We start from the raw sequence: 56921 nt of genomic DNA, 5'->3' as shown, positions 1-56921 counted from the left end.
CTGCGGGCTCTCCCACCCTTCCGCCTCGCCGGGGGCGAGGGCGGAGCGGAAGAGCGTCCATTGCAGCCCGTAGGGCGTGCCGTCCGGCCCTTCCAGATTGGCCGTGAGATACCACCATTCGATGCGGTAGTCGGGGTGTGCGCCGTGGTCGGCGGGAAAGGTGAAGGACGGGTCCGGCTTCGGCATGGCGAAGCCCTGGGCCTCCGTGCCCATGCCGGCGAAGCCCTGCCCCGCGGCCGGCAGGGGCACGGCGAGCAGCACAAGGAGCGGCAGGATCTCAAGCCTCATTGGCGAACACCTTCAGAAGCGCCGAGGGCGGCGTGCGCGCCAGGCGCAGCGCGGGCCAGACCGCGGCCGCCACCGCCGCGGCGAGTGCGAGCGCGCCCAGCCTCGCGTAATCATCGGGAAAAAGGAACATGGGCAGCCGCCAGCCGAAGGCCTCGACGTTGATCACCGCCAGCAGCATCCATGCGAGCGCGAGTCCCAGCGGCAGCGCGGCGACCAGCGTGAGCGCGGCCAGCACGCCCGCGCGCATGAGCTCCAGCCGCCCCAGCTCGCCCCGCGTCAGCCCCAGCGCCCAGGCCGGAGCCAGCTGCGGCACGCGCATGCCCGCCAGCGTCAGCAGGCTCATCAGAATGGCGAAGCCGGCCACCGCGAGGGTCAGCACGTTGAGCGCCGCCGTCACGGTGAAGGTGCGCTCGAAAACCCCCATCGAGAAGGACTTGAGCGAGGACTGATCGACGATCTGCCCCGGATCGAGCCCCGCGTCCCCGACGAGGGCCTGCCTCAGCTGCTCGGGATCGTCGCTGCGCAGCCCGAAGCGCGTGGCCCGCACCTCCGGGAACAGATCGCGGAACAGGTCTTCGCCGGTGACGACCTGACCGTTCGGGTTGCCGTAGTCGCCGACGACGCCCGCGATCGGCAGCCTGTGGTCCGGCGCGAGCGTCAGGCGATCGCCCGGCCAGAGGTCCGCCCGCCGGGCGAGCTGCTCGTTGACGATCACGGCCTCGCCCGCGGCCACGCGATCCCAGACATCGCCATCGCGCGCGAGAAAGGCCCAGGTCTCCGTGTAGCTCGGCCCGACCCGCAGGCCGCGGATCTCCACCTGGCGGTCGGCAAGCCGCGACTCGATCGACAGGATGGGCAGGACCTTGGCGCCGCGCGCCGCCGCCAGGTCCTGGAGCGCGGCGGCCTGCGCGGACCCGTCCGTGCTGGCGTAAAGCTCCGCCGTCAGCCGCTGGTCGAGGAACCCCTCGAAGGTCAGGCGGAAGCTCGACACCATGGTCGAGACCCCGACGTTCGCCGCCATCGCCAGCAGGAGCGCCATCAGCGCGAGGCTGAGGCCCGGCAGTTGCTGGCGCGTGTCGGCCCAGAACCAGGCCGGCCGCACGCCCCGCGCCAGACGCTCGCCGGCCGCGAGCGCCAGGTCGAGCAGGGAGGGCAGAAGAAGCGCCGCGCCGATGAGCAGGCAGGCGAGGCTCGCGAAGCCGAGGATCAGCCCCTCGCCCACCGCCAGGAGCGCAGGGGCGGCCAGCATCAGCAGCAGGGCCGCCGCCGCCTGCACCCCGCGTCGGCGCCCCGCCGCCACCGCCCAGGCCCGCGCGCCGCCGCTGGCCAGCACCGGCATGCGCGCGATGCGCCAGAACGCGCCCGATGCGGCCAGCGCCGTCCCAAGAAGCGCGATGCCCAGGCCCGAGAGCCACCAGGCCGGATGCAGCCGCAAGGCGCCCGAAACCTGCGCCCCGTAGAGCCCTTCGAGGGTCGCGGCCACGTCGGGCAGCAGGCTCGCGGCCAGCACGTAGCCCAGCGCGACGCCGATGGTCCCGGCCACGAGCGCGATCGCCGCGAGTTCCAGCCCCATCAGCACCATCAGGCGCCGCAGCGGCAGACCGAGGGTCCGCAGCGTGCGCAGCATCGCGCGCCGCTGCTCGAAGGCAAGGCCGATCGCCCCGTGCACGATGAAGATGCCGACCGCGAAGCTGAGCAGGCCGAAGGCGGTCAGATTGAGGTGGAAGCTGTCGGTGAGCTGGCCGATATCGGAGGTCTGCTGCGAGGGACGCTCCACCAGCCCCGGCGCGACGCGGTCGAGCGGCGGGCGGCCACGCGGCTGCGTCTCCTCCAGGATCAGCCGGCTCAGCTCGCCCGGGCGGTCCAGCACGCGCTGCGCCACGCCGATGTCGGTGAGCGCCGTGCCGGGCGCCAATCCGGGATCCTCGACGACGGTCTGCGGCAGGGTCGCCGCCAGCGCCTCGGCGATCTCGGGGTGGGCGAAGATCACGTCGTCGGAAAGGAAGGCCTGCAAGGGCGCCTCGCCGGCCTGCGTGACCGGCCCGGCGCTGCCCGGCGCGGTAAGCGGGTCGATTCCCACAAGCCGCACGCGGCTCTGGCCTGCGCGCAAGCTTCCCTCCAGCACCGGCCCGGCCTGCCAGCCCGCCCGCCGCAGCGCGAGCCATGTCTCCTGCGGGATCGTCTCTCCGACGCGCGGCACGAGCTGGTCGAACCGGCCCTCGCCCAGCACCGCGGCCGCCGCGTCGTAACTTGCCCGCGCCTGCGCGTTGAGCGCCTGCACCCCCGACCACAGCGCGGTGGCCAGCGCGAGCCCCGCGACCAGCGTGAAGAGCTGGATCGGATTGCGCCGCCAGTAGGACCAGAGCGCCGAGAGGGCCGCCGCCGTCATTCCAGCCGCCCGCGGCGCAGGTGCAATCGCCGCTCCATCCGCGCGGCCAGCGATTGCGAATGCGTCACCATCAGCAGCGCGGCGCCGGTCTCGCTCACCAGCTCGAGCATCTGGTCCAGCACCGCGCCGGAGGTTGCCTCGTCGAGGTTGCCGGTGGGCTCGTCCGCGAGCACCAGCCGCGGTCGCGCGGCGAGCGTGCGCGCGATGGCCACCCGCTGCTGCTGCCCGCCCGAAAGCTGCTCCGGGTATTTCTCCAGCTGGTCCGTCAGACCCAGCGCCGCGGCCAGACGCGCCGCGCGATCGGGATCGTGACGCCCGGCGAGGCGGGCCTGAAAGGCGATGTTCGCCGACACGGTCAGCGAGGGGATGAGGTTGAACTGCTGAAAGACGATGCCCACCGTGCCGCGCCGCAGGGCCGCGCGGCCCGCGTCGTCGAGCGCTGTCACCTCCTGCCCGTCGATGCGGATGCTGCCGCCGTCGGCGGTGTCGAGCCCGCCCACGAGGTGCAGAAGCGTGCTCTTGCCCGACCCGGACTCGCCCGTCAGCGCGAGCGTGCGTCCTGCGTCGAGCGCGAGCTCGACGCCGCGCAGCACCTCGACCGGACCTTCCGGTCCGGCGAACGACTTGGTGAGTCTTTCGATCTCGAGCAGCATGCCGCCTCCCTGGCCGGCAAGCTATGCCACGCCACGCGGATGGAAAGCCATGACGTTGGGATGTCGCGCCCAGGCCGCTGCGCCGCGGCGGTCCGGGGTCGACTTCCGCGAGATCCGGCCGTTGGCGCGGGAGGGAGCACGCGGCAGCGCCGGCGCCCTTGGGGCGGGCGGACCCCAAGAGGGTTCGCGCGCCTGCCGAATGCCCGCGCGGGGCCCGGTCAGAAAACGGCCCAGAGCGACAGACCGCCGACGAGGACCAGGCTCAGCGCCCAGACGAGATCGAGGTTGAACCAGCTGCGCGAGAGGAACTTCAGCCCCAGCCAGGCGTAGACGCCCGCGGCGATCGCGCCGCCCGAAAGCGACATCGCGAGCGTATGGACCACCGCGACGGAGGCCGCGACGGCGGCGTTGCCGCCCATGAGCGTGTCGGCGGCGGCATGGCCCGCGTCGGTCTCTACCGTGCGGCAGATCCCGAGGTAGATCGGCACCAGCATCAGCCCGGCGCCATGCGCCATCGCGGCGAGGAACGACCAGAGCGCCAGCCGCGAGGGCGGCACGCGGGCGAGGAAGCGGGGATGACGCCGGTTGACCAGCAGGTAGAGGCCCAGCGCGATCACCAGCAGCGAGGCGCCGATCTGGATCTCGCGCTGCCATTGGGCGAGCACCAAGAGCGCCGAGAAGGGAAAGAGGATCGCCGCCATGGCGATCAGGTGGCCCGCGGCCAGCGCGACGAGCGCCTTGATCAGGCGCCCCTGTCCCCGGTCCATGAGCGCCGCCGACACCGCCAGCGGCCAGCCCATGCCGGGGTTCACGCCGTGATAGATGCCGGAGGCGACGACGGCCCACCAAAGGGCCGCCGCCGTGGTCATGCCCTCCACCCGTCAGACGGAGGGGTAACAGAAGCTGTCGGTCGAGCAGTCGCCGCCCTCGAGGCGGATCTGGTGGGTGCGATAGCCCTCGGGAAACTCCACCCAGAAATCCTCGGCCAGCTCCAGACCGCCGTTCTCGCCGGCGTGCGCCATGACCATCGCGGCCCCCCGGTCGCCCGGATAGAACTGGTCGTCCCAAGTCGAATAGAGCGAGTTGGTCCAGTAGACGCGCTTGCCGTCACGGCTGATCTCGACCATCTGCGGGCCGTAACCGAAAGGCTTGCCGTTGGGGTGCGGCGTCTTCTTCACGATACCGCCGATCTCGACCTTGCCCGCCAGCTTCGGGTTCATCGGGTCGGAAACGTCATACTGGTGCATCTCGCCCGTGCCCCAGCAGGAGACGTAGAGGAACCGGTCGTCGAGGCTGAGGTCGATGTCGGTCACCAGCGGCGGCACCGCCTCGAAGCCCTTGAGCAGGTCGGGCAGATCGTCGGCCGAGGCCGGTTGCGGATCGATGGTGATGGTCTTCTTCGCGTCGAAGGTGCCGTCCGGCTTGCGCCACCAGGTGAAGATCGCGCCCTGCAGGTTCGTCGTGTCCACCACCACGCCGCAGAAGCCGTAGTCCTTGGCCGGGTCGTGGGCGGGGCGAATCTCCAGCGCCATCTGGTGGTTCTCGCCGAGGTCGATGGTCTGGACGTTGCGCCGCTCGCGCAGGTTCCAGAAATGGATCGAATGGCCGTATTTGTTCGAGAGCAGATCCTCGGGCACCAGCCCGTTCTCGAACTGCGGCGGCAGGCCCCATTCGGAGCTGACCATGTAATCGCGCGGCAGGTTCCACCAGAAGTCGTAATGCTTCTCCTGCTTGCCGCGGTCCATCTCGTAGCGACCGAGGATCTCGAAGGTCTCGCAATCCATGATGAAGATCCCCGGCGGGCCGTCGGTGCCATCCGGCCCGCCGCCGCCCAGCGTGCTCACGTAGATGCCTTCCGGCCCGCAATGGATCGTGTGGGGGCGGGAGTAGCCGGTCTTGGCGAAGACCTCCTCGGGCTCGATGATCTTGTGGATCTTCGCCTTCAGCGGCTCCTTCACGTCGATCACGTAGATCCGCGAGGACCGGATGCCCGGGATGATCAGATAGCGCCGCTCCAGAAAGGCGTGGCCCGTGAGCGGCGAGAGTGCGGAGGAGCAGGCGTTCCAGCCGAAATGGTGAAACTCGTCGCCCTTGTTCGGCATGATGACCTGATGGACGATCTGGCCGTAGGACTTCGACGTGGGATCCACGTCGATCACGGCCAGCCCATCGGGCTGCGTTCCGTCCGGGCTGAGCATGAGGGTGAAGGCGAGCGTCTCCGCGGGCGCCTCCATGGCAAGTCGCGGTGTCGCGTGGAATGTCGGATCCGGCCTAAGGTTCATGGTAAAATCCTCCCTGGAAAAGGCGCCCCTCTTTTTCCTCTGCGCCCTTGCGTCAGCGTGTCACGTGACGCCGGGTAAGCGCAAATGATTTGAGCGCTGCCAGGGCGCGCCCGCGGGCCTGTCCGAGCTGGTCCGAAAACCGGTCGGGTTCTCGGCTCTGCGCCGGGTCCAAGCCTGCGGGGAAGCTCTGCGAGGCGGCTTGGGCGAAGCGTGTCGCCGCGCGCATGTCGTAGCCGCGGGCGCCCCGGTCGCAAGTGGGACGGAACTCCTCGGTGCCCGGGGTATTGTGAGGGGAAAGGGGCGGCGAGCCCGACCCATCTGGAGCAGAGGCCGGGTCGGGGCGCGCGTGCATGTCGATGCGACCGCGTCGCCGCCGCGACGTTCATCGGGGGAGGCCTGGGATGACCATGTCAGCGTTGCAGCACGAGCTGCGCTTCGCCGTGATGCCGATGGACCGCGAGGATGCCGGCGGCAGCGAGTTCTCGCGCACCATGGCGCCGCATCCGCTCGCGTATCAGGAACTGCCCTACGATCCGCTCTACACGATCTACAATCGCCGGCTGACCGCGATGTCGATGGCCGGCTTTTCGGCAGACGACGCCTACTGGCAGCTTCGCCGTCACGCCATCCTGCGCCACACGGGCGAGTTGCCGATCGAGATCCGCGGTCCGGACGCGGAGAAGCTGCTGAACTTCGTGTTTACCCGCGACGTCGCGAAGACCCGGGTGGGCCGCTGCAGCTACCAGATCGCCTGCTACGAGGACGGCGGCATGATCCTCGACGGCGTCCTCGTTCGCCTCGCCGAGGATCGCTTCTGGTACGGGCAGGCGGACGGCGACCTCACGGACTGGCTGATCGCGCATGCCCGCGGCATGGATGTCGAGGTCTTCGACCCGCACGTCTGGATCAGCCAGGTGCAGGGACCGGACTCGCTCAGGATCCTGGAAGCCGCCGTGGACGACGCCTATCCCGAGCCGTTCCGCTACTTCGACGCGGCGCGCGTGCGGATCGCTGGGCAGGAGGTCGTGGTGACCCGTTCCGGCTTCACCAACGAGCTGGGCTGGGAGGTCTATCTCGAGCCGGAGACGGACGCGCAGGCGGTGGGCGAGCGCCTTCTCGAGGCCGGGCGGCCCTGCGGTCTGAGGCCGGTCGCGATCGGCGGCGCCCGCCGCATCGAGGCGGGGTTGCTCAACGCCGGCTCCGACTTCGACGCGTCGGTGACGCCCTTCGCCGCGGGTCTGGGCGCAATGGTAAGCCTCGAGAAGCCCGAGTTCATCGGGAAGGCAGCTCTCGAGAAGGCCGATCGGCGGCGCCGCACATGGGGCCTGCGCGTGCCCGGCGGCGTGCCCCGGCTCGGCGACAGCCTGCACCACGATGGTGTTCCGGCCGGTCGTATCTGCTCCGCCGCGTGGTCGCCCTACCAGAGATGCGGCGTGGCGATCGTGCGGCTCCACGATCCCGACATCGGGCCGGAAACCCGCCTCGAGGTGGCCTGCCGGGACGGCCGGACGCGTCCGGCCGAGACCTGCGATCTGCCCATGTACGACCGGGAGCGGAAGATCCCGCGGGGGCTGGTAGTGGACATCCCGGCGATTTCGGAGGCAGGGGAAACGCACTAGTCGGTTCGCTGTCCGCCCGGACCGGGGCAGGGGCCCCGCGCTGCGCCGTGTCACGGGGGCTTCAACCGAGCGGGGCGGAGCCGAGCGCCCTGCGCGCGATCCGGGTCTTGAGCAGTTGGCCCACGAAGAGCGGCGCGAGACTTCCCGCGGCGATCAGGAGCCAGCCCTGGGGCCCGGGGACGGCCGTTTCGAGGACCGTGCGCATGACCGGCACGTAGATCGTCGCCAGCATCAGCGCGATGCCGAGCCCCACGGCTGCCCAGACATAGCGGTTGCTCAGCACCTCGTTGTCGAAAAGGCGCGTGTCGGGGTCGCGCATGTTGAGAACATGCCAGAGCCGGGCGAAGCCGAAGGCGAGGAAGGACACGGTCACCGCCTCTTCCCGGGTCAGGCCGAGCTGGAAGGCGGCCCAGAAGACGGCCAGCACCGAGCCGCCGATGAGCAGCCCGTAGCCGCCGATTGCGCCCCACAGCCTGCGGGTCAGGATCGGTTCCGACGGATCTCGCGGCGGGCGCTGCATGACGTTCGCGCGGCTCTCGCCCACGCCGAGCGCCAGCGCCGGAAAGACATCCGAGACGATATTGATGTAGAGGATCTGCAGCGGCAGCAGCGGCAGGGGCGCGTTGAGCAGCGCGACCAGTGACACGGCCAGGATCTCGCCGGCGTTCCCCGACAGCATGTAGAGCACGAACTTGCGGATGTTGCCGAAGATCGTGCGCCCCTCGCGCACGGCCGCCTCGATCGAGGCGAAGGAGTCGTCGCGCAGCACCATGTCGGCCGCCTCGCGCGCGACTTCCGTCCCGCGCTGTCCCATCGCGATGCCGATATCGGCCTTCTTGAGCGCGGGGGCATCGTTCACGCCGTCTCCGGTCATCGCGACGACGTAGCCTGCGTCCTGATAGACCTCGATCAGCGCGAGCTTCTGCGCAGGATCGAACCGGGCGAAGACCGGGGTTTCGCGCAGGGTGGCCAGCGCCTCGTCGGTCATCTCTTCCGGCGGCGCCATGTCCGACCCAAGGCGCACCTCGGCGGCTTCGGGGTCGTCCAGGATGCCCACCTCGCCCGCGATGGCGCGGGCGGTTTCGGGCTGATCTCCGGTCACCATGACGACGCGAATGCCGGCGTCGCGGCAGGCTCTGACGGCCTCCCGCACCTCCGGCCGGGGCGGGTCGAGCAGGCCGGCGAGGCCGATCAGCGTCAGGTTCTCGTAGGGCTCGACATCTGAATCATCCGCGGTCCTTCGCGCCAGCGCCAGGGCGCGCAGCCCCTTGCCTGCCATCGCGTCCGTCCGCGCGTGCCAGTCCGCGCGTCCGTCCTCATCCAGAGCGACGCGTTTCCCCTCCGCGTCCATGACATGCGTGCAGCGGTCGATGACGGCCTCGGGGGCGCCCTTGACGGCCACCAGCACGGCGTCGTCGGCGCGGTGGAAGGTGGCCATCATCCGGGTCTCGGGATCGAACTCCTCGCGGCGCAGCTCTGGGCGGCGGTCCAGCAGATCGGCCCGGTCGCACCCCGCGCGCCGCGCAGCGACCAGCAAGGCCAGTTCCATGGGATCGCCGGTGCCGCGCGGTTCGTCCCGGGCGTCCCTTTCCAGTTCCGCCGAGGTGCAGAGCGCGCCCACCTCGAGCGCCGCGCGCAGCGCGCCACCGGGGGCCTCGTCCCGCGCGTCGAGCGCGACGTCGCCGCCGTCGAGCGCAAGGCGGTCGAGCGTCATACGGTTGCGGGTGAGCGTGCCGGTCTTGTCGGCGCAGATCACGTTCGTCGCGCCCAGCGTCTCGACGGCCGACAGCTTCTCGATCAGTGCCTGCCGGTCGGCCAGCCGCCACATGCCCCGCGCGAGCGCGATGCTGGCAACGATCGGCAGGCCCTCCGGCACCGCCGCGACGACGAGCGCGATGCCGGTCTCGGCCATCAGCAGCAGATCGCGCCCCGCGATCGCGCCGGTCGCGGCCACGAGCGCGGCGACGCCGGCGATGACGACGAGCAGCCGGCGGCTGAGCGCGTCGAGCTGCTTCTGCAGGGGCGTCTGGGCGCTCTCCGCGCTCTCGGCGAGCTCGGCGATGCGCCCGAGTTCGGTTTTCATGCCGGTCGCCACGACGACGCCCGCGCCTGCACCGTGGCTGACGGAGGTGCCCCGGAACGCGAGGTTGGCGCGGTCTGCCAGATCGGCGTCGGCGTCCACGGGCTCGGCGGTCTTGCCGACGGGCACCGATTCTCCCGTGAGCGCAGACTCGTCGATGCGCAGTGAAGAAGATTCGCAGATCCGCAGGTCCGCGGGAACGATCTCGCCCGCCTGCAAGAGCACGACGTCGCCCGGGACCAGCTTCTCGGCCGCGAGGCTGCGCTCGGTTCCGTCACGCCGCACGCGCGCGACGTCCTCTTCCAGCCGGCGCAGGGCCTCGATCGAGCGGGTCGCCGAAAGTTCGGTGTAGAAGCCGATCCCGACATTGATCGCCAGGGCGACGAGGATCGCGGCCGCCTGAACCATCTCGCCGACCACGCCGGAGAGCATCGCGGCGAGCAGCAGCACGCCCACAATAAGGTTCCGGAACTGGTCGACGAGGATGCGCCATGCCGGGGCGCGGCGCGCGCGGGCAAGGCGGTTCGGCCCCGACTCGCGCAGTCGCTTCGCCGCCGCGCCCTGCGACAGGCCGCGCGCCGGGTCGACCTGCAGCGTGCTGCAGACCTCTTCGCAGGTTTGCGCGTGAGGCCGTTCCATCGGGCTTCGCTTTCCCTTCTATCTTCGCATGACCGCCGCCCCGGCGCCGGCCGGTCTCGAGGCTGCCTGCCTCCTCGCCGGCGCCGCGTGGCCGGTTCGAGGCGCGGGCGCCCGGATCGCGATCGCTGTCTGCCGACGCCGATGCTGAGCAAGCTGGAGCCCAGATGCAACGTCGTCGAAGGCGGGGTCCGCGCCATGACGGTCGGAGCGACCGCCGTCGGCCGCGCGGATCCGGGACGCACCGGCAGCCCGAATGCGGGGAGGGGGCCATCATTGGGCTCGATCTGTCCAAGGACCGCGATAGCCAACTTGTCCGAAAGGCGACGTCGTCTCCGGGGAAGGGCGGGCGATACCCTCGTCCTGCGGGTCTGGTCGGCGCGCGGATCACCGCCATCGCGAGACTGCGCGCCACCGCTGTTCCCACGAGGCGCCCGGGCCTCTGCGCGAGGCGGCGTTCGATCCCGAAGCTTGCCCGCGGCGATCGTCCAGGTCTCGCGAGGTGAAAAGGTATCGTTGCACACGTGACCATGAAGTCACATTCACGATTGACAGGTGATGTTTGCCGACCCTACGGTAACTTTGGAGCCGGAACTGCGGGAGAGACCGGGAATGTGGGCTGACGCCATCCCCGGGCGCGACGAGCAGCAAGCCTTGAAGCGGAAGGCGATCGTGCGTGCCGCCGCGCGGCTGATGTCGCGCAGGGGCAGCCACGGGGCCACGCTCGACGACGTGGCCGACCGGCTCGGTGTCTCGAAGGCCGCGCTCTATCGCTACGTCTCGAACAAGAACGATCTGATCCTCGCCTGCCACGAGGAGGCCCTGGCCATCGCCGAACGGTGCCTCGATCACGGTGAGGAAAAGGGCGCGACAGGGCTCGAGAAGATTCGCCTCGGCCTTCGCTCCTACCTCGTGGAGATGATCCGGGAGCTCGGTGTCCCGGCGCTCATCCTCGAGGAGAATGTGCTTCAGGGCGACGCGGCAGAGCGCAATTACGCGAACCGCGACACCTACGAACAGCGGATGCGCCGGCTGGTTGCCGAGGGCCAGCGCGACGGCTCGATCGTGCAGTCGGAGCCGAAGATCGCGGTCTTCATGCTGCTGGGCAGCATTCACTGGCTGGCGAAATGGTACTGCCCGGATGGCGACTGGCAGCCGGAACAGGTGGCCGACGCCATCGTCGAGCTGGCCACGCGGGCGCTCGAGCCCTCGCCGGCCGAGCGGCTCTCGGCAGAATTGCACGCGGGCGCAGGCACGGGACCATAGGCAGGGAGGCGGCGCATGCACTTCGAACTCAGCGAGGAACAGAAGCAGCTTCAGTCCACGATCCACGACTTCGCGCAGGCCGAGATCGCGCCCGTCGCCGAGGATCTGGACCGCAAGGGCGCGTTTCCCGTCGAGCTCTTCCAGAAGCTGGGCGAGATGGGCGTGCAGTCCATTCCCTTCCCCGAGGATCTGGGCGGCATGGGCCTCGGTGTCTTCGAGGCGGTGCTGGCGATCGAGGCGCTCGCGCGGGCGGACCAGTCCATCGCCGTCTCCGCCATGGTCTCGATGGCCTCGGGGCTGACGGTGGCGCGCTTCGGAACCGAGGAGCAGAAGCGCCGCTGGCTTCCCGAGATCGTCTCGGGGCAGAAGATCTGCTCCATTGCGGGAACGGAACCGGACGCAGGGTCCGACACCGGCGGCTTCCGAACGCGCGCCACGCAGCTCGGCAACGGCCAGTGGTCGCTCTCGGGCGAGAAGGCCTACATCACGAACGCCGGCACGCCGATCTCGCTTTTCACCCTGATCCTCGCGATCAGCTCGCCGCCCGAGGCGGAGCGCAAGAAGTTCACGCTGTTCCTGACGCCCAACGACGCGCCGGGATACACGCGCGGCAAGGGATACGACAAGATGGGCTGGCGCAGCTCGGACACGCGCCAGCTTTACCTCGACGACTGCCAGCTCGGAGAGGAGGCGATCGTCGGCGAGCTGCACGGCGGCCGCCATCTCCTGCACAAGGGGTATCAGGCGGCGCGGATCTGGCTGGCGGCCTGCTCGCTGGGGCTGGCGCAGGCCAGCCTCGACCACGCGCTCGCCTACGCCAAGGAGCGGCGGGCCTTCGGCGGCACGCTCGGCCAGAAGCAGATGATCCAGCAGATGATCGCCGAGATGGCGCTCAAGGTCGAGACGGCGCGGCTGGTGACCTATCGCGCGGCCTGGCAGATCGACCAGGGCATCGACGACATCGGCGCGCTCTCCATGGCCAAGCTGCACGCCACCGAGGTCGGCAGCGAGGTCGCGAACATGGCGCTGCAGGTGCATGGCGGCTGGGGCTTCATGAACGACTGCCCGCCGTCGCGGTATCTGCGCGACAACCGCATCTGCACGATCGGGGACGGGTCCAGCCAGATCCAGACCTTGCTCATCGCCAGGGCGCTGGGGCTGGACGTCGACTTTACCTAGGCTGCCGTATCGGCAGCCGGGCCTTGCGCGAACCGCCGGAAGAGCGGCGCGCGATCCAGGGAGGAGGACATGGCCGCCACTGGCGCGACCATACTGGAGGCGAGTGACCTCTGCCTGCGTTTCGGCGCGGTGGAGGCCCTGAAATCGGTTTCCGTGCGCGTGCGGGCCGGCACGATCCACGCCCTGATCGGTCCCAACGGCGCGGGCAAGTCAAGCCTGCTCAATTGCCTGTCGGGCTTCTACCGCCCCTCGAGCGGCGCCGTGCTGTTGGAGGGGCGCGACATCTCGTCGATGCGACCGCCGGAGCGGGCGGCCCTGGGTATCGGGCGCACCTTCCAGGGCATCCAGACCTATCCGTCGATGACTGTGCGGGAAAACATCCTGACGGGCTTCCACCCGAAGATGCGCGGCGGAGTCTTCGGCGGCCTCTTCCGACCGCCCTGGGCGGTCCGGCAGGAAGAGGCGTTCACGTCCCTTGCGGAGGAAATCATCGACTTCCTCGAACTGGAAGAGGACCGGCACCGGGCCGTGGGCGACATGCCCTACGGCTTGCGCAAGCGGGTGGACCTGGGGCGGGCGCTCGCGCTCGGGCCGCGGGTGCTGGTGATGGACGAGCCGATGGCGGGCATGAGCCCGGAGGAAAAGGGCGACCTCGCCCGCTTCGTCCTCGACATCCGCGAACGCTTCGGCACCCCGGTCGTGCTCGTCGAGCACGACATGGACGTGGTCATGGACATCTCGGACCAGCTGACCGTGCTCGAATTCGGCAGCGTGATCGCCGACGGCACGCCGGCGGAGATCCGCAACGACCCGCGCGTCATCGCCGCATACCTTGGCGAGGCGCGCGAACAGGAGGCGGCGCAATGACCGCCCAGCACCTGGTGGCGCGGCCCGTCGATCTGCCGCGCAAGGCGGAGGGCCGCACGCTGCCGCAACTGCTGCGCGACAACGCGCAAGAGATGGGCAGGGCGACGGCCATCCGGTCGAAGCGGGCGGGCATATGGCGTGCCACGAGCTGGGGCGGGCTCTACGCGCGGGTGCTCCGCACCGCTGCCGCGCTCGAGGCGCTGGGCCTCGCGCCCGGAGAGGCGATCTGCCTGATCTCGGAAAACCGCGAGGAGGCCTGGATCACCCAGATGTCGGCCATCGCGCTCGGCGCGATCGCGGTGAGCGTCTATCCCGACGCTTCGGCCGAAGAACTGGATCACGTCCTCGGCCACTCGGGCGCCGTCTTCCTGCTCGCGGAGGACCAGGAACAGGTGGACAAGGCGCTCGCCCGCGACGGTGCCGAGCGCGTGCGGAGGATCCTCTACATCGACCCGAACGGGTTGTGGGATTACGCCGACCCGCGTCTGGTGCGCCTGGACGATGCGGTGGCCGAAGCCCCGCCCACCGAGGCGGCAGAGCGGCGGATCGCCGAGGCCACGCAGGGCGATATCGCCGTCTACTGCTACACCTCCGGCACGACGGGCAAGCCGAAGGCGGCCATGCTCGACCATGCCTTCATCCTCGACAACGCCTATCGCTTGATGGGAGCGCTGGGGATCCGGCCCGGAGGGAATTACCTGTCCTATATCTCGCCCGCCTGGGCGGCCGAGCAGTTCTTCGGCGTCGGGCTGCCGCTGCTGGCGCCGCTGGTGCTGCACTTCGCCGAGAAGCCGGAGACGGTGCAGGCCGATCTGCGCGAGATCGGGCCGGATTTCCTGATGTTCACGCCGCGGCAATGGGAGATGCAGGCGTCGGCGGTCGAGGCGCGCATGATGGATGCCGGGCCGTGGCGGCAGCGTCTGTTCCGCTGGGGTTTGGCGCGCGGCGCCGAGCGGGCCTCGGGGCAGGGCTCGGCCTGGCAGCGCGCGGTCACCTGGCCGCTGGCGGACCAGCTCGTGCTCAAGGGGGTGCGCGATCTGCTCGGGCTCACGCGGGCGAAGGCGGTTCTGTCCGGGGGATCGGGCCTGTCGCCCGAGCTTTTCGCGCGCTTCCGCGCCTTCGGGGTACCGCTGGGCAATCTCTACGGCAGCTCCGAGCTGGGCCTGATCGCGACCCACCGTCCGGGCGACAAGAACCCCGAGACCCTGGGCCACCTGATGCCCTCGGACCCGACCATCGCGGCGCCGCTGGAGGCCTGGCTCGACGACGGCGAGCTGTGCCTGAAGGGCCGGGCCTTCGCGGGCTATCTGGGCGATGCCGGCGCGGATGCGGCGCTGGGCGGCGGCGAGGACGGCTACAGGACCGGCGACGCGGTCCGGCTCGACGAGCGGGGCGAGCTGATCTTCCTCGACCGGGTGAAGGATCTTCGCCGCCTCTCCACCGGGCAGACCTATCCGCCGCAGTTCCTGGAAAACCATCTGCGCTCGGCGGCGATGGTGCGCGACGCCATCGTGATCGGCGGCGAGGACCGGGACCGTGTGGTGGCGCTGATCAACATCGACATGGAAATCGCCGGCCGCGTCGCCGAGCGCGCGGGCCTCGGCTTCGGCACCTTCTCCGAGCTGAGCCAGCTCCCGCCCGTGCGGACCGAGATCGCCCGCGAGGTCGCCAAGGTCAACGCCATCGTCGATCCGGGGGCGCGCATCGCCGCCTTCGCCAACCTGCCCAAGGAACTCGACGCCGACGAGGAGGAACTCACCCGCTCGCGCAAGCTGCGCCGGGGCGCGATCGAAAGCCGATACGCCCCTCTCATCGAGGGGCTGCACGGCGACGCCGAGCGCGTCGAGATCGACATAGACGTGTCCTACCAGGACGGCCGCAAGAGCCGCCTCCGCGCCGTGGTGGAGATGAACCGGATGGAGGCGAGCGCATGATCGACCTGCTTCAGATCGTCATCGAGGGATCGCTCGTCGGCCTGGTCTACGGGCTGGTGGCGATTTCCTTCGTCGTGATCTATCGCGCCGCGAAGATCATCAACCTCGCGCAGGGCGAGGTGCTCGTCGTTGGCGCCTTCCTGCTGTGGACCTTCACCGAAGGGGCGGCCGGCCTTGGCTGGCCCCTGCCGATACCTGTCTCGCTGCTGCTGACGGCAGCCGGCTGCATGGTCTTCGGGGCGGCGGTGGAGCGCTCGGTATTCCGCCCGCTGATCGGGCAGCCGGCCTTCACCATCTTCATGGCCGGCGTCGCGCTGCTCATCCTGCTGCGGGGCCTGGTGCAACTCGTCTGGGGGGCCGAGACCCGGTCGATCCCGGTGATCCTGCCGGAAGGCGCGCTCCAGATCGGACCCTTCCTGGTGAACACGCGGCTCCTGATCGGCGCCGCCTTCACGCTGGCGCTCACGGCCGCCCTGCATCTGTTCTTCACCCGCTCGCGGCTCGGCCTGCGGCTCGCCGCTGTGGCGGAGGACCACACCACGGCGCTGTCGCTGGGCGTCTCGGTGCGGCAGGCGATCGCCACGGCCTGGGTGCTGGGCACCGTGGTCGCGACCGCGGCGTCCGTCGTTCTGCTTTCGGGATCGATCCTGTCGCTCGAGGTCGCGGTGATCGGCTTCAAGGCGCTCCCGGTCGCGCTGCTCGGGGGAATGGAGAGCATTCGCGGCGCACCGCTGGCGGGGGTCATCATCGGCGTTCTGGAGGCGCTCGCCTCCGCCTATCTGGACCCGCTCACCAACGGCGCGGCGTCGGGGCTGTTGCCCTATGTCGCGATGGTCGCGGTGCTGCTGATACGTCCCTACGGCCTCTTCGGCTGGCGCAGGATCGAGAGGCTCTGACGGATGCGACCCACCGGGATCTGGTTCGAAAGCTACGCCGCCGAGGCACGGGTTCTCGAAACGCTGCGCGCGCGGCTCTGGCTTCTGGCGCTTCTCGCCGCGCTTGTGCTGCTGCCGGCGGTGGCCGGGCCGTGGCTGCTGGGCGAGTTCACCAACCTCTTCATCACGCTGGTCGCGGTCTACGGGCTCTACGTCACCGTCGGCATGGCGGGGCAGATCAACATCGCGCAGTCGGCCTTCGTGGGCGTCGGCGCCTTCACCGCGGCGAAGCTTTCCGGGATGGGCGTGCCGATCTGGGCCACGATCCCGGCGGGCGCGCTCGCCGCAGGCTGCATCTCGATCGTCTTCGCGCTGCCGGCCTGGCGGGTGAAGGGCTTCTACCTCGCGCTGACCACGCTGGCCGCGCAGGTCATGTTCCCGATCGTGATCCTCGCGCTGCCCATGTCGTGGCTCGGCGGGCTGGTGGGGATGCCCGTGATGCCGCCCACGCTCTTCGGGCTGAACCTGGGCACGCCCACGGGGCTCTATTTCCTGGGGCTCTTCGTGGCCGCCCTGGCGACATGGACCGCGTTCAACCTGCCGCGTTCGCGCATCGGGCGCGCGTTCCGGGCGGTGCACGACAACGACTCCGCGGCGAGCGTCATGGGCATCCAGGTCACGCGCATCAAGATCGAGGCCTTCTTCGCCGGCGCGCTCTATGCCGGCGTGGCCGGGGCGGTGCTGGCCTATTTCCTGCAGTTCGTCACGGTCTCCAGCTTCACGCTGTTCACCTCGGTCTGGTATCTGGGCATGCTGATCGTGGGCGGGCTGCATTCGCCGGTCGGCCCCATCCTGGGCGTCGTCTTCGTCACGCTGCTGCAGGAAGGCCTGCACAAGTTCGCGAACGCCATGCTGCAGGCGGACGGCGGCCTCGGCGGCGGCACCGTTTTCGCGCTCAGCTCCGTCGTCCTCGCGCTCTGCATCCTGATCGCGCTGATCTTCGAGCCGCGCGGGCTGGCGCACCTCTGGCACACCGGCATGAAGGCATTCCGTCTCTGGCCATTCCCGAGAAACTGACCACGGGGCGGAGAAAGGCGGGCCGAAACTGCCCGCGTCTAGGGAGGAGAAGAGATGAAACTGAAAGCACTGCTGACGGCCGGGGCGGCGACGCTCTGTCTGGCCTCGCCATCGCTGGCGCAAACCTACACCATGACCGCGAGCGCCGATTACTCGGGCCCCTTCGCCGACGTGATGCCCAACGCCATGGCGGGGCTTCAGGCGGTCGTGGACTACTGGAACGCCGAAGTGGGCGAGGATCTGGGCGTCGAGGTGGATCTGAAGATCTACGACATGCGCTACGACAGCGCCGTGATCGCCCGGACATGGCCCTCGATCCTGACCTCGGACGAGCCGATCATGCACCTGGGCTTCGGCTCGCCCGACCTCGTGACGCTGATGGGCCGGCTTCCGAACGACAAGGTGCCCATGCTCCTGGGCACCGCGATGGTCGGCCTGGTCTGGAAGCCGGACGGCTGGCACTTCTCGATCCGGCCGACCTACAGCCACGAATTCGCGGGCCTCTTCTCGCATCTGCAGGGCGAGACGGGCGGGACGCTGAAGATCGCCGCCGTCTCGACCCAGAACCAGGCCGGCTTCGTCGATCAGGTCAACGGGGTGAAGGCGCTGGCGGAGCAGTATCCCGAGCGCTTCACGGTGACCTCGACGCAATGGGCCGACACCTCGCCGGTCTCGCTGACCTCGCAGGTCCGCGCGGCGCTGGAGGACGCGCCCGACGTGCTGCTGGTGGGCGGCACCACGGCGCAGGTCATCGCCGCGGCCAAGGCGATGGACGAACTGGGCCAGCGGGTGCCGATCGTCGCCTCCACGCACAACGGGCTCACGGAGGTGGCCAAGGGCATCCCGCTCGAGCAGATCGAGGGCTCCTTCTCGGCGTTCAGTTTCGCCGCGCCCGGCAAGGAGGATCTGCCGATCCGCGCCGTCTTCGAGGAGCACGCCGAGGAGGGCGAATGGGGGCTCATCGCCGCGCAGGCCTCGGCTCAGGCGATCCTCGCCCTGCGGGTGCTGGAGAACGCGATCGCCGATGTCGGCGCTGCGAACGTCGACGGGCAGGCGATGTATGACGCGTTGCTGGGTCACTCCTATTCGGAGGACGAGCTCCTCGGGGCGCTTCCCACCCTCGACTACGACGCCTCCGCGCCCTTCCCCGTGGGCGACATCAAGGCGACCGCGGAAGTCGTGCAGGGCGGCGAGATCGTGACGGTGCAGAGCGAATGGTTCGACGTGCCCGTCATCGACAAGTGGTGAACCCGCCGTGCTGACCCTCGCCAATGTCGATGTCGTCTACGGCGGCGTGATCCAGGTCCTTCGCGCGGCCAATCTCGAGGTGCGCGAGGGTCAGATGGTGGTTCTTCTCGGCGCCAACGGCGCCGGGAAGACCACGACGCTCAAGGCCATCTCCGGGCTGCTGGTGGCCGAGCACGGCGAGGTGACGGACGGGCGCATCACCTTCGCGGGCCGCGACATCACCCACGCCGATCCTGCGGCGACGGTGAAGGCGGGGCTCGTGCAGGTGCTCGAGGGGCGCAAGGTTCTCGAGCACCTGACCGTGCGGCAGAACCTTCTGGTCGGCGCGCATCTGCGCCCGGACCGGGCGGCGGTCCGTGCGGATCTCGACAGGGTCTTTCGCTACTTCCCGGCATTGCCGGAGCTGCTCGACCGGACCGCGGGCTATCTCTCGGGCGGCGAAATGCAGATGCTGCTGATCGGGCGCGCGCTGATGGCGCGGCCGCGGCTGCTGCTCCTCGACGAGCCCTCGATGGGGCTTGCGCCGATGCTCGCGCAGCAGCTCTTCGACACGATCTCGCGGATCAACCGCGACGAAGGACTCACGGTCCTGATGGTCGAGCAGAACGCGCGCGCAGCCATCGCGCACTGCGACTACGGCTACATCATGGAGGGCGGGCGCGTCGTCCTCCACGGATCGCGGGACCAGCTGGAGGGCAATCAGGACGTGCAGGAATTCTATCTCGGCATGGGCCATGGCACGGAGCGGCCCAGCTACCGCGAGGTGAAGCACTACCGCAGGCGCAAGAGGTGGCTGGGATGACGGACCGGCTCGCAGTCCTCGCAGAGCGCGCCACCGAGGCCTGCCGCCACGCGCCGGCGCTTGCCGCGCGGCTCGCGGAGGCGGGGCTGGAGCCGCGGGATCTGGCGCGTCCGGGGGCGCTCGACAGCCTGCCGGTGCTCGGCAAGGCCCGCCTGATGGAGCTTCAGGCGGCCGACCCGCCCTTTGGCGGTTTCCTGTCGGTTCCCATGTCCGAAGTTGCGCAGGTCTTCGCCTCGCCAGGGCCGATCTTCGAGCCGGTACTCAAGGGGTGCGAGGCGCACGGATTCGCGCTGATGTTCCGGGCCGCCGGGCTGGGCCCCGGCGATGTGGTGCTCAACACATGGTCGCATCATCTGGTGCCGGCCGGGCTCATCTTCGGGGCAGGCGCGCAGGCCGTGGGCGCGACCGTCATTCCCTCGGGTCCGGGGCAGACAGAGCTCCAGGTTCAGCTGATCGCGCAGATGGGCGTGACAGCCTTTCTGGGCGCGACGGCCTATTTCGAGAAGGTGGCCCAGGCCTACGCCGAGGCCCATGGCGCCACGCGCGGACACTGGCCCCTGCGGCATGCGTTCCTCGGCGGCGAGCCGGGCGACTGGATGGCGAAGCGCCGCCGGCTCGAGGAGGCGCACGGCCTCGTCACCCATGGCGCCTACGGCACCGCCGACCTGGGCCTCGTGGCCTACGAGGACGCGACGTGCGAGGGCTATCGCAGCCACCCCGAGCGGCTGGTGCAGATCTGCGACCCGGAAAGCGGCCGGCCGCTGCCCGCCGGCCAGCCCGGCGAGGTGGTCGTCACCACGCTGGCGCGCGGCTGGCCGATGATTCGCTTCGGCACCGGCGATCTCGCCCGCGCGCGGGAGATGGCCGACGACGGCTTCGCCGCGCGGATCGGCCCGATCGAGGGGCGCGCCGGGGCGGGCGTGAAGGTGCGCGAGATCTTCGTTTACCCGGCCCATGCGGAGGCGCTGGCCGCACGGCTCGGGCCGGGGACGGTCGCGCGCGTGGTGGTCTGGCGCGAGGCCGGGCAGGATCGCATCACGCTGGAGCTGTCCGGCGCACCGCGGCGGGAGGACGAGGTGGTCGAGGCGTTCCGCCGGATCACGCGCCTGCGGGCGGACCGCGTGCTCTGGCACGACGCGATGGGCGAGGGCAAGCTCCTGGAGGATCGCCGTGAGTTCTGATGCTGACAGTCGCGGAGGCGCGCATGGCGCGGCTTGAGAGCGCGGCGGATGTCTCGGCCGCCGAATACCTTGCGCGTGCGGAAGCCTACGATCGGCTTCTGGAAGATTTGAACGACAAGCTCGCCTGGTCGCGGGGCGGCGGCGGCGGGAAGATGGTCGCGCGCCACCGGGAGCGGGGCAAGATCCCCGTGCGCGAGCGGATCGACCTGCTGATCGACCCCGGCACGGCCTTTCTCGAGCTCAGTCCGCTCGCGGCCTGGGGACTCTACGAGGGCGGTCTGCCGGCGGCGGGCATCGTGACCGGCATCGCCACCGTGCGCGGCACCGCCTGCATGATCATCGCCAACGACGCGACGGTGAAGGGCGGCAGCTTCTACCGCGAGACGGTCAAGAAGCACATCCGCGCGCAGGAGATCGCCGCCGAGAACCGGCTGCCCACGCTCTATCTGGTCGATTGCGGCGGCGCCAACCTCAACCAGATGGAGGAGGTCTTCTACGACGAGAACCACTTCGGCGGCACCTTCCACCGCCAGTGCCGGATGTCCGCCGCTGGCATCCCGCAGCTGGCCGCGGTCTTCGGCGAATGCACGGCGGGCGGCGCCTACATCCCGGCGCTCTGCGACGAGTTCGTGATGGTTGAGGGCGGCGCCTCCATCCACCTCGGCGGGCCGCAGATCGTCAAGGCCGCGATTTCCGAGGTCGTTGACCGGCAGGATCTCGGCGGCGCGGCGCTGCACACGCGGCAGTCGGGCGTGTCCGACCACATCGCGCCGGACGAATACGCGGCGATCGGCAAGCTCAGGGACATGGTCGCGAGCCTGGGCTACGAACAGCCCTTCGCGCCCGGCCGCGCCGCGCCCGCCGAGCCGCTTTTCAGCGCCGAAGAGCTTCCCGGCATCGTCGGGACGGATCTCTCGCGGCCCTTCGACCAGCGCGAGATCCTCGCGCGGATTCTCGACGGCAGCGAGTTTCACGAGTTCAAGCCGGAATGGGGCGAGACGATCGTCTGCGGCACCGGACGGCTCGAGGGCTTCCAGGTGGGCGTCATCGCCAACAACGGCGTGCTCTTCTCGGAGGCCTGCCTGAAGGCCGCGCATTTCATCGAGCTCTGCGACCAGCGCGGCCACCCGATCCTGTTCCTGCAGAACACGACCGGCTTCATGGTCGGGCGCGAGGCCGAGTTGGGCGGCATCTCCAAGCATTCGGCCAAGCTCGTCTACGCGATGTCCAACACCCGCGTGCCGCGGCTCACGCTGGTGACGGGCGGCAGCTACGGCGCGGGCAACTACGGCATGTCCGGGCGGGGCTTCCGGCCGCATTTCATGTTCATGTGGCCCAACGCGCGGCTGGGCGGCATGAACCCGGATGTCGGCTCCTCGGTGCTGATGGACCTGCGCCGGGCCTCCATCTCGCGCAACCCCGCGACCGAGGAGGAACTCGCGCAGGAGGAAGCGCGGCTGCGCGCCATGTTCGAGGAGAAGTCGGACCCCTACTTCTGCACCGCGCGGGTCTTCGACGACGGCATCATCGACCCGCGCGACACCCGCCGGGTGCTGGGCATCTGCCTCGGGGTGGTCAACCTGCGCCCCGAGCGCCGCGCCCACCGTCCGGTCTACAGGATGTGAGCGGGATGGAGTTTCTCGCAGCGCCCCGCCCGATACGCTCCGTGCTGATCGCCAACCGCGGCGAGATCGCTTGCCGGATCATCGCGACCTGCCGGCGGCTCGGCCTGCGCACCGTGGCGGTCCATTCGGAGGCAGACACCGGCGCGCGGCACGTGCGCATGGCCGACGACGCCTGCCTGCTGGGCGGCGCGGCGCCGGCGGACAGCTATCTGAATATCGAGCGCATCGTCGCCGCCGCGCAGGCAAGCGGTGCCGACGCGGTGCATCCGGGCTATGGCTTCCTGTCCGAGAACGCCGGCTTCGTGCGGGCTGTCGAGGCGGCGGGGCTGATCTTCGTGGGGCCCACCGCCGAGGCGGTGGAGCGCATGGGCTCGAAGATCGCCGCCCGACGCATCGCGGAGGCAGCCGGCGTGCCGGTCGTGCCCGGCTTCGACGGGGCAGAGGCGACCGACGCGGAACTGGCCGAAGCGGCCGACCGCATCGGCTATCCGCTGCTGGTCAAGGCGAGCGCGGGCGGCGGCGGCCGGGGGATGCGCCGGGTGATGGCGGCCCGCGATCTCGCGCCCGCGATCCGCGCTGCGCGCGCAGAGGCCGCCTCGGCCTTCGGCGACGCCACGGTCTTCCTGGAAAAGCTGGTTCCCAGCCCCCGCCACCTCGAGGTGCAGGTGTTCGGGGACGGGACGGGCGGCGTGCTGCATCTCCACGAACGCGATTGCTCGGTGCAGCGCGCGCATCAGAAGATCATCGAGGAAGCGCCGGCGCCGAACCTGCCCGGGGATGTGCGCGAGACGCTCTTCGCCCATGCCACCGCGCTGGCCGCCGCGATCCGCTATCGCGGCGCCGGCACGGTCGAATTCGTGATGCAGGCCGGGGACGCGACCCCGTACTTCCTCGAGATGAACACCCGCCTGCAGGTCGAGCATCCGGTGACGGAGGCGATCTGCGGGGTGGACCTCGTCGAATGGCAGCTGCGTCAGGCCGCGGGCCTCCCGCTGCCGCTCGCGCAGGACCAGCTCGTGCCGCGCGGCCATGCCATCGAGGTCCGCGTCAATGCCGAGCGGCCCGAGGCCGGTTTCCTGCCCGACGCCGGACGGCTCGACGCCGTCGTGCCGCCGCCGGGGCTTCGCTTCGAGACCGGCGTGGAGACGGGCGACGCGGTGCCCAGCGACTACGACCCGATGATCGCCAAGGTCGTGGCCCACGCGCCGGACCGTGCTAGGGCGCTCGCGCGGTTGCGCGACGGCATCGACGCGACGGTGGTCGCGGGCGTCGGGACCAACCTCGGCTTCGCGCGCGACTGCCTTTCGGCGCCTGCATTCATGCGGGGCGAGGCGACCACGGGCTTTCTGGAGGAGTCCTTTCCGGACGGATGGCGCCCCGACCCCGAGGCACTGCTCCGGCTGCGCGGAGAAGCGGCGCGCGCGGCGCTTTCGGGCGGGGGCGATCCGCTCGCGCGCGCGGACGGCTTTCGCGTCGGCGCGCGCGCGGCGCCGGGCCGGGTGCCGCTCATGGTCGGGGACGAGCACGGGCTTGCGGAAATCACGCTGTCGCTCGGCGCGCCGGTTCAGGTGCAGCAGGGCGAGCGGTGCCAGGACCTAGGCGCCGAGCCGGTCTGGATCACGCGTGCGGGGGGCGTGATCCGCGCCGCGGCGCGGGGCCTCGCCATCGCGGCCACGGTGCGCCCGCTGGCCGAGGCGCGCATGGACACCCGGGCCGAAACGGGGGGCGAGGGTCGGATCGCGGCACCTCTGCCGGGGCGGGTTACCGAGGTGCTCGTGGCCGAAGGCGACCATGTGGAGGGGGGGGCCACGCTCGCCGTGATCGAGGCGATGAAGCTCGTCCATGCGCTGACGGCGCCCTTCGCGGGGCGCGTCGTGCGGATCGGCGTGACCGCCGGCGAGACGGTGCCCGCGCGCGCCCTGCTGATCGAACTCGAGAGGGAAAAGGAAGAGGCGTGATGGCTGGCTTGTGGTTCGAGGAATTCGACGAGGGCATGGTCTTCGACCATGAATGGACGCGCACGATCACGGAAGCCGACAACAGGTGGTTCTCGCTGCTGACGATGAATCCGCAGCCCGTGCATATCGACGCGCATGCGGCCGCGGAGTCCCCCTGGGGCAGGCCGCTCGTCAATTCGCTCTTCACGCTGGGCTGCATGGTGGGCATGACCGTCAACGACACCACCTTCGGCACGACGGTCGCGAACCTCGGCATGAGCGAGGTGAAGTTCCCCCACCCGCTGTTCGAGGGCGACACCATCCGCATGCGCACCACCGTCCTCGACAAGCGCGAAAGCGCCTCGCGCCCCGGCGAGGGGATCGTCACGCTGCGCCACGAATGCTTCAACCAGGACGGCGTGCTCTGCGGCGTCTGCGACCGCGCCGCGCTGATGCGCAAGCGCCCCGCCGATGCCTGAGCTGAGCGGCCTTCGCTGCCTCGTGGTCGGCGGCACCGCGGGGATCGGCCTGGCCGCAGCAGAGGCCATGCGCGCGGCGGGCGCCCAGGCGCTCACTGTGGCCGGGCGCTCGACCGAGCGCGGCGCGGAGGCGCTGACCCGGCTGGGTCCGGGCGCGCATTTCGTCGCCGGCGACGCGGGCCGGCCCGAAGACGCGCAGCGGATCGTCGCGGAGGCCGTCGAACGGATGGGCGGGCTCGACGTGCTGCTCTGCTGCGCGGCGGGCGATCCCATGCCGCGTCTTCTCAAGACCATTCCCGTCGGGGAACTCATGGGCGACATCTCCGGCGTGCTCGCACCGGTCGTCCTGCCGGCGCGCGCCGCCTACGGGCTGATGGCGGAGCATGGGCAGGGCGGCACGATCCTGCTGGTCGCGTCGGACGCGGGCAAGCTCGCCACGCCCGGAGAGGCCGCGATCGGGGCCGCCATGGCCGGGATCGCGATGTTCGCCCGGACGATGGCGATCGAGGGCAAGCGCGACGGCGTGCGGGTGAATTGCCTGACGCCCTCGATCGTGCGCGGCACGCCGCTCTACGATGCGCTGATGCAGGACTCCTTCGCCGGCAGGTTGTTCGGCAAGGCCGAGGCGCAGGCGCATCTGGGCGTGGTCGAACCGCAGGACGTGGCCCAGCTCGCGGTCTTCCTGGCCAGCCCGGCGGCCGCCCGGATCACCGGGCAGACGATATCGGTCACGGGCGGCATCTCGGCCATCTGAGGAACGGACGGCATGACCTGGCAGACCCCGCGGAGGCACGGATGAGGCTCAAACGGTCCTATCTCTTCGTGCCGGGCGACAGCGCCCGGAAGATGAAAAAGGCGATGGACTCGGGGGCCGATGCGCTGATCCTCGATCTCGAGGACGCCGTCGCGCCCGGGGCGAAGGAGGCGGCGCGCGCGGCGGTCGCCGGTTTCCTCTCCGCCCCCGCGCCCATGCCGCGCTACGTGCGGGTGAACGCGCTCGACACCGGCCTCGCGGAGGCGGACGTGGCGGCCGTGCGCGGGCGCGCGGACGGCTACGTCCTGCCCAAGTGCGAAGGTCCGGCGGATCTGGCGGACCTCTCCCGGCTCACCGGAGACGCGCCGGTCGTGGCGATCGCCACCGAGACGGTGAGCGCCGTGCGGTCGCTCCTGTCGCGCGACTGGACCCATCCGACGCTCGAGGGCCTCGCCTGGGGCGGCGAGGATCTCGCCGCCGATCTCGGCGCCTCCTCGAACAGGGACGCGCAGGGGCGCTACCGGACGCCGTTCCGTCTCGCCCGCGACGCCATGCTCTTCGCTGCCAAGGAGGCGGGTGTCGCGGCGATCGACGCGGTGTTCACCGACTTTCGCGACGCGCGCGGGCTGGAGGCCGAGGCCATGGAGGCCGAGGCGGTCGGCTTCACCGGCAAGCTCGCGATCCATCCGGCGCAGATCGCGCCCATTCACCGCGCCTTCACGCCGGGCGAGGACCGCGTCGCCTGGGCGCGCCGGGTGGTCGCCGCCGTGACGGCGGCCGAGGGAGGCGTGGCCACGCTGGACGGCCAGATGCTGGACAGGCCGCATCTCCGCCAGGCCAGGCTCCTCCTCGAACGCGCGAAGGCTGGCTGACCGGCCCGACCTCGCGAGAGCGGGTGGACCGGAGCGGTCGTCCGGCGCGATGATCGGAGTTGGCGCGTGAAAAGGAGCAGCCTCCCGGTTTCCCGGAGCGATCGCGCCCGGTTATGGGCGAAGGTGGCCCGCCGCAGCCGGCTGTTCGCTCTGCCGTGAAGCCCGGCGACTCGTCGCCGCCGATACGACGCCTGCTCCAGAGCAGTCGGGCGACGGCCTCGCCGATGCGCGACCGGAGCCTGCGGCTACCGGCCCAAAGGTTGCGGGACGCCTCGACGAATAGCCGTAGCGCTCGCAGGCTGGCTGAAGGTAATGTTCCACAAGGGCGCGCTCCCGTTCCGAGAATGTCTCTTTCCAGCGTCCGAAGGACGACGCTTCGAAGGAAACGCTGCCGTCGAAGCCCTCCGGGTCGATGCCCAGGAAGCGGCAGAGCTCGCCGCTCCGGTTTTCGAAATCGGACGTGAAACCCTCCAGGCGGACGGTCCGGAAGAAGCTGTCGGGCAAGCGCGCCTCGACGCTGGCGAGCTCGGCATAATGCCCGCGCAGTCGGTCGAGCGTGAGCTCGAGGTCGCGCGACGCCCATGATTTGCCCATGTAGGAGGCGGCCACATCTCGCGGATCCCTCACCATGTGCACCAGTTTCGCAGAAGGGTACATCTCGTGCAGGAACGCGGCGTAGCGGGCGTTGAGCGGGGAGTCGTCGCACCACCGCGCGGCGCCCGCCGCCTCCAGGGCTTTCGCGTTGAGCGCGGTCAGGAACTGCCGGGCCCAGTCGAGCAGCTTCGCCCTGTCCGTGGTGCTGGGAGAGTAGACCGGCTTCAGGAGACCTTCCGTATCGACGATACCGTGCGTGTCGGTTGCGCCGATCACCTTGCCCAGGAAGTCCGAAAGGCAGCGGTCATAGTGATCGAGCCCGTATCTCTCCCCATTTCCGACCAGCGAGAACGCGAGGAAAGGAAGCGCGCGGGCGGCTTTTGCCGGAGGAATTCTTTTCCCCGTCACCTTCATGATAGCCCGATTGGCCGCTCTGTAGGCCAGGTTCACCGGCGTGTTCCGGAAGCCGTAGCTCCGCAGGGTGTTCGCCCATTCGATGAAGTTGCGAATGGCGTTGTGGTTGCTCTTGTATTCGTATCCCGCCGACAGGTTGTCGATGAGCGACCGCAAGCCACCGTCTTCCACGATCAGCTTGTTTTCGTGGACAGGCGTCACGACCGACTGATGGGAGTTCAGGTATTTCCCCATGATCGTGGTGCCGGAGCGGCCGGTGCCCCCGACGAAGATGGGTGGGCAAGCATCAATCATTTGGCTCTTTGTCCGTTGCGCGTTGCAGTCACTTAGTTTGAAGTGGATAATTCATTTTCGATCTCGCGTGGGTCAGATTTCTTATCTTCCGAAGGGCATTTCTTGCCCTGCTCGGCCACCTTTTTCTCTCACGCCGAGCGGCTTTATTTGAATCCGACCACACACGAGCGAGAAAGTCTATCTGCTCCGAGGTAACTTGATACAGGCCTTCCGGCTGGGCGCCCTCCGTTAAGTCGAATGCATACTCATGACCCTCGGGCACATATTGGTTGACGAAGCGGGCTGATGGTTCCAGCCTGCTCTGCATGTCTTTTTGACATTGCAGCCCCGGGTACACAACTGCGTCTCCAATATTCTTCAGCTTGTGAAAATCCGGGTGCATTGCGAGGCGGGGCGCCTTGGCGCCGAGAAGCATATTCAATTCGCGTTGAAGCGCCAGTTCGATCGGGGACAGTGAGCGGTTTATAACTGGTGCGGTGAGTGCAGCGTGGTCCTTTTTTTCTATGCCGAGCCAGGAGTAGAATGTCTCCATCAAGTGTTTTCTTACGCTCTCGTACTTCCTGACAGTTACTTCTACGTCGGGGAGATGTTCTGCGTCGCTGAGCAGCCGAGCAACCCTTGTTGGGCCGCCGAAATTCTGAAACGTTTCTTCGAGCGTGCCGGTGTGCCGATGGATCTTTACGATTTGATTGTACCACGATACTGCATGGGGTATGGGGTCTCGAATCAGAACGAGCAGTCTCAGTTTCTGATATCCTGCGGCATTAGCCATTTCCAGCAAGCGGTTCAGGCCTACTCGGGCAAATGGTCGAGCCATTGAGTTGTTCAGCCCGGACAAGTCGCCCCCATCAATGATCTCGTCTAACAGCAGTTCTGAAGAGATGAGTGCGTCGTGATCTCTCGGAATGTTCTGCAGCGACCTCGGAAGGCTGGTTCGTTCGATCAGGAATGGACGTGTGGCGTTTGGTTGCCCGACAGATGGATTCTTTATCATGTCTTGGTCGTTTGGCCCGGGCGGATAGACGATCCCCCTTTGCCTCAAGAGCGCGCGATCTCTGAAGAGATTGGCCTGAATATAGCTCGAGCCGGTCTTCGTCTCGCCGATATGAAGATGAAGAGTTCTTGCGTGATGTTGTTTTACCATGGCATCAATACTTCGTTTGCTCTGCAAAGGATGCGTAATCGCGAATATAGTCCGCCTCATCGTAGGGCTGCGAAGCGAGGACCATGCAGACGGCGCCCTGGCTGAAGGCGTCCATCTCGCGCCAGATCATGCGGTTGATGTAGAGGCCGGTGCGTGGGTCTCGGAGCCAGAATTCGCGGCGCTCGCGGCCGTCGTCCACGGTGATGCGGAAGCTGCCCGACAGCGCGAAGATGACCTGTTCGAGCTCCCGGTGCGCGTGGCCGCCGCGCTCGGAATCGACGGGGACGTTGTAGAGGTAATAGACCCGGCGGATCTGGAACGGCACGTGGTTGCCGCCCTCGACGAAGGTGAGATCCCCCCGCGGGTCGCTGACGACGGGCAGGCCGATCAGGCGAACGCTGCCCATTGGGGAAGAGAGGCTGTCGGCGGTCATCCGGTTTCGGCGGCGGACTGCACGACCGACAGATGCTTCGATCGGTCCGCGAGGAAGCGGTCGCGCGGGTAGGTGAAATAGACGTTCTCGTCGTCCGCGCCGGTTTCGGTGGCGCCGAAGCGGCGATGGAAAGCGAGCGTCCTGGCGTTGTCCCGGCGCACATCGAAGACCGCGCGCGCCTTTCCGAACTTCAGGAAGCCGATATCGTAGATCAGGACGGCGCTCTCCAGCGCGGCCTTGGGCGGCTTGTTGGCATCGAGGATCCAGCTGCCCCAGGTGAAGCGATCGCCCTCGATGTCGTAAAGCCGCACCGTGCCGCAGGGCGTCCCGTCGCGCCGCTCGATGATGTAATAGGCCTCGCGGCCTTCGGCCTCGCGCTGCTTGTAAGCGTCGATCCAGGCGCGCTGATCCGCGACCGTGCCGGTGACGGGCGATAGATGCGCGTTGTAGCGCGGATTCTGCCGGAGCTGCAGGACATAGCCGGCGTCGTCCGGGGTGACGAGGCGAAGGCCGAGGCTGACACTTTCGAGGCGGCTCCGTTGGAGTGCGATCATGGCGCCCCCACGCTTTCCCGGTGACGCCGCGATCGTCGCTCGTTCTTGGTTAACAAAGGATTAAGTCGAGCCCGCCGCAAGGCTTCTGCCGCCATGGAGCGCAAGCCTCGCGCCTCTCACGCACTCGCTGGCGGGGCCGGACGCGTCTATGAGATCTGAGGCGCCCACGGGCGCAGGGGCGAGGGCCGGCGCCAAGCTGTGCTGTCCCGGTCACACGCGGCGCTCCGCCGCATGCGCGCGCGCTTGATCCGAATCGCCGCCAGGTGCAAGCGCTGCACTCATAGCTGCCATGAATTTCCGGAAAAGTGCGAAGGAGCCGGAAGGCCGTGAGTGGCGGCTGAATTTCCGGCTCCTTCGGTTCGTCCTTCGTAGGGGGTTCGGGCAGTAGGCCACGTCGCGCGCCATCGGGCAAGACGATTCGCGCGCGGGCCGGCAGGCGGGCCGCTTCCTGCCGCATCCGTAAGCGCGCATGCAATCGGGGCATCCGGATCCCCGCCGCGCGCGCCCGGCCGGCCGCACGGCTCTGCGGCGCGACGGCCGGGACCTAACCTACCCCCCAAGGATCGCCCATCGCTGCATCGGCGCGCGAGCGCCATGCTGACCGCCGAACGCTGGCTTGACGTGGATCCAGCTCGCAGGTCGCAGTACGGCCGCTGACCCGAAGCTATTGCAACATCGAGACTTGTGAGCGCCATGCAGAGCACATGACGCTGCTTTTGGAATCATTCGGTCACCGTCTCGTCGTCATGAGAGATCCATTGATCGTCGCTTGGGACTGTGCCACGCGAGTCGCGGCCCTCCAGGAACCGGATGGACCTTTGGTAGCGTTGGCGGGTATGCGCCGGCGTCGAGTCCGGGCGGTAGTGAGGGCACTCCGCCGCCGTATTGATACCGGTCTCGCGGCCTGTCTTGAAACACTTGATTGCATCGATTTCACCCAGCGCACCATGCCGGCAAAGGAGGCATGATTTCACTGCGATCCCCTGCTCGAAATATGCAGTCAGCGTCGCCTCGAAATACCTGCGTGCGTATTCCCATGGCGCGATCCAACCGTCTTCTTCGAGAAGCGAGAAATGGACTGTCGCTGATTGTTTCCTCTTTTTTGCGATCTCGTGGATCGGTGCATGGAGTACGAGCGTCTTGCCACTCCTGAAGACGAAAAAAGCAGAGGCGTGGAGGCCGCACGGACGCCGGCATTGCTCGTGCACCGGCGTCGGCTCCTTGAAGTTGAAATGCCGGGTCCCGTGGCCCGTCAGGTCGAGGCCATGGCGAAGTGCATGCAGATCTTCCTCGCTGGTGAGCGCGATCTCGACGATCCGCCGCCCGGCAGCGATCTTCTCCGGCTCGCATTCATGGGTGACCTGGATCTCGACGAGCATGAGCTCATCGCTCTTGCTGGAGGAGAGCAGAACGTCCGCCACGAACCCGTCGACGCCCCTCTCGATCTCCGCAACGTCGAACCATCGCGTGAGATCCAATGCGCGCGGCACGGCGCCGTCCGTGCACGTGACTCCGAGGTCCTTTTCATAACGGCCGCAGATCCTCGGAAACTCCACTTTCATTGGGTAGGGCCGTCCAGTCTCGATCGCCTGCCGAAAGGCGTCGCGCACGGTGCGTTTGCCGAGGTCATGCAAATACGTCTCGAAAGAACACAACGGCGGCCGTTCCCCGCGGTGCTTGAAGTGGCGCGCGCGGACCCTGCTGAGGGCCGGTATCAGTTCGCTACCGCAGCCCGGGCAAGCGTACGGCCCGAGGGCATGGCGATCGGAGGGATCGACGTTGGCGATGTCGACGACTGCGTCGTCCTTGCCGATCGCGTATCTCAAGCTCGCGCCGCCACGGTCGATCCTCTCCTCGGACATGCCGAACCGATAGCACAACCGAACAGCTTGATGCACCCGGTTGGCCGGATTGATCTGGTCTCCGAAAATTGGTTGGTTGGCGCCGATGCATGCGGCTGCACGACAAGCGCGGCAAGAAGTGCATGGACGTTCGAGGGTGGTCCGCGGCGTTTTCGCGAGGATCAAGAGCTGTCACCGACCGTTCGGCCTGCGCGGCGAGGATGGCGAAACTGCACGACCCGGCCTCCATCGGGGAACCCGCTGGTTTGAAGGAACGTAGCAAATTGTTCGGCTTTACAGCATTACAGAGCGTAAACAGCACCGATTATTCGCGCGATGCTCCCTGGCCCGAACGAGGATCTCGGATCCGCTGTGCCGGGTATCAGCTCTAACGCTTCGGCGTCCCGGCGATCCGGATGCCGGGGCGGTCCTCCGGCGTGCCGATGAACTCGATGCCGGCGTTCTCGAGCGTTCTACGCAGTGCTTTCAAATTGCCGCTACGGGATGGTGGGACGTCATCGTGGTCTTCGTAGCGAATGATCGTCCTTACCGACACGCCGGAGCGTTCGGCAAGATACTCGATCGACCAACCAAGCGCATTTCGCGCCGCTCGTAGTTGCGCGCCGGTTGCGGTCATCGCCAAAGTGGCATATTTTGTGCCATATGATCGAGTCGCACGGTCCTTCCTCACAATGGCGCGCCGAACTCCACCGCCTCGAGGGCGCCTATGCGCCGTCGACCATGCGCGGCTACCGCGCGGATGTCGAGGCTTTCGAGACCTGGTGCGTGGCGACCGGCAGGGAGCCCTTTCCGGCGAGTGTGGAGACGGTTTGCGCCTTTCTCGAGGCCCAGGGGCGCGACCGGGCCCCCTCGACGGTGCGGCGGCGCCTTTACGCGGTGCGCAAGATGCACCGGCTGCTGCGCCTGCCTGATCCCACGCACGACGAGGAGGTCAACCTAGCCCTGCGCCGGGTCCGTCGCGCGAAACCCATCCGCCCGAGGCAGGCGAAGGGCCTCACCCGCGACTATCTCGACCGCTTTCTCTCGGCCCAACCGGAGACGCCCTGGGGCCTGCGGAACCGCGCGATGCTGAGCCTCGGCTACGAGCTTCTGACGCGGCGGGCGGAACTCGTGGCGCTCCGGGTGGAGGATCTCGAGCCGCGCGGCGACGGGACGCTGCGTGTCCTCATCCGTCGCGCCAAGAACGACCCCTTCGGCCAGGGGCGGATCGCCTTCACCTCCGTGCGCACGGCGGCGCTCGTGGGTGACTGGCTCGACTGACGCGGCGCGCAGATCGCGCCGCTCTTCTGCCCCATCTACCAGGGCAAGCCGATCGACCGGGCGCTCTCCGTCGACACGGTGAAGCGCCTCGTCAAGGATGGCGCGCGCCGGGCCGGGTTCGACCCGCTGGAGGTGCGCGACTTCTCGGGCCATTCCATGCGGGTGGGTGCCGCGCAGGACCTGCTCTGCCGCGGCCACGACACCGCCGCCATCATGCGCGCCGGCGGCTGGAAATCCGTCAACGTGCTGGCGCGCTACCTGGAGCTTGCCGAGCACAACGTCTGGGCCTGAGTCGCGGTCCCGCCATCGCGGGGGCGGGCGCGGACCTGGTGGCGCGTATGGGCGCGCCTGCACTTCGCCGGACCGCGCCGGCAGGGCAGGGGCCTTGCCACCGCGGCGGGAAGGTGGTCCGATCCCGCAAGAGACCGACAGGGGAGCGGCAGGAATGTCTGAGACGAGCGAGCGCGCGACGATCCCGGCGCGCAAGGGCCGGGCCGTGCGCCTCTCGGCCGGTCAGGCGATCGAGATCGTCAACACCCACGGCACGCAGGTCGTCGACACCTGGGCCTTCAACGCCGAGGATCTGACGGAATTCCTCTCGAACGAGCACATGCGCGCCACGCTCGGCAGGCTCTGGCCTGCCGAGGGCGACGCGCTGATCACCAACCGGCGCCGGCCCATCCTCGTCATGGAGCGCGACACCTCGCCGGGCCGGCACGACACGCTGATCGCCGCCTGCGACGACTACCGCTACGGGCTTCTCGGCTGCACGGAGTACCACGACAACTGCACCGACAATCTCTTCGCCGCGATGCGGAGCATCGGGCTACGGATCGACGACTGCCCGAGCCCGCTGAACCTGTGGATGAACATCCCCGTGGCGCCCGACGGAAGCACGGGCTGGGGCGAGCCGCTCTCGCGGCCGGGCGATATCGTCGTGCTGCGCGCGCAGATGGATTGCGTCGTGGCGATGTCGGCCTGCCCGCAGGACATACTGCCGATCAACGGCGCGGCACGCGCGCCGACGGAGGCGCACTACCGCGTTCTGCCGGTCGAAGCTTGAGGCGCGCGGGGAGGTCGTTCGGCTGGCGAGCGTAGATCAGTCCACGATGAAGACCCTTGCGCCCTTCGGTGAAAGAACGAGGTGGGCAGCATCGCCATTATCGGAGACGCAGAAGCCCTGCATCTCCGTCATAGTGAACTGTCTGTCATCCCGCAGCCGTATGACCACCTCTCCCTCGAGGACCAGGAAGACATGGCCGAGGTCGCACCAGTGATCGGCAACATACCCCGGAGAATACTCCACAAGACGGGTGCGCAGGCCGTTGCTTTCGTGGGTTTGCCAACGGGAGGTGCCTTCCGCGCCCGGATGATCCTCGACCGGACAGACGGACCAGTCCACTGCGGCGAAGGCGAGTTCAGGCAGATGCATCGCGTCTCTCCCGCGTCTCCGCACCGGCGGGATCCATTGCGCGGGAGGTCAGAAGCTGCGGCCCATCCGCGATCTTGCGGGCCAGTCTGAAGAACGTCTCGCGTTCGGCCTCGTCGAGCGGCGCGAACAATTCCTCCTGCCGCTCCAGCGAGGTGGCGCGGATCTCGGCGAGGATCTCCGCGCCCTTGTCGGTGATGTAGAGGCGCTTTTCGCGCGCGTCCGTGGGCGAGGTCTCCTGCCGGATGAGACCGCGCGCGTCGAGCAGCGACGCCGCGCGGCTGATCGTGTTCTGCGGGCGGGGGAAGAGTTGCTTGATCTCCTTGGCGCGGATCCCGGGGAACATGGATATCGCGAAAAGCGTCGACCAGGCGTGCACCGGCATGCCGTAGACCTTCTCGATGTAGCGGTTGGTTACCGCGTTGTTGCCGAGAACGACGTAACTGACCAGCATCAGGTGCCGCAGTTCTGTCTCGAAGATGCTGTCCAGCATGTCCCGCGTCTGCATGCCTGTTTGCTAACCCTCCCTACCGGCAGCGGTCCAGTCGCTCCGGAAAATTCTTGCCAGATACATCCAGATGGATCAATCTTCGAGTCGAACAACGGGGAGACAGTGCATGATTGTTCTGGGCGTCGACGTCGGCGGTACGTTCACGGACCTGATTCTGGCGGATCTCGATCGCCAGCGGCTGACGACGCACAAGACGCCCTCGACGCCCGAAAACCCCGCCATCGCGGTGGTGCGTGGGCTCGAGGCGATCTGCGAGAAGGGCGAGGTGGAGATCGCGCAGATCGACGGGCTCTTCCACGGCACGACCGTGGGCACCAACGCGATGCTCGAACACGACGGCGCCGTGACGGGACTCGTCACCAACGAGGGTTTTCGCGATGTCCTGCACATCGGGCGTCACCAGCGGCCACAGCACTATTCGATCATGCAGGATCTGCCGTGGCAGAACCGGCCTCTGATCCGCAGGCGGCACCGGCACACGGTGGCGGGCCGGCTCGACGCGCAGGGGAAGGAGCTCACCCCGCTCGACGAGGACGCGGTGCGCGAGGTCGCGCACACGCTCTCCGACCAGGGGGTGGAGGCGGTGCTCGTCGGCTTCCTCTTTTCCTACGTCAACCCGGCGCATGAGCGCCGGGCTGCCGAGATCGTGAGCGAGGTGATGCCGGAGGCGTTCGTCACGACCTCTTCGGAAGTTGCACCGCAGTTCCGCGAGTTCGAGCGGTTCACGACCGCCGCGATGTCCGCCTTCATCGGTCCGAAGGTGCGCCGCTACATCAGCGAGCTGCAGCGCAGCCTGCATGATCGCGGGTTGCGCGGCGAGTTGCACGTGATGACCTCGAGCGGCGGGGTGGCGACGCCCGAAATGATCGCGCGCAAGCCGGCCTCGACGCTGCTCTCCGGCCTCGTCGCAGGCGTGCGGGGTGGGGCGGCGGTCGGACGTCATGCCGGCGCAGACCGGCTCATCACGCTCGACATCGGTGGAACCAGCGCGGACATCGGCATCGTCGTGGACGGCCGCCTGACGGAGGCGGACGCGCGCAGCGCCTCGATCGCGGGCTTCCCGGTCATGCTGCCGATGATCGACATCCACACGATCGGGGCCGGCGGCGGTTCCATCGCCTATCTCGACCGCGGCGGCGCGTTCCGCGTGGGCCCCGAAAGCGCAGGCGCCGATCCTGGCCCCGCAGCCTACGGCAAGGGGGGCAATCAGCCCACGGTGACCGACGCCAACCTGGTGCTGGGGCGGCTCGCACCCAAGGACTTCCTGGGCGGCGAGATGCAGCTCGACCTGTCCGCCGCGCAGCGCGTGATCGGTGCTCTGGCCGAGCGGCTCGGGCGCACGCCGGAAGAGACGGCAGAGGGCGCGCTGACCGTCCTCAACTCCAACATGGCCAACGCGATCCGATCGCGCACGGTGCAGAAGGGGATCGATCCGCGCGACTTCACCCTGTCGGGCTTCGGCGGCGCGGGGCCGCTGCATGCGGCCGAAGTGGCGGGGATGCTGGGCGTGAGGCGCGTGCTGATCCCGCCGCATCCCGGGATCACCTCGGCCATGGGCCTGCTGACCGCCGATCTGGAGTATCACGCCCTGCGGACCGCTTTCGCGGTCAAGGGGGCGGTGGATCATGACCGCCTGACCGGCCTTTTCGACGACATGGAGACCGAGCTCTCCGGGATATTCGATCGCGACGGCGTCCCGCCCGAGAAGCGGCGGATGCTGCGCGAGGGTGAATTGCGCTACGTCGGACAGGGCTACGAGCTGAAGGTCGATTTTCCCGACGGACCGCTCGACGCGGACGCGCTCGAGACCGTCTGGCGGGAGTTCCACGACAAGCATCGCGCCGAATACGGCCACGCCTTCGAGGCGGCGCCGATCGAGATCGTCACCGTCAAGGTGCGCGGGATCGGCGAGGTGGACAAGCTCGGCACGCCGCCCGAAGTGGCCGCAGGCGGCGCGGTCGAACCGGTGGGGCAGGGGCGATGCGTGTTCCGCGTGAACGACCAGCTTTCCAGCTTCGAGACGCCCTACTACGACCGCTCGGCCCTGCCGGCCGGACACGCGGTCCATGGCCCCGCGATCCTGTTGCAGGCCGACAGCACGACCGTGGTTCAGCCGGACTGGAGCTTCGAGGTGGACCGCTACGGCAACGTCATCATGTCGCGTGACGAGAAATGAAGGGGGAGCCCATGCAGACCCGCGTCGATCCGTTCCTCGCGGCCGTGATTCACGGTGCGCTCGAGAACATCGCCATCGAGATGGGCCACAAGCTCATGCGGATGAGCTATTCCAGCATCATCCGCGAAAGCGAGGATTTCGGCGCCGCGCTCACCGACGCGACCGGGCGTCAGCTGTGCGAGTGCACTATGTCGACGCCGCTGCAGTCCGGCCCGATCCCCGGCTACGTCGAGGGCATCCTGCGCGAGCTCGAGGGCCGCGGCGACACGATCCGCCCCGGCGACGTCTTCATGCACAACGACCCCTACGCCGGGGGTTCGCACGGCCCGGACGTGGGCTTCGCGGTGCCGATCTTCCACGATGGCGCGCTGGTGGGTTTCTCGGTGACGACGGCGCATCACCTCGACATCGGGGCGCTGACGCCGGGCAGCTGCGGGATCGTCGACGCGGTCGATGCATATGCGGAAGGGCTGCAGTTCAAGGCGGTGCGCGTCTACGACGAGGGCCGGAAGGTCGAGCCGGTGTGGCAGATCCTGCGCTCGAACATCCGCATCGCGGATCTCGTCGTGGGCGACATGGAGGCGCAGGTTGCCGCGGCGCGGATCGGGGCCGACCGCTACATGGCATTGCTCGACCAGTACGGTCTGGAGACGGTGACCGGCGCCTACGAGGATCTGCTCGATCACTCCGAGACGCTCATGCGCGAGGCGATCTCGGCCATCCCCGACGGCAGCTACAACGCGCGGACCTATATCGACGGCTATCTCGACAGCGACGACCCCGCGCTGAAGGAACTGCCCATCGAGGTCACGCTCAAGATCAGCGGCAGCGACATCCTGGTGGATCTGACGGGCACGGCGCCGCAGATCCCGAACAAACCGATCAACATGCCGCTCGTCGGTACCGTGGATTGCGCCGTTTGGCTCACGCTGCGGTCGATCCTGCTCGACAGTGACGTCTATGGCCACATTCCGCAGAACAGCGGTCTGACGCGCCCCATCACCATCCACGCGCCCGAAGGATGCCTCGCCAATCCGATCTTCCCGGCGCCGGTCATCGCGCGCTTCTGTCCGGGCAACGCGGTGGCGGATACGGTGATGAAGGCCATTGCTCCCACCGTGCCGCGGCAGGTCAGCGCGGGCATCGGCAACCTGCGGGTCATGGCCTTTTCCGGCCAGACCGCAGCGGGCCCGTGGGTGCACATGGAGATCATGGAAGGCGCCTACGGCGGCCGCTATGGCAAGGACGGCATGGATGCGGTGGATACGCTCTATGCCAATACCCGGAACAACCCGGTCGAGGATATCGAGAGCCACCTGCCGCTGCGCGTGCTGCAATACGAGTTGCGCGAGGACGTGGCCGGCCCGGGCCAATGGCGCGGCGGTATCGGCTCGATCCGGTCCTTCGAACTGCTGGAAGACGGTGCCGTCTCGGTCGAGGGAGATGGCCAGCGCTTCGACCCTTGGGGGTTCATGGGCGGCTCCGACGGCTCGCCCGCGCATGTGGATCTCCTGCGCGCCGACGGCGGCGTCGAGGCGCTGCCGTCGAAGATCCCCTACCGCCCGCTGGCGAAGGGCGACCGCATCGTCGCCTACGGACCCTGCGGCGGCGGTTACGGCGATCCCTTCGAGCGTGCGCCCGAGGATGTGCTCGAGGATGTGCGGGACGGGCTCCTGACCCCCGAAAGTGCCAGAAAATCCTACCGCGTGGTGATCGCTGACGGCGGCACGGTGGATGCCGCCGCCACCGAGGCGCTGCGCGCGCAGGGCTAGAGACGACCCAACGACAAACACGACATCGACAACACGGGAGACACGATCATGACCCAACTCGCAAAACTCGGGGTGATATCGGCCGCGGCGATGACGCTCGCCGCGCCCGCCCTCGCCCAGGACGATCCGGTCGCGGCGGCGCGCGCCAACATCGAGGCCTATTCCGACATTCCGGAATTCACGGCCCCAGGCGAGCCCTTCGATGCGCGCGCCTGCATGGAGGGCAAGTCGATCATGACGATCCCGGCCTCCAGCGCGATTCCCTTCGTCAAGACGATCGCCGATCACAAGGGCGAGCTGGCGGAGCAGCTCGGCTTCGAGCACGCGCAATGGGAGAACCAGGGCAACCCCACGCAGTGGATCCAGGGCATGGAGCATGCCGGCAACAACGACTTCGACCTCATCTCGTTGCTGGCCGGCGCCGATCCGCGCTTCTTCGAGCCGCAGGTGAAGGCCGCGCAGGAAAAGGGGCTCAAGGTCGTCACCTCGCACCTGACCGGACTCGAGATCCCGGCGCCGGCCGGCGTCGATGCGAATACGGCCATCGACTACAAGCAGGCCGGCAAGCTGATGGCCGACTGGACCATCGTGCAGACAGAGGCGCAGACCAACGCGCTCATCATCGTCTCGGAAGAGGCGCTTTCGACTGACAGCCTCGTGGACGGTCTGACGGAGGCCTTCGAGAAGTGCCCGGACTGCACCTACGAGATCGTCAACGTGCCGATCGTGGACTGGGCGACCCGCATCCAGCCGACCGTGCAGGGCAAGCTGCAGGCGAACCCTGACATCAACTACGTGATCCCGATCTATGACAGCATGTCGACCTTCGTGACGCCGGCGATCGCGATCTCGGGCAAGCGGGACAGCGTAAAGGTGGCGACCTTCAACGGCACGCCCTTCGTGCTCGACCTGATCCGCGAGGGTACCGTCGAGATGGACATCGGCGAGAACCTCGACTGGATCGCGCATGCGATGCTCGACGCCGAGATGCGGCTGCTGTGCGATCTCGAGCCGATCGTGGACAGCAAGGTGCCGCTGCGCGTCTTCTCGGCCGAGAATATCGACGAGGTCGGCAATCCGGCCGAAGCCTCGGAGGGCTACGGCGACGCCTATGTGGCAGGCTACCGCGCGCTCTGGATGCTGGACGAGTGACACAAGGTTCCGTCCCCAGGCTCGAGATCCGGGGGCTGACCAAGACGTTCGGAGGGGCCCGCGCGCTGGATCGCGCGGACCTCACCCTCATGCCCGGCGAGGTTCACGGGCTTCTGGGATCGAACGGCTCGGGCAAGTCCACCCTGATCAAGGTCCTTTCCGGGTTTCACGCGCCGGACGAAGGCGAGCTGCGGATCGACGGGCGCGACATCGCACTGCCGATCCCCCTCGGCCGGAGCGAAACGCACGGGCTGGCCTTCGTGCATCAGAACCTGGGCCTTCTCCATGACGCCACGGTGCTGGAGAACCTCATCGCCGGCGATCACGAGCGCCTGAGACCGTGGTGGATCGACTGGCGCGCCGAGGCGGAGCGGGCGCGCAAGCTCTTCGCCGAGCATCATCTGGATCTCGCGCCGGACGACATCGTGGCCGACCTGTCGCCCGTGAAGCGCGCGCAGCTCGCCATCGTGCGTGCGGCCGACCGTGTGCGCGAGCACCGGGAGCATGGTGCGCCCGGCGTCCTGGTGCTCGACGAGCCCACGCCCTTCCTGCCGCAGGAGGACGTGCGCGACCTCTTCGCCATGATGCGCCGCCTGACCGCGAACGGCGTGGCCATCATCTTTGTCAGCCACGACATCGACGAAGTCATGGAGGTGACAGACCGCTGCACCGTTCTGCGAGATGGCCACGTGATCGGCACCTTCGACACGGCCGTGACGGAGCGCTCCGCGCTCGTCGAGGCGATCGTCGGGCGCGCTGTCAGCGTGGACCGCCGCGTGAGCCCACTGCCCGCAGCCGCACCTGCCGTCGAGGTCCGTGACCTGAGCGGGGAGATCGTCGAGGGTATCTCCCTGTCGGTGCAGCCGGGAGAGATCCTTGGTCTGACGGGCCTGATCGGATCGGGCTATGACGAGGTGCCGGCGCTTCTCGCTGGAGCGCAGCGCGCGACGGCCGGGCAGCTGAAGCTGGGCGGTCGGTCGCTGGACGTACCGACGCTGGATCCCGCCGATGCGATGGCGGCGCGCATCGTTTTCATCCCGGCGGACCGGCAGCGTGCCGGAATCGCGCCGGACCTGAGCCTGACCGAAAACGCGATGCTGCCGCTCATCGGGGGGCGCCTCGCCCTCAATAAGCGACGGCTGCGCAAGGACACGGGCGAGCTGATCCGCCGCTATTCGGTCAAGGCCAGTTCAAGCGAGCAGGCGGCCTCGGAACTCTCCGGCGGCAACCAGCAGAAACTCGTGCTCGGCAAGTGGCTTCAGCTTCGCCCGCAGCTGGTGCTGCTCGACGAGCCCACGCAGGGCATCGACGTGGGCGCGCGGCAGGAAATCTACGACCGCCTTCTCGAGGTCTGTGCCGACGGCGGGGCGGTGATCTGCGCCACTTCCGAATTCGAACAGCTCGAGATCATCGCGCACCGCGTGCTGATCTTCGATCGCGGGCGTATCCAAAGCGAACTCAAGGGACAGGATGTGACGAAATCGGCAATTGCACAGGCCTGCTACAAGGCGGTGGAGACCCATGCGGCAGAGTAGCCTCACCTATCAGCTCGAGCGTTTCGGCCTCGTGGTCGTCTGGCTGGCCTTCATCGCGCTCTTCGGCGTCCTGCGGCCTGACACCTTTCTGACGTGGTCGAACTTCTCCACCATCTTCGGCTCCGAGGCGGTGCTGGTGATCGTCACGCTGGGCATCATCATTCCGCTGACGGCGGGTGATTTCGACCTCTCGATCGCGCAGACGCTGACGCTCGTGTCGATGGCGACCGCGCTACTCGACGCCCGGCTCGACGTGCCGCTCTGGCTGGTGCTGCCGATCGGCCTTGGCATCGGTGCGCTCGTCGGCGTCGTCAACGGTGCGATCACGATCTACTTCCGGGTCCATTCGCTGATCGTGACGCTGGGGGTCGGTACCTTCCTGCACGGCATCACGCTATTTATCGGCAACTCGCAGACCATCTCCGGCGTCTCGCCCGCGCTGATGGAATGGGTCATCATCCAGCGTTACTTCGGGATTCCGGTCGCGTTCTACTACGCCATCGGGCTGGCCGCGGTCATCTGGTACATGATGGGTTATACAGCTTTCGGCCAGCAGCTGCTCTTTACCGGACGCGGGCGCGAGGTCGGCCGGCTCAGCGGAGTCAGCGTCGGGCGCGTCCGGTTGACCGCTTTCGTCATGTCCGGCGTGCTGGGGGCGCTCGCGGGCATCCTTTATACCGGCACCACCGGGTCGGCCAACCCGAGCTCCGGCACCTACCTCCTGCTCCCCGCGTTTGCGGCAGCTTTCCTTGGGGCGACCTGCATCAGGCCCGGCCGGTTCAATCCCTGGGGCTCGGTGATTGCCGTCTATTTCCTCGTCACCGGTATCAACGGCCTGTCGGTGCTGGGATTTCGCACCTTCGTCCAGGATCTCTTCTACGGCGGTGCGCTGGTGCTCGCAGTCATGGTGTCGCAGCTCGTGTCGGGCCGGAAGGAGCGTGCACTATGAGCTGCGGAACGGTCGCTGACGACAGGCTCCGCATCGATGCCGACCGGCTCTGGGCCAGGCACATGGAACTCGCGCGGATCGGCCAGGTCGGCGAGACGGGTAACTGCCGCCTCGCGCTCTCCGAGGAGGACGCCAAGGCCCGCGCGCTCTTCGCGTCCTGGTGCCGCGACGCCGGGTTGAGCCTCCGCTCGGACCGCGCGGGCAACATGTTCGCGATCCGCCCCGGGCGGGATCCGTCGCGCAAGCCGGTCGCCGCCGGAAGCCACCTCGACACGCAGCCGCATGGCGGGCGGTTCGACGGGATCTCGGGGGTTCTGGCGGCGCTGGAGGCGGTGGAAACGCTTAACGACGCAGGCGTCGAGACGGACGCGCCCCTCGCCGTCGTGAACTGGACCAACGAGGAAGGCGTCAGCTTCGCGCCCGGTCTGCTGGGCTCTGCTTGGTTTGCCGGGCTGATCGACGACGAGGATCTGGACGCCATCGAAGGCCCCGGCGGAGAGCGGTTCGCCGATGCCGCCGACCGGATCGGCTGGCGCGGCGACGTGCGGCCGGACGAGATGGCGCTCGACAGCTTCTTCGAGCTCCACATCGAGCAGGGCCCGGTTCTGGAAACGGAAGGCGATCAGGTCGGCGTCGTGACCTCGGTCCAGGGCCTGCGTTGGCTGGATGTCCGCGTCACGGGCATGGACGCGCATGCGGGGACGACCCCGCTCGAGGCGCGGCGCGATGCGCTGCTTGCCGCAGCTGCGATCGTGGTCGAGCTCAACCGCGTGGGCCGCGCGTCGGGTCCGGACGCCCGGGTCAGCGTCGGCCGTTTCTGCCCGGCCACCGACGGGCCGAGCACCGTGGCGGGACGCACCGACCTCGTCGTCGATATCCGGCATCCCGACGAGACCACCCTTGCCGGGCTCGTCGAGCGCTGCGCGGCGGCCTGCCAAACGGCCGCGGAAGCCCATGGATGCGATGCAGAGGTGTCTCAGCGGCTCGCGGTCCCGCCGCGTGCCTTCGATCCCTCCTGCGTCGCCGCCGTCGAAGATGCGGCGCGCGCGCTTGGTCTGCGCCACAGACGGTTGCCCAGCGGCGCTTTGCACGACGCATCGAACATCGCCCCAGTCGCGCCGACGGCAATGATCTTCGTGCCCTGCCGGAACGGGATCAGCCACAACGTCGCCGAGTACGCCGAGAAGGAAGATCTGGCGGCCGGCTGCGAGGTTCTCCTGCATGCCATGCTTGCCCGTTCCGGTGCGGGCTGACACGGCCGCCTCAGAGGAGGCCCCGTTCTACCGTTGCTGTCGCGTACCCTCCGGGCCGAGGGCCATTGCCTGAGGGGGCAGGGCACGGCACTCTGCGGCCAAGGGAGGCCCGAGCGGGACGGCTCGCAAGAAACGCATCGCAGCGATTGCACTAGCGCTGCTGCTCGCGGTCGAGAGCGCGGCGGCGCTGACGGAGACGCGTCGCGTGGCCGGCTTCGGCAGCTGGGCGGCCTACACCATGCCGGTCGTTCTGGCGCTCGATGGCCCCAGCGGGGTCATGGTGGCAGATCAACCCTTCTGCGCCGCCCAGGTCGGGCGCGAAGAAAGCGCACTGCTGCGCATCATCTTCGGGTATGGCGACGGCAATATCGTCCAGGTGGGCTCGCCGCGCTGGGACTTCCCGCGCAGGCGCGGACGGCTCACGCTCGAGGTCGGCGAGGGCGACGCCGCCCTGCGGTTGATCCTGTCCGACGCCCACTATGCAGAGGCCTTCGCCGAGCGCGTCAACGATCGGAGCACGGCGCCGCAGGTCGCCGCACTCTTCGCCGCCATGGCGAGTCATCCGGCCACGACCCTGACCGTCAGGGACGCTGCCGGCCGGCCGATTGCCCGGTTCCCCACGAACGGGATGGAAGAGGCGCTGGGCCGGGCAGAGCGCTGCGCCGCGCGATAGACCACGCCCGGTCAGGCACCGACGGTCGCGCGCGCGTCGCAGGACCGCGTCGCGACCGTCGCCGGCCTGCGGTCCAGGTCGCCGACAGGAGAGAGGATGGAATCAGCCTGCGCGCTCAGCGGGGGTCGCGAGCGCGCGGCGGTAGGCCTCGATGACCAGGCGCTGGTCGAACTCGCGGGCCATCTTCTCGCGGCCGTTCCGCCCCATCTCCGCGCGGCGGTCGGGTCCGGCGGCGATCAGGTCGCGGCACGCCTGCGCGAGGCTCGCGGCGTCTCGCACCTCGCAGAGAAGCCCGTTGTGCCCCGGATCGACCACGGCACGGCAGCCGGGGACGTCCGTGGCGACGAGGGGGCGGGCCATGGCGGCGGCCTCGATCAGGGTGCGGGGCGCGCCCTCGCGATAGGAGGGTAGGACGACGCAGTCCGCCGCCGCGATCTCATGGCGGACGTCCGAGCTCTCGCCGAGGTAGTCGATGCAGCCCTCGCGCTGCCAGGCCTCGACCATCTCCTGCGAGATCGCCGTGCGGTTCTGCGCGCCGAGGGGCCCCAGGAGCTGGAAGCGCGCGGGCGCGCCCTCGGCCCCGAGCGCCCGGGCGGCCTCGACATATTCCAGCACGCCCTTGTCGCGCAGGAGGCGGGCGATCATCAGGAAGCGGACCTCGGGGCCAGCGGGCAGCGGCGCCGGCGCGAACCGCTCCAGGTCGATGCCGGAGCCCGGCAGCAGATGCGCCTGCTCGGCGCGCACCAGCCCGCGGGCGAGGAAGAGATCCCGGTCGTCGGCGTTCTGGAAGAAGACGAGATCAAGCGGCCGAAAGGCGGTGCGGTAGAGCGCCTCGGCGGTGCGCTGCAGCAGGCCTGTCGAGAGAAAGGCGGTGCCGAGGCCCGTGACATTCGGGATGAAGCGCACCCCCGTGCCCCGCGCGGCGAGCGCGCCATAGATGTTGTTCTTGATCGTGAAGCTCAGGACCGCGTCGGGGGCGAGCCGGCGGAAATGCCGCCGGAGGCGCAGGACGAGCCCCAGATCCCGCCGCGGCGAGAGGCCTTGCACGTCCATCTCCAGCGGCTCGAAGGTGCAGCCGAGCGCCTCGAGCTCGCGCACCGAGTCGTCCGGCGGCGCGAGCACCGTGATCCGGTGCCCGTCGGAGCGAAGCGCCTCGACCAGCGGCCGCCGGAAGTTGACGATGTTCCAGGCCGCGTTGACCGTGAAGAGGATGTGCACCGCGCGCGCTCAGAGCCGCAGATCGACCGCCTCGCGCGGCAGCACGTGCTTCAGGTCGTAGAGGACATGCGGATCGCGTCCCAGCGCCCGGATGCCCGAGGGGCCCATCTCGCGGAAGTCGTCATGCGCCACGGCGAGCACGATGCCGTCGTAGGCCCCTTTCTCAGGCTGCGCGACCGGCGTCACCCCATACTCGGATTCCGCCTCCCTCGGGTCGATCCAGGGGTCGAAGACATCGACCTGCGCCCCGTAATCCGCGAGTTCGCGGACCACGTCGATGACCCGCGTGTTGCGCAGATCGGGGCAGTTCTCCTTGAAGGTCAGCCCCATCACGAGGATCCGCGCGCCGTTGGCGAGGAGCTTGCGCTGCATCATCGCCTTGACCATCTGGCTCGCGACATAGGCGCCCATGCCGTCGTTGAGCCGGCGGCCGGCGAGGATGATCTCTGGGTGATAGCCGATCGCCTCGGCCTTGTGCGTGAGGTAGTAGGGATCGACCCCGATGCAGTGCCCGCCGACGAGGCCGGGGCGGAAGGGCAGGAAGTTCCACTTGGTGCCCGCCGCCTCGAGCACCGCCTGCGTGTCGATCCCCATGCGGTTGAAGATCACGGCGAGTTCGTTGACCAGCGCGATGTTGAGGTCGCGCTGGGTGTTCTCGATCACCTTCGCCGCCTCGGCCACGCGGATCGAGGGCGCCATGTGCGTGCCCGCCGTGACGACCTCGGCATAGAGCGCGTCGATCTCTTTCGCGACCTCGGGCGTCGAGCCGGCGGTCACCTTGCGGATGTCGGGCAGGCGGTGTTTCTTGTCCCCCGGATTGATCCGTTCCGGGCTGTAGCCGACGAAGAAATCCTCGTTGAAGGTGAGGCCAGAGACACGCTCCAGCACGGGGACGCAGTCCTCCTCCGTCGCGCCGGGGTACACGGTGGATTCGTAGATTACGACATCGCCACGCTTGAGCGCCCGGCCGACCGTCTCGGACGCTTTCAGCAGCGGCGTCAGGTCGGGCTGCTTGTAAGCGTCGATCGGGGTGGGGACCGTGACGATGAAGATGCCCGCGTCGGCGAGCCGCGACGGGTCGTCCGTCACCTCGAGTTGGGCGGCGGCAGCCAACTCCTTTGGGCTCACCTCCCGCGTGCTGTCACGGCCCGCGCGAAGCTCCGCGATCCGCTCGGGCTTCACGTCGAAGCCGATCACCCGCCGCCGCTTGCCGAACTCCACGGCGAGGGGGAGGCCGACGTAGCCCAGCCCCACCACAGCGATCGTGCGGTCGCCAAGATCCTGCATTGCCTGTCCCATGATGATCGCGCGCTATTTGCCGTAATAGTCCCTGAACCAGGCGACGAACCGCCCGATCCCTTCGCGGATGTCTGTCTGCGGGCGGTAGCCGGTCAGGCTCTGCAGGAGCGTCGCATCCGCCCAGGTCGCCGGCACGTCGCCGGGCTGCATCTCCATGTAGTTCCGTTTGGCCGGGATCCCGAGCTCGGCTTCGATCGCGTCGATGAAGTCCAGAAGCCGCACCTTCTGGCTGTTGCCAATGTTCACGATGCGAAAGGGCGCCACGGGCGAGAGGCTGTCGCCGGGGGCGATATCCTCCGGCGACGCGGGCCGCTCCGGCACGGCGTCGATCAGCAGCCGGATCCCGCGCACCAGGTCGTCTACATAGGTGAAATCCCGGTACATTTCGCCGTGGTTGTAGATGTCGATCGGCCGCCCCTCGAGCATCGCGTCCACGAACTTGAAGAGCGCGAGATCGGGCCGGCCCCAGGGCCCGTAGACCGTGAAGAAGCGGAACATCGTCGTCGGCAGATCGTGGAGATGGGCGTAGGAATGGCCCATGCTCTCGTTGGCCTTCTTCGTCGCGGCGTAGATGGTGAGCTGGGTGTCCGCCTTCTGCGTCTCGGTGAAGGGCATCTCCTCGTTCGCGCCATAGACCGAACTCGTCGAGGCCATGAGGAGGTGGCGCACCCGGTGCCGCCGCGCCGCCTCGAGCACGTTCATGGTGCCGACGACGTTCGCGCTGATGTAGGCGTGCGGGTTCTCGAGGCTGTAGCGCACGCCCGCCTGGGCTGCGAGATGGATGATGACATCAGGCGCGAAGCCGTCGACGGCGGCGTCGAAGGCCTCGCGGTCCTCCAGCATCGCCTCGGTCGCGGCGAAGCCGTCGCTCTGCATCAGCATCTGATGCCGCCGCCGCTTCAGCCGGACGTCGTAGTAGTCCGTCATCCCGTCGAAGCCATGCACGCGGAAACCCTCGGCGAGCAGGAGCTTGGCGAGATGGAAGCCGATGAAGCCGGCCGTGCCAGTGACGAAGACGCGGGTCATGCTGAGCTGTCTCCTGGTATTCTCGGCCGGTCGAACGGCCCGTTCCGTCTGGCTTCTGACGCGGGCACGTGCTGGGTCAGCGACAAAAAACCCCGCACTCTGGCGGCCAACCGTCGCCTACATACAGGTACTGCCCTGTATTTACGGGATGAAGCTACTGCCCTGCATTTACGGGATGAAGCCCGTACTGTGCCTTTGCGCAACAAGCCGGTGTGATGATTTTATCCGCTTGATGGCTTGAATGGACGGGTTGCGAAGGTAAAGCAGAATATTGTAAAAAAGGGAAGAAAGAAGAAATAGTTGTTCTTGAAGTTCATTGCAAAAAGAATAAATATAAGCGCCAAGCAAAAATACCTTAGATTCCCCCTGTATGCGATTAGCATTGATGCGCTCATGTAGATGATTGGTATAAGCGCTCCGATCAGGCCAACTGCTCCCAGTGAAAGGCCTGCGCGAGAGAAAAAGTTGTCCGGCAGAAAAGAGGTTTCGCTCGGAAATAAATCTATATCCAATATGCGATGGTGTCTGAGATAATCATTCGTGCCAACATTGTAATATAGCGATATGTTTCTTGGGACAAATTCTTGCAGTATCTGGGGCGGGGTAAAGATGCTTAGGTTGAAAAGGGAAATACTTATGATGTACAGACTTATGGCCGCAAATATTACTGCAGTTATTAGTAAAAAGAGACGGTAGGCGCGCAGGTGATTTCCTCTGTAGAATGTGGCGCAGATCAAAGCCGTCATCAAGAAAATCAGCATTGAGGTTCTCGACGAGAGCATGCAGGCTAAAGACAGTAGAGATATTGCAATGATTGTGATATAGTTTTTGTTTGATGTGGGGCGGAGGATGACTGGTGTCGCCGCCAAAGCAATGCACATGAATGCGCCGGATGTATCGTATCCGCGAAAGAGGCCGGGAGATCGAAATGGTCGTGGTGTCTTGTCAAATCCAGAAAAATCCGAGATGCGCAGAGATAGGTATATATCGGGTGAAATCGCTGTAATAATTACGACCACTGAGTTGATTAGCGCAGCAATAATCATGAATCTCAAGAAGATTTTCAGTGTCGAGATGGACTGTCGGTGTGCAGTGAGAAACACAAGAAGTGCGCCAAAAATACAGACACCTATTCTTAGAGCGTATTTTTCAGCCTCTGAGTTTCCAGCAAGAACTCCCAATGAGCATGCGGCTAAACTCAAAATCAGGAAGTAAATCAGCTTTAAGTTGGAAGAGTTGACTTTCATGAGTGGTCTCGCTTGCATAAAGCGAGGGAAGAGGAGAATTAGAAGGAGCAGGTAGGTCACAGAGGGCAAGGCGATGAGAGCGCCCAAGCCGGCAGCTATTCCGTTTCTGACCCTTTCTTGTTGTTGCATCGAAGAGTAGGCCAATGCGCTAGCACTCGAATTTGTGGAGGCGACCGGCAAGGGGCGTCAAATTGCGTGCAAGTCGTGCGTGAATACCGCGGTGGTCGAGATAGATGGTGAGAATTAGACCGAAATTGGCAAAGTACCAGGTCACGCTTACGTTGGGCCTTCAGGCCGGTTCATCTGGCCTTGCCGCCTCGCGCCACCTCGGCGAGCAGACGCGCCACCCGTGGCCCATGGACCTGCAGGCTGTATGCGTCCTCGACCTTCCTGCGCCCGGCGGCGCCCATCCTGCGCCGCAACTCCGGCTCGGCGATCAGGGTCTCCAGCGCCTGCACCCATTCGGCCTCCGACGAGGCGAGGAAACCGTTCACGCCATGCTCCACGATCTCGCTGTTCACCCCGACCGGTGAGGCGACGACGGGCAGGCCGCAGGCCATGTACTGGATGAGCTTGTAGCCACACTTGCCGCGCATCCACGGCGTGTCGGGCAGGGGCATGATGCCGATGTCCATGTCCTGAATGTCGGCGACCTCGCGAGCCTCCGACCACGACCGCACCTCGAAGCCCTCGGCTGTCCCCGCGGCGCTTCCCGCTCCGACAGCGAGAAAGGATACGGCCTCGCCATCGACGATGCCTTTCAAGGGCTCCAGGAAAGGCGCCACGCAATCGCTCCAGGTTCCGGGCGTTCCTATCCACCCGATGGCGACTCCCGAGGTCCTGCGCGGCTTCCGGGGGCCATATACGCTGCAGTCGACAACGGTCGGCACGATTTCGACCCAAGGCGATCCCGCCTGCGCCGCATAGTCGGCCAGGTAGCGATTTCCTGCGAGCACGAGGTCCGATCCGCGCATGACCTTCGCGATCTTGTCGCCCAGGATCCGACGGATTGCGCCTGACGGATGCCGATCGTAGCGGTGGAAGAGCGCATCGTCGTAGTCGCTGACGATCGCTGGTCCATCGGGCGAGAAAAAGCGCTCCGCACCCCAGGGAAGCCAGGGCAGGAGTTCCTTTTCCAGCCAGATCACGTCGAAGGCATTTGCGCTGCGCAACCGCCGGACCCGTCGCGAATAGGCGCGCAGAATGGAGACCGGATCGCGCCGGCCGTTGTAGAGACTGTCAAGATACGCCGCGTCGAAAAGGGGGTGAATATCGACGCTGAAACCGGCGGCCTCCAGGTAGGGAATATACTGCCGGGTTCGCAGCCGACTGGACGCGCCCTGCCGGTCGTAGCGGCTGAGGATGAGCAGTTTCATCCCACGTCAGCCGTGTGCACGTGGCTGCTCTGCGGACTCGGGGGCTGTGGCGCCCCGAGGAGCTTGCCCGCCGAGAATCTCGGCATAAAGCTGCCGGTAAGCCTCCGTCCCGCGGTCCAGCGAGAAGACCTCCTCGGCCGCCTGCCGGCAGCGTCGGGCGAGGTCCGGCTCCTTTCGGAGCTGTTCGAGCTCCGCGGCCGCGGCGTCCATGGCCGCGTCCGAGCCGTCACGGGCGATGACGCCGACGCGGTAGCGCCGGATGATGCGGGCCACGTCGCCGACGCCGTCGTTGGCGATCACGGGGATCCCGCAGCCCAGGATCTCCGCCATGCGCGTCGGGCTTCGCCCCAGCTCCGAAATCTCGCCGCCTGCGTAGAACATCGCCGACGCGGTCTGACGGCGGACGTCGAGGTGCACACGCTCGGGCGGCGCCGCGAAGATCGAGAGGTTCAGCGCCGCGTCCGGATCGAGCCGCGCCCGCACCGTCTCGGGGTCGTCGCGGGTGACCACCTCGAAGCGCGCGTCCGGCTCGCGCCGGGCCACGGCCCGAAAGAACGCCGCCAGCCAGTCGGTCTTGAACCAGCCGCTCAGAACCGTGCCCACGCAGCCGTAGACCCGCTCCGTCGGCGGCTCCGGGGGCGGCGTGAAGCGGTCGAGATCGGCGCAGGTGGGGATCACCCGGATCCTCTTGCCGGCGAGTTCCTCCGGATAGCGCCGCTCCAGGTGATCGACGGCAGCCTCTGTCAGCGAGACGATGGCGGTCGCGTCGCGCAGGCAGAGCCGTTCGAGCCGCTCGAGCAGCCGATGCAGCGGAGAGCCGCGCTTGAGCCGCCCCGCGGTGATCAGCTCCTCGGGCCACAGCGCGCGCATGTCGAAGATGAAAGCCGTTCCGGTGAGGCGCCACACGGCCCATGCGACGCCGGCGGGCAGATAGGAGCGTGCATGGATCAGGCCCAGTTGCCCCGATCGCGCGAGACGCAGGGCGGTCGTTCCCATGGCGACCAGACTCCACGCGGATGCGAGAAGCCGGGGCCGCCGTCGGAAGCGGCGGGGCCGCCAGTCGATCCCGTGGGCCGCGCAGTCGGCCCGGGCGCGCGCCATGGCGGCGCTGTCCGCCATGTCCTCGGGCTTCTCGAAGGTGACGAGGGTGATCGCATGCTCGGCCGCGAGCCCGCGCAGGTAGCTCATCACCTGGCTCTGCCCGAGCGGCTCGAGCAGGCCGTTGCGCGTGAGGTAGAGGGTGGCGGTCATGGATCGGCCAGGAGCCGGAGGTAGGCGTCGGCTGCCGTCGCCGGCCGAAAATCGGCCGCTCTGGCCACCAGAGGGTCGGAGGGATGCGGCTCGGTCAGCGTATCCTCGACCGCCGATGACAGGGCGGATGGATCCCCGACCGGCACGAGACGGCCGTATCGTCCGCCGTCCAGGATCTCGGCCGGGCCCGACGGGCAGTCGGTCGAGACGACCGGCACGCCGGCGGCCAGGGCCTCGACGATGACGTTGCCGAAGCCCTCCCAGTTGGAGGACAGGACGAAGACGTCCGCCTCCCGAAGGAAGGTGCCGGGGTTGGGTCGGAAGCCGGGGAGCCAGACGCTCTCCGCGACGCCGAGTTCGGCCGCGAGGGTTTCCAACTCGCCGCGCAGCGGGCCCTCGCCCAGGATCAGAAGGCGCGCGTCGCACCGCTGCTGCAGATCGGCGAGCGCGCGCAGGAGCACGTCGAAGCCCTTCTGCCGCTTCAGCGTGCCGATCGCGATCAGCCGCGCCTCGCCCTCCAGCCATCCGCCGAGGCGGGCGCGGTCGTCGTCCGTCATGGGGTCGGGGGGCAGGGGGCGCACCGGATTGTGGATCACCGTCACGCGCTCGGGCGGGAGGCCGGCGACCTCCCTCAGGCTCTCGGCGACGCCGTCCGAGACGGCGACGACGCCGTGGCACGGCCCGTAGAGCCGGCGGCCGAAGCGCTTCAGGGCCCAGCGCTCGGCGGGCTTGAGCGACGGCATGTGCCGGAAGTCGTTATGCTCGCTCGCCACGAGGCGGGTGGGCCGGCCCGCGAGGCGCGTGGCGAGGCCGGCGATGCCGGTGAGCGGCCACATGGCGGCGAGCAGCGCGTCCGGCCGCCGCTCCCGCAGATACCGCGCAAGACGCAGGGGCGCCTGCCGCATCCGCGTGCAGCCCAGCGCATGGACGGGAAACCGCCCCTCCGCCTCCGCCAGAAGCGCCCCCCGCGCCTGCAACAGCACGAACTCCACGGCATGGCCCTGGCGCAGGAACTCCTCGGCGAGGACGAGGTTGAGGCGTTCTGCGCCGCCGCCGCGGAGGTCGGGTAGAAGAACCAAAATCTTTCGTTTCACATCTGGCACGTGAAATCCGCGCCATCCATCGAAAGGGCTTGCCCGACTGAATTTAGTACACCCTGGCAAACCATGTCTGCGAGGCTATCAAGCTCCTCGTCCGAGGGGGAGCGCAGACAGCGCAGTTTGCCGAGGATACTTGCTCCACCTCTGGATGTCGCGATTTCGTCTAGGCCGATCACCCGCGCACTTTCCCCGACGGTCGACCAAACCCCTTCAACCTTGTCGTCCCAATTGATGCATAGGGGGTTGCATCCAGAAATGTAAGCAAGGATGCCAGCATGCATCCGTGCTGCAACAACATTCTTGGTGTTCGCAAGAAAAGCAAGCAGCTCTTCAAGGGTGCGGGGATGAAAGATGGGTAGAGTTTTTGCAGTCGTTTTTCGAATCCCTTCTTGTAGCTCGCGGGCTGCCGCTAGGTCATCCGGAGAGCCCGATGTGAACAGCAAAACGGACGACAAATCCTCGCGATAAGAATCAGGAAACTCGCAAACCATCTCAGTGCATCTGTCGATATAACTCTTGCTGCATAGCCCGAGCGGCTTGTGCATGGTCTTTGGGTTCATAATGTTTAGCGCGAGCGATATACTGCGGTCAGGGCGTCGTCGCTTGCGAGCCGAGTTCTTCAGTGCAAAGGCAAGATCCGGGAGCACCGCAGGGTTAATGTGGCCGTTTAGTGCTTCGTATATCCTGCGCTTTGATATTTCGTCCCGAACAATCGTGAATTTAGAATTTCTTATGGCCTTTCTAACAATGAGCCAGTTTTTTTTCTTCATTCTCACGTCCGCGCCAACTCCAACCATGGCGAAGGGTTTGGAGTGCTCTTCTGAAACCCTTGAGACAAGCGCGAGCTTTTCGCAGAACAGCGCAATATTGTTCTTTATTAACTGCCCGCCTCCAACCAAAACGAGGTCGCTGTCTTTTATTGCGGATTCAAAGTGCTCACCGTACTTGTGCTTTTCTCCAAGAATGTGCCACTTAATTTGCGCTTTAGCGTAAGGCTGAACCCCACTGAATATCCGCAAGGCTAGCGGCTTACCTGATCTGACTGGGATGTTGCTCGACCCGATGCTCGGATTGGAACCAATCTGGCCGAAAGAAGTTATGGAAACACGATAGTGAGGTTCCAAAATTTCGGAGAGGGCGCGCGCGATTGCTTGATCGCCCAAGTTGTTGCTTTCGCACTCGGAGATTATCGAAATGCGAGGCCTCATTTGTGCGCGTCGCTCAAGGAGGCGAAATAGGTTGCAAGAAGCTTCGCTTTTTCGCGCAAACTAGTCGCGGGGTGTTGAACTGCGAGCATTGTATCTTTGAAGTTTTTGACTTCCTCTGAGGCGATTTTGAGCCGGAGTCTCCTAATTTCATGATCTAGTGTGATCCATTTCTCCAGTTTCGTAGCCATCCTATGGGGGATGAGTTCCATTTGCACGGCAAGGTTTATGTCAGAGCGGTGCTGGCTATAAATTTCATCGGTGTTCATCCTGCGCAGCGATGCTAATCCGCTGAGGTTGTTTTCGTGTCTTCGATATAGAACGGCCTTGTGGTGCGAGAGAGCGTTAGGGCCACACAAGAGCGAACGCAACAAGAGTGGTGTATCTTCCGTTGGACATGTTGCGTTCAGAGGACCGAAGCGAGTGAGGACGTCTCGTCGCACGGCCCTTGTCGCACCGAAGGTTGTGTGCCGCCAAGCTAATAGATCGCTAAGCGTCTGCAGACCCCCACCTACCTTGCTTTTTCCACTAAGACGTTCGCCAACGGTCCTGCCCGCTTCATTGATCACGTTGGCGGACAGCAGCACAGCTGTTACGGCGGGGTTCCGTCTTAAGCATTCGAACGAAGCCTCCGTTCGGTCGGGTAAGGAAATGTCATCGCCCGCGGCGAGAACCAAGATCTCACCCCCTGCTATTTCTACAACGGCGTTCAAGTGTGCCGCTAGTCCTAGATTTTGCCGATTCCGCCGCACCCGCACCTCATGCGGTCCCTCATACGCCGCCGCCATCTCCTGCATGATCTCGAAGGTCCGGTCGGTCGAGCAGTCGTCGGAGAGGATGATCTCCAGCGGTTCGTAGGTCTGGGCGAAGGCGCCCTCGATCGCCTCGCGGATGTATTGCTCCTGGTTGTAGGCGAAGAGGGCGAAGGTGACGAGCGGGCGGTCGGCGGTCTCGGTCATGCGGGCGGTCTCCGGGGATGGTCTCTCGGCGGAAGGGCGCGACACCGGGCTCACGCGATGGCCGCGCGCAGGTGGCCGGCCGTCTCCGGCCCCAGATGCGGCCCCATCGGCAGGCTCAGCACCTCGCCGGCGAGTTGCCGCGCCAGGGGCAGGGCCTCGGGCGCGAGGCCGAGGTCGGCGTAGGCCTCCTGCATGTGCGGCGGGATCGGGTAGTGGATCAGCGTGCCCACGCCCGCCTCGGTCAGGCGCGCCTGCAGGGCGTCGCGCTCGGGGCTGCGGACGACGTAGAGGTGCCAGACCGGCTCCGCCCACGCGGGCACCTGCGGCAGGGTCAGGCCGGTGCCCGCCAGCGCCTCCGAATAGGCGGCGGCGAGGGCGCGGCGGCGCTCGGTCCAGGCGTCGAGATGTGCGAGCTTCACGCGCAGGATGGCGGCCTGCAGCGGATCGAGGCGGGAGTTCACGCCGCGCTCGACGTTCACGTATTTCCGGTCGGAGCCGTAGTTGCCGAGCCGCCGGATCCGTGCGGCGATCTCGGGGTCGTCGGTGGTGACCGCGCCCGCGTCGCCCATCGCGCCGAGGTTCTTGCCGGGGTAGAAGCTCCAGCACACCGCGTCGCCATGCGCGCCGATGCGCCGCCCCTTGTAGCGCGCGCCGTGGGCCTGCGCCGCGTCCTCGATCACGCGCAGGCCGTGCGCCCGCGCGAGCGCGAGGATCGGGTCGAGATCGGCGGGCTGGCCATAGAGGTGGACGGGCAGGATCGCCCGCGTCTCGGGCGTGACGGCCGCGGCGATTCGGGCGGGGTCGATGTTGTGGGTCGCGGGGTCGGGCTCCACGGGCTGAAGGGTCGCGCCCACGGCGCTGACGGCAAGCCAGGTGGCGATATAGGTGTTCGACGGCACGATGACCCCGTCGCCCGGCCCGACGCCGTAGGCCCGGAGCGCGAGGATCAGCGCGTCGAGCCCGTTGCCCGTGCCGACGCAGTGCCCGGCGCCGCAGAAGGCCGCCCAGTCGGCCTCGAACCCCGCCACCTCCTCGCCGCCGATATACCAGCCGCTGTCGAGGACACGGGCCACGGCCGCGTCGATCTCGGGCCGGAGCTCGCGGTAGCCGGCTTGGAGGTCGAGGAAGGGGATCACGGCGTGGCCGCACTCACAGACGACGCAGTATTCACCGTTCGGCACTCGTCGGAGAGGTGTCTCGCATAAACCCGATCCAAGGCTTCGCCAAGTTCTTTCGGAACGATCAAGTCACCTTGCCGTGAGGGTCGCAGTGAAAGTCGCGCCGCGCTCTTCCCAAGAGATTTTCGTAACTTGCTGTCCCGATGCATGGTGCGCTCGATGAGCCATCTTGTGCCGCGCGCGTTCGCCAGATCCTTCAGCGTGACGCTTGGCAATGCTCGTTCACTAGAGGTTTTCCCCGTCTTCCCCTTGTTTTCCCAGCCTATATCGAGCGTTTGAGCTGTCATATTCGTGGCCGGTCCGAAAAGATCCGTTGTCGACATTTCCGATGCGGCTATCTTGTTGAAATCAATCTTTCGCGCTCTGTAGAAACCTGCGGATAGTATTTCCGATTGAAGGAAGTCGTAGTCAAAGCAGTTGGCATACTTGCTTCGGCAGAATGAGGCGAAGCTGAGTTTTTGGGACAGCGGCAAACCTCGAAACAGCTCCTGATATAGCGATGGCAGAGCGGCTGTCGGTTTCCTAAGCGTGACAATGATTGTGATCGGTGCGTCGCCAAGAAATATGCGCAACTCCGATAACTTTCTTTGCCAGGACACTTTGCGTGAATGCACAAGAAACATCTCTTCCGACAGAAAGACAGTCTTTCCTGCGTCGCATTCCGCGCGAAGCCTCTCTGCGACTTGGTGGCCTTGGCTCTTATCGGCAGATGAGCATGCGTTATGCAGTTGTTGTGCCAGGCTCCCAGAGTTTCGCTCACGTGGTTGAAAGGTTCCTGCGTAGAAATAGCGCGTGTCAGCGAGCTTTTCCGCTGCGACCTGCAAGGAAGTTGTGGCCGTTTTGGGAGGCCCTATGTGGATGAAGATGTGACCTGACATGCAGGAACTGTGTGCCGAAGCGCTTTACTTGCCTGCGCGGCCAGGCTGACCGCCGCTCTGCGCGAGGAACGCATCGTAATCCCGGATGTAATCCGCCTCGTCGTAGGGTTGCGAGGCGAGGACCATGCAGACGGCG

At 67.4% G+C, this 56921-nt stretch carries 51 protein-coding genes (1 of these 51 running past the window's edge); 25 read left to right on the top strand and 26 right to left on the bottom strand.

The genetic code is table 11. From position 1 onward, the window contains the following. The 5 genes from DRV85_RS16205 to DRV85_RS16185 all read right to left on the bottom strand — a co-directional run. Positions 1-288, bottom strand: the start of a protein-coding gene (locus DRV85_RS16205; protein ID WP_113290525.1) for a lipocalin-like domain-containing protein. 759 nt of this gene lie to the left of the window's left edge; only the first 288 of its 1047 coding nucleotides appear in the window; it begins with the start codon at positions 286-288; the stop codon falls past the left edge of the window. Further along, positions 278-2677 (bottom strand): ABC transporter permease, encoded by a 2400-nt coding sequence (locus tag DRV85_RS16200; protein WP_113290524.1) that lies wholly within the window; start codon positions 2675-2677, stop codon positions 278-280. Before DRV85_RS16200 ends, DRV85_RS16205 begins: the two co-directional genes overlap by 11 nt. After that, positions 2674-3330, bottom strand: a complete 657-nt coding sequence (locus DRV85_RS16195; RefSeq protein ID WP_113290523.1) for an ABC transporter ATP-binding protein — start codon at positions 3328-3330, stop codon at positions 2674-2676. The genes DRV85_RS16200 and DRV85_RS16195 overlap by 4 nt, the downstream gene beginning before the upstream one ends. A gap of 218 nt (positions 3331-3548) precedes the next feature. Continuing rightward, positions 3549-4199, bottom strand: coding sequence for a hypothetical protein (locus DRV85_RS16190; RefSeq protein WP_113290522.1), 651 nt, complete (start codon positions 4197-4199; stop codon positions 3549-3551). Between the two features lie 12 nt (positions 4200-4211). Beyond that, on the bottom strand, positions 4212-5612 hold the full coding sequence (locus DRV85_RS16185) for a selenium-binding protein SBP56-related protein (protein ID WP_113290521.1): 1401 nt from the start codon (positions 5610-5612) through the stop codon (positions 4212-4214). Positions 5613-6013: 401 nt separating this feature from the next. Here DRV85_RS16185 and DRV85_RS16180 point away from each other — a divergent pair, with 401 nt between their 5' ends. Next, positions 6014-7231 carry an aminomethyl transferase family protein gene (locus DRV85_RS16180; protein WP_158540184.1) on the top strand — a complete coding sequence of 406 codons (1218 nt, stop codon included), beginning with the start codon at positions 6014-6016 and terminating at the stop codon, positions 7229-7231. Positions 7232-7292: 61 nt separating this feature from the next. Here DRV85_RS16180 and DRV85_RS16175 read toward each other — a convergent pair whose 3' ends face one another. Further along, complete coding sequence (locus DRV85_RS16175; RefSeq protein WP_113290519.1) at positions 7293-9950, bottom strand: cation-translocating P-type ATPase; 2658 nt, start codon at positions 9948-9950, stop codon at positions 7293-7295. A 609-nt stretch (positions 9951-10559) separates the two neighbouring features. Between DRV85_RS16175 and DRV85_RS16170 the strand changes: the two genes are divergently transcribed. The 14 genes from DRV85_RS16170 to DRV85_RS16105 all read left to right on the top strand — a co-directional run bounded on the left by DRV85_RS16170 (position 10560) and on the right by DRV85_RS16105 (position 26043). Further along, complete coding sequence (locus tag DRV85_RS16170; protein ID WP_158540183.1) at positions 10560-11213, top strand: TetR/AcrR family transcriptional regulator; 654 nt, start codon at positions 10560-10562, stop codon at positions 11211-11213. A 15-nt stretch (positions 11214-11228) separates the two neighbouring features. After that, the gene (locus tag DRV85_RS16165) at positions 11229-12392 is read left to right on the top strand and encodes an acyl-CoA dehydrogenase family protein (RefSeq protein WP_113290517.1); all 1164 of its coding nucleotides are present in this window, start codon (positions 11229-11231) and stop codon (positions 12390-12392) included. A gap of 69 nt (positions 12393-12461) precedes the next feature. After that, entirely contained in the window at positions 12462-13259 is a 798-nt protein-coding gene (locus DRV85_RS16160; RefSeq protein ID WP_113290516.1) for an ABC transporter ATP-binding protein, read from the top strand. Then, positions 13256-15193: an AMP-dependent synthetase/ligase gene (locus DRV85_RS16155; RefSeq protein ID WP_113290515.1), complete on the top strand. Its 1938-nt coding sequence runs from the start codon at positions 13256-13258 to the stop codon at positions 15191-15193. The genes DRV85_RS16160 and DRV85_RS16155 overlap by 4 nt, the downstream gene beginning before the upstream one ends. Next, entirely contained in the window at positions 15190-16089 is a 900-nt protein-coding gene (locus DRV85_RS16150) for a branched-chain amino acid ABC transporter permease (protein WP_113290514.1), read from the top strand. The genes DRV85_RS16155 and DRV85_RS16150 overlap by 4 nt, the downstream gene beginning before the upstream one ends. Positions 16090-16092: 3 nt before the next feature. Continuing rightward, positions 16093-17145, top strand: coding sequence for a branched-chain amino acid ABC transporter permease (locus DRV85_RS16145; RefSeq protein ID WP_113290513.1), 1053 nt, complete (start codon positions 16093-16095; stop codon positions 17143-17145). Between the two features lie 54 nt (positions 17146-17199). Then, positions 17200-18393 (top strand): ABC transporter substrate-binding protein, encoded by a 1194-nt coding sequence (locus DRV85_RS16140; protein ID WP_113290512.1) that lies wholly within the window; start codon positions 17200-17202, stop codon positions 18391-18393. 7 nt (positions 18394-18400) lie between these two features. Further along, positions 18401-19195, top strand: a complete 795-nt coding sequence (locus tag DRV85_RS16135) for an ABC transporter ATP-binding protein (RefSeq protein WP_113290511.1) — start codon at positions 18401-18403, stop codon at positions 19193-19195. Continuing rightward, positions 19192-20376 (top strand): phenylacetate--CoA ligase family protein, encoded by a 1185-nt coding sequence (locus tag DRV85_RS16130; protein WP_113290510.1) that lies wholly within the window; start codon positions 19192-19194, stop codon positions 20374-20376. The genes DRV85_RS16135 and DRV85_RS16130 overlap by 4 nt, the downstream gene beginning before the upstream one ends. Further along, a complete protein-coding gene (locus DRV85_RS16125) occupies positions 20376-22001 on the top strand; it encodes an acyl-CoA carboxylase subunit beta (protein WP_233495559.1) in 1626 nt (541 codons plus the stop codon). The genes DRV85_RS16130 and DRV85_RS16125 overlap by 1 nt, the downstream gene beginning before the upstream one ends. 5 nt (positions 22002-22006) lie before the next feature. Beyond that, entirely contained in the window at positions 22007-23959 is a 1953-nt protein-coding gene (locus DRV85_RS16120) for an ATP-binding protein (RefSeq protein ID WP_113290509.1), read from the top strand. Continuing rightward, the gene (locus DRV85_RS16115; RefSeq protein ID WP_113290508.1) at positions 23959-24417 is read left to right on the top strand and encodes a MaoC family dehydratase; all 459 of its coding nucleotides are present in this window, start codon (positions 23959-23961) and stop codon (positions 24415-24417) included. Before DRV85_RS16120 ends, DRV85_RS16115 begins: the two co-directional genes overlap by 1 nt. Then, complete coding sequence (locus tag DRV85_RS16110; RefSeq protein ID WP_113290507.1) at positions 24410-25171, top strand: SDR family NAD(P)-dependent oxidoreductase; 762 nt, start codon at positions 24410-24412, stop codon at positions 25169-25171. The genes DRV85_RS16115 and DRV85_RS16110 overlap by 8 nt, the downstream gene beginning before the upstream one ends. Before the next feature lie 41 nt (positions 25172-25212). Continuing rightward, positions 25213-26043: an HpcH/HpaI aldolase/citrate lyase family protein gene (locus DRV85_RS16105; protein ID WP_113290506.1), complete on the top strand. Its 831-nt coding sequence runs from the start codon at positions 25213-25215 to the stop codon at positions 26041-26043. Between the two features lie 111 nt (positions 26044-26154). On the opposite strand, the gene DRV85_RS16100 is transcribed toward DRV85_RS16105, so the two are convergent. From DRV85_RS16100 to DRV85_RS16080, 6 genes are all read right to left on the bottom strand, one after another. Next, positions 26155-27345 carry a sulfotransferase family protein gene (locus DRV85_RS16100; protein WP_113290505.1) on the bottom strand — a complete coding sequence of 397 codons (1191 nt, stop codon included), beginning with the start codon at positions 27343-27345 and terminating at the stop codon, positions 26155-26157. A gap of 28 nt (positions 27346-27373) precedes the next feature. Beyond that, complete coding sequence (locus tag DRV85_RS19075; protein WP_147238873.1) at positions 27374-28489, bottom strand: hypothetical protein; 1116 nt, start codon at positions 28487-28489, stop codon at positions 27374-27376. Positions 28490-28493: 4 nt separating this feature from the next. Then, positions 28494-28922, bottom strand: a complete 429-nt coding sequence (locus tag DRV85_RS16095) for a sugar 3,4-ketoisomerase (protein ID WP_113290504.1) — start codon at positions 28920-28922, stop codon at positions 28494-28496. Further along, positions 28919-29476, bottom strand: coding sequence for a GNAT family N-acetyltransferase (locus DRV85_RS16090; protein WP_113290503.1), 558 nt, complete (start codon positions 29474-29476; stop codon positions 28919-28921). Before DRV85_RS16090 ends, DRV85_RS16095 begins: the two co-directional genes overlap by 4 nt. A gap of 722 nt (positions 29477-30198) precedes the next feature. Continuing rightward, positions 30199-31302 (bottom strand): competence protein CoiA family protein, encoded by a 1104-nt coding sequence (locus DRV85_RS16085; RefSeq protein WP_233495558.1) that lies wholly within the window; start codon positions 31300-31302, stop codon positions 30199-30201. A gap of 403 nt (positions 31303-31705) precedes the next feature. Then, positions 31706-31954 carry a helix-turn-helix domain-containing protein gene (locus DRV85_RS16080; protein WP_113290501.1) on the bottom strand — a complete coding sequence of 83 codons (249 nt, stop codon included), beginning with the start codon at positions 31952-31954 and terminating at the stop codon, positions 31706-31708. A gap of 26 nt (positions 31955-31980) precedes the next feature. On the opposite strand from DRV85_RS16080, the gene DRV85_RS16075 reads away from it, so the two are divergent. From DRV85_RS16075 to DRV85_RS16065, 3 genes are all read left to right on the top strand, one after another. Then, a complete protein-coding gene (locus DRV85_RS16075) occupies positions 31981-32598 on the top strand; it encodes a tyrosine-type recombinase/integrase (RefSeq protein ID WP_113290500.1) in 618 nt (205 codons plus the stop codon). A gap of 12 nt (positions 32599-32610) precedes the next feature. Beyond that, on the top strand, positions 32611-32889 hold the full coding sequence (locus DRV85_RS16070; RefSeq protein WP_113290499.1) for a tyrosine-type recombinase/integrase: 279 nt from the start codon (positions 32611-32613) through the stop codon (positions 32887-32889). Between the two features lie 154 nt (positions 32890-33043). Further along, complete coding sequence (locus DRV85_RS16065) at positions 33044-33661, top strand: DUF1989 domain-containing protein (RefSeq protein WP_113290498.1); 618 nt, start codon at positions 33044-33046, stop codon at positions 33659-33661. Positions 33662-33697: 36 nt separating this feature from the next. On the opposite strand, the gene DRV85_RS16060 is transcribed toward DRV85_RS16065, so the two are convergent. Continuing rightward, positions 33698-34030, bottom strand: a complete 333-nt coding sequence (locus tag DRV85_RS16060) for a DHCW motif cupin fold protein (protein WP_113290497.1) — start codon at positions 34028-34030, stop codon at positions 33698-33700. Next, on the bottom strand, positions 34017-34535 hold the full coding sequence (locus DRV85_RS16055) for a MarR family winged helix-turn-helix transcriptional regulator (protein ID WP_233495557.1): 519 nt from the start codon (positions 34533-34535) through the stop codon (positions 34017-34019). The genes DRV85_RS16060 and DRV85_RS16055 overlap by 14 nt, the downstream gene beginning before the upstream one ends. A gap of 109 nt (positions 34536-34644) precedes the next feature. Between DRV85_RS16055 and DRV85_RS16050 the strand changes: the two genes are divergently transcribed. The 7 genes from DRV85_RS16050 (at position 34645) to DRV85_RS16020 (ending at position 44048) form a co-directional block, all read left to right on the top strand. Beyond that, positions 34645-36714 (top strand): hydantoinase/oxoprolinase family protein, encoded by a 2070-nt coding sequence (locus tag DRV85_RS16050; RefSeq protein ID WP_113290496.1) that lies wholly within the window; start codon positions 34645-34647, stop codon positions 36712-36714. 11 nt (positions 36715-36725) lie between these two features. After that, positions 36726-38486 (top strand): hydantoinase B/oxoprolinase family protein, encoded by a 1761-nt coding sequence (locus DRV85_RS16045; protein WP_113290495.1) that lies wholly within the window; start codon positions 36726-36728, stop codon positions 38484-38486. A gap of 48 nt (positions 38487-38534) precedes the next feature. Beyond that, a complete protein-coding gene (locus DRV85_RS16040) occupies positions 38535-39638 on the top strand; it encodes a sugar ABC transporter substrate-binding protein (protein ID WP_113290494.1) in 1104 nt (367 codons plus the stop codon). Further along, positions 39635-41173: a sugar ABC transporter ATP-binding protein gene (locus DRV85_RS16035; RefSeq protein WP_147238872.1), complete on the top strand. Its 1539-nt coding sequence runs from the start codon at positions 39635-39637 to the stop codon at positions 41171-41173. The genes DRV85_RS16040 and DRV85_RS16035 overlap by 4 nt, the downstream gene beginning before the upstream one ends. Next, a complete protein-coding gene (locus tag DRV85_RS16030) occupies positions 41160-42122 on the top strand; it encodes an ABC transporter permease (protein ID WP_113290492.1) in 963 nt (320 codons plus the stop codon). Before DRV85_RS16035 ends, DRV85_RS16030 begins: the two co-directional genes overlap by 14 nt. Beyond that, positions 42119-43375: a M20 family metallo-hydrolase gene (locus DRV85_RS16025; protein ID WP_113290491.1), complete on the top strand. Its 1257-nt coding sequence runs from the start codon at positions 42119-42121 to the stop codon at positions 43373-43375. Before DRV85_RS16030 ends, DRV85_RS16025 begins: the two co-directional genes overlap by 4 nt. Before the next feature lie 205 nt (positions 43376-43580). Continuing rightward, positions 43581-44048, top strand: coding sequence for a hypothetical protein (locus tag DRV85_RS16020; protein ID WP_113290490.1), 468 nt, complete (start codon positions 43581-43583; stop codon positions 44046-44048). A gap of 102 nt (positions 44049-44150) precedes the next feature. Here the strand turns inward: DRV85_RS16020 and DRV85_RS16015 are convergent, their stop codons facing one another. The 12 genes from DRV85_RS16015 to DRV85_RS15970 form a co-directional block, all read right to left on the bottom strand. Further along, a complete protein-coding gene (locus DRV85_RS16015) occupies positions 44151-45266 on the bottom strand; it encodes a glycosyltransferase family 4 protein (protein ID WP_113290489.1) in 1116 nt (371 codons plus the stop codon). 9 nt (positions 45267-45275) lie between these two features. Beyond that, positions 45276-46565: a Vi polysaccharide biosynthesis UDP-N-acetylglucosamine C-6 dehydrogenase TviB gene (tviB, locus tag DRV85_RS16010; protein ID WP_113290488.1), complete on the bottom strand. Its 1290-nt coding sequence runs from the start codon at positions 46563-46565 to the stop codon at positions 45276-45278. A 12-nt stretch (positions 46566-46577) separates the two neighbouring features. Next, entirely contained in the window at positions 46578-47591 is a 1014-nt protein-coding gene (locus DRV85_RS16005) for an NAD-dependent epimerase/dehydratase family protein (RefSeq protein WP_113290487.1), read from the bottom strand. Positions 47592-47812: 221 nt separating this feature from the next. Continuing rightward, entirely contained in the window at positions 47813-48982 is a 1170-nt protein-coding gene (locus DRV85_RS19070; protein WP_147238871.1) for a hypothetical protein, read from the bottom strand. A gap of 155 nt (positions 48983-49137) precedes the next feature. Beyond that, positions 49138-50214 carry a glycosyltransferase family 4 protein gene (locus DRV85_RS16000; protein ID WP_113290486.1) on the bottom strand — a complete coding sequence of 359 codons (1077 nt, stop codon included), beginning with the start codon at positions 50212-50214 and terminating at the stop codon, positions 49138-49140. 6 nt (positions 50215-50220) lie between these two features. Next, positions 50221-51465: a glycosyltransferase gene (locus tag DRV85_RS15995; protein WP_113290485.1), complete on the bottom strand. Its 1245-nt coding sequence runs from the start codon at positions 51463-51465 to the stop codon at positions 50221-50223. Next, on the bottom strand, positions 51462-52544 hold the full coding sequence (locus DRV85_RS15990) for a glycosyltransferase (protein WP_199526022.1): 1083 nt from the start codon (positions 52542-52544) through the stop codon (positions 51462-51464). The genes DRV85_RS15995 and DRV85_RS15990 overlap by 4 nt, the downstream gene beginning before the upstream one ends. A gap of 11 nt (positions 52545-52555) precedes the next feature. Then, positions 52556-53728: a polysaccharide pyruvyl transferase family protein gene (locus DRV85_RS15985; protein WP_158540179.1), complete on the bottom strand. Its 1173-nt coding sequence runs from the start codon at positions 53726-53728 to the stop codon at positions 52556-52558. 41 nt (positions 53729-53769) lie between these two features. Further along, positions 53770-54729, bottom strand: a complete 960-nt coding sequence (locus tag DRV85_RS15980; protein WP_113290482.1) for a glycosyltransferase family 2 protein — start codon at positions 54727-54729, stop codon at positions 53770-53772. A gap of 50 nt (positions 54730-54779) precedes the next feature. Next, the gene (locus DRV85_RS15975; RefSeq protein WP_275401728.1) at positions 54780-55910 is read right to left on the bottom strand and encodes a DegT/DnrJ/EryC1/StrS family aminotransferase; all 1131 of its coding nucleotides are present in this window, start codon (positions 55908-55910) and stop codon (positions 54780-54782) included. Further along, complete coding sequence (locus tag DRV85_RS19065; RefSeq protein ID WP_147238870.1) at positions 55862-56785, bottom strand: hypothetical protein; 924 nt, start codon at positions 56783-56785, stop codon at positions 55862-55864. The genes DRV85_RS15975 and DRV85_RS19065 overlap by 49 nt, the downstream gene beginning before the upstream one ends. A 24-nt stretch (positions 56786-56809) precedes the next feature. Then, the gene (locus tag DRV85_RS15970) at positions 56810-56911 is read right to left on the bottom strand and encodes a WxcM-like domain-containing protein (RefSeq protein ID WP_233495562.1); all 102 of its coding nucleotides are present in this window, start codon (positions 56909-56911) and stop codon (positions 56810-56812) included. Positions 56912-56921: the final 10 nt, after the last annotated feature.

This window comes from Rhodosalinus halophilus (genome assembly GCF_003298775.1).
GTDB lineage: Bacteria > Pseudomonadota > Alphaproteobacteria > Rhodobacterales > Rhodobacteraceae > Rhodosalinus > Rhodosalinus halophilus.
Note: the sequence above shows the minus strand (reverse complement) of the source record. Positions and strands in the feature narration are given on the sequence as shown.

What these genes read in the sequence shown, in the direction of transcription:
- DRV85_RS16180 (WP_158540184.1), top strand. Translation starts at nt 6,014, where the DNA reads ATGACCATGTCAGCGTTGCAGCACGAGCTGCGCTTCGCCGTGATGCCG.
- DRV85_RS16090 (WP_113290503.1), bottom strand. Translation starts at nt 29,476, where the DNA reads ATGATCGCACTCCAACGGAGCCGCCTCGAAAGTGTCAGCCTCGGCCTT.
- DRV85_RS16080 (WP_113290501.1), bottom strand. Translation starts at nt 31,954, where the DNA reads ATGACCGCAACCGGCGCGCAACTACGAGCGGCGCGAAATGCGCTTGGT.
- DRV85_RS19065 (WP_147238870.1), bottom strand. Translation starts at nt 56,785, where the DNA reads ATGTCAGGTCACATCTTCATCCACATAGGGCCTCCCAAAACGGCCACA.
- DRV85_RS16060 (WP_113290497.1), bottom strand. Translation starts at nt 34,030, where the DNA reads ATGCATCTGCCTGAACTCGCCTTCGCCGCAGTGGACTGGTCCGTCTGT.
- DRV85_RS16055 (WP_233495557.1), bottom strand. Translation starts at nt 34,535, where the DNA reads ATGCAGACGCGGGACATGCTGGACAGCATCTTCGAGACAGAACTGCGG.
- DRV85_RS16030 (WP_113290492.1), top strand. Translation starts at nt 41,160, where the DNA reads ATGCGGCAGAGTAGCCTCACCTATCAGCTCGAGCGTTTCGGCCTCGTG.
- DRV85_RS15980 (WP_113290482.1), bottom strand. Translation starts at nt 54,729, where the DNA reads ATGACCGAGACCGCCGACCGCCCGCTCGTCACCTTCGCCCTCTTCGCC.
- DRV85_RS16075 (WP_113290500.1), top strand. Translation starts at nt 31,981, where the DNA reads ATGATCGAGTCGCACGGTCCTTCCTCACAATGGCGCGCCGAACTCCAC.
- DRV85_RS16145 (WP_113290513.1), top strand. Translation starts at nt 16,093, where the DNA reads ATGCGACCCACCGGGATCTGGTTCGAAAGCTACGCCGCCGAGGCACGG.
- DRV85_RS16040 (WP_113290494.1), top strand. Translation starts at nt 38,535, where the DNA reads ATGACCCAACTCGCAAAACTCGGGGTGATATCGGCCGCGGCGATGACG.
- DRV85_RS16065 (WP_113290498.1), top strand. Translation starts at nt 33,044, where the DNA reads ATGTCTGAGACGAGCGAGCGCGCGACGATCCCGGCGCGCAAGGGCCGG.
- DRV85_RS16195 (WP_113290523.1), bottom strand. Translation starts at nt 3,330, where the DNA reads ATGCTGCTCGAGATCGAAAGACTCACCAAGTCGTTCGCCGGACCGGAA.
- DRV85_RS16190 (WP_113290522.1), bottom strand. Translation starts at nt 4,199, where the DNA reads ATGACCACGGCGGCGGCCCTTTGGTGGGCCGTCGTCGCCTCCGGCATC.
- DRV85_RS16045 (WP_113290495.1), top strand. Translation starts at nt 36,726, where the DNA reads ATGCAGACCCGCGTCGATCCGTTCCTCGCGGCCGTGATTCACGGTGCG.
- DRV85_RS19075 (WP_147238873.1), bottom strand. Translation starts at nt 28,489, where the DNA reads ATGGTAAAACAACATCACGCAAGAACTCTTCATCTTCATATCGGCGAG.
- DRV85_RS15995 (WP_113290485.1), bottom strand. Translation starts at nt 51,465, where the DNA reads ATGACCGCCACCCTCTACCTCACGCGCAACGGCCTGCTCGAGCCGCTC.
- DRV85_RS16160 (WP_113290516.1), top strand. Translation starts at nt 12,462, where the DNA reads ATGGCCGCCACTGGCGCGACCATACTGGAGGCGAGTGACCTCTGCCTG.
- DRV85_RS16095 (WP_113290504.1), bottom strand. Translation starts at nt 28,922, where the DNA reads ATGACCGCCGACAGCCTCTCTTCCCCAATGGGCAGCGTTCGCCTGATC.
- DRV85_RS16025 (WP_113290491.1), top strand. Translation starts at nt 42,119, where the DNA reads ATGAGCTGCGGAACGGTCGCTGACGACAGGCTCCGCATCGATGCCGAC.
- DRV85_RS15970 (WP_233495562.1), bottom strand. Translation starts at nt 56,911, where the DNA reads ATGGTCCTCGCCTCGCAACCCTACGACGAGGCGGATTACATCCGGGAT.
- DRV85_RS16105 (WP_113290506.1), top strand. Translation starts at nt 25,213, where the DNA reads ATGAGGCTCAAACGGTCCTATCTCTTCGTGCCGGGCGACAGCGCCCGG.
- DRV85_RS16130 (WP_113290510.1), top strand. Translation starts at nt 19,192, where the DNA reads ATGACGGACCGGCTCGCAGTCCTCGCAGAGCGCGCCACCGAGGCCTGC.
- DRV85_RS16155 (WP_113290515.1), top strand. Translation starts at nt 13,256, where the DNA reads ATGACCGCCCAGCACCTGGTGGCGCGGCCCGTCGATCTGCCGCGCAAG.
- DRV85_RS16125 (WP_233495559.1), top strand. Translation starts at nt 20,376, where the DNA reads ATGCTGACAGTCGCGGAGGCGCGCATGGCGCGGCTTGAGAGCGCGGCG.
- DRV85_RS16170 (WP_158540183.1), top strand. Translation starts at nt 10,560, where the DNA reads ATGTGGGCTGACGCCATCCCCGGGCGCGACGAGCAGCAAGCCTTGAAG.
- DRV85_RS16185 (WP_113290521.1), bottom strand. Translation starts at nt 5,612, where the DNA reads ATGAACCTTAGGCCGGATCCGACATTCCACGCGACACCGCGACTTGCC.
- DRV85_RS16140 (WP_113290512.1), top strand. Translation starts at nt 17,200, where the DNA reads ATGAAACTGAAAGCACTGCTGACGGCCGGGGCGGCGACGCTCTGTCTG.
- DRV85_RS16100 (WP_113290505.1), bottom strand. Translation starts at nt 27,345, where the DNA reads ATGATTGATGCTTGCCCACCCATCTTCGTCGGGGGCACCGGCCGCTCC.
- DRV85_RS16005 (WP_113290487.1), bottom strand. Translation starts at nt 47,591, where the DNA reads ATGACCCGCGTCTTCGTCACTGGCACGGCCGGCTTCATCGGCTTCCAT.
- DRV85_RS16000 (WP_113290486.1), bottom strand. Translation starts at nt 50,214, where the DNA reads ATGAAACTGCTCATCCTCAGCCGCTACGACCGGCAGGGCGCGTCCAGT.
- DRV85_RS16110 (WP_113290507.1), top strand. Translation starts at nt 24,410, where the DNA reads ATGCCTGAGCTGAGCGGCCTTCGCTGCCTCGTGGTCGGCGGCACCGCG.
- DRV85_RS16200 (WP_113290524.1), bottom strand. Translation starts at nt 2,677, where the DNA reads ATGACGGCGGCGGCCCTCTCGGCGCTCTGGTCCTACTGGCGGCGCAAT.
- DRV85_RS16150 (WP_113290514.1), top strand. Translation starts at nt 15,190, where the DNA reads ATGATCGACCTGCTTCAGATCGTCATCGAGGGATCGCTCGTCGGCCTG.
- DRV85_RS16120 (WP_113290509.1), top strand. Translation starts at nt 22,007, where the DNA reads ATGGAGTTTCTCGCAGCGCCCCGCCCGATACGCTCCGTGCTGATCGCC.
- DRV85_RS16165 (WP_113290517.1), top strand. Translation starts at nt 11,229, where the DNA reads ATGCACTTCGAACTCAGCGAGGAACAGAAGCAGCTTCAGTCCACGATC.
- tviB (WP_113290488.1), bottom strand. Translation starts at nt 46,565, where the DNA reads ATGGGACAGGCAATGCAGGATCTTGGCGACCGCACGATCGCTGTGGTG.
- DRV85_RS16115 (WP_113290508.1), top strand. Translation starts at nt 23,959, where the DNA reads ATGGCTGGCTTGTGGTTCGAGGAATTCGACGAGGGCATGGTCTTCGAC.
- DRV85_RS16050 (WP_113290496.1), top strand. Translation starts at nt 34,645, where the DNA reads ATGATTGTTCTGGGCGTCGACGTCGGCGGTACGTTCACGGACCTGATT.
- DRV85_RS16175 (WP_113290519.1), bottom strand. Translation starts at nt 9,950, where the DNA reads ATGGAACGGCCTCACGCGCAAACCTGCGAAGAGGTCTGCAGCACGCTG.